The organism is Demequina maris (assembly GCF_000971155.1).
Taxonomy (GTDB): Bacteria; Actinomycetota; Actinomycetes; order Actinomycetales; family Demequinaceae; genus Demequina; species Demequina maris.
The window spans coordinates 112,275-168,052 of the sequence record NZ_BBLX01000007.1; the positions used below are offsets into that span (position 1 = coordinate 112,275).

At 72.8% G+C, this 55,778-nt stretch carries 53 protein-coding genes and 1 riboswitch (2 of these 54 cut by a window edge); of the genes, 28 read left to right on the top strand and 25 right to left on the bottom strand.

The features are described from left to right. Positions 1-536, top strand: the 3' portion of a protein-coding gene (locus AOM02_RS09835; protein WP_062298973.1) for a DJ-1/PfpI family protein. It extends 73 nt beyond the left edge of the window; the window shows 536 of its 609 coding nt (coding positions 74-609); its start codon lies off the left edge, out of view; its stop codon occupies positions 534-536. Between the two features lie 25 nt (positions 537-561). Here the strand turns inward: AOM02_RS09835 and AOM02_RS09840 are convergent, their stop codons facing one another. Then, positions 562-3,615, bottom strand: a complete 3,054-nt coding sequence (locus tag AOM02_RS09840; RefSeq protein ID WP_062298974.1) for a sigma-70 family RNA polymerase sigma factor — start codon at positions 3,613-3,615, stop codon at positions 562-564. 161 nt (positions 3,616-3,776) lie between these two features. On the opposite strand from AOM02_RS09840, the gene AOM02_RS09845 reads away from it, so the two are divergent. Both AOM02_RS09845 and AOM02_RS09850 read left to right on the top strand, forming a co-directional pair. Further along, on the top strand, positions 3,777-4,550 hold the full coding sequence (locus AOM02_RS09845; RefSeq protein WP_156156169.1) for a hypothetical protein: 774 nt from the start codon (positions 3,777-3,779) through the stop codon (positions 4,548-4,550). A 111-nt stretch (positions 4,551-4,661) separates the two neighbouring features. Continuing rightward, the gene (locus AOM02_RS09850) at positions 4,662-5,273 is read left to right on the top strand and encodes a TetR/AcrR family transcriptional regulator (protein ID WP_062298976.1); all 612 of its coding nucleotides are present in this window, start codon (positions 4,662-4,664) and stop codon (positions 5,271-5,273) included. Positions 5,274-5,298: 25 nt separating this feature from the next. Here AOM02_RS09850 and AOM02_RS09855 read toward each other — a convergent pair whose 3' ends face one another. From AOM02_RS09855 to dnaK, 4 genes are all read right to left on the bottom strand, one after another. Then, entirely contained in the window at positions 5,299-5,712 is a 414-nt protein-coding gene (locus tag AOM02_RS09855) for a heat shock protein transcriptional repressor HspR (protein ID WP_062298977.1), read from the bottom strand. Positions 5,713-5,767: 55 nt separating this feature from the next. Further along, positions 5,768-6,736, bottom strand: coding sequence for a DnaJ C-terminal domain-containing protein (locus tag AOM02_RS09860; RefSeq protein ID WP_062298978.1), 969 nt, complete (start codon positions 6,734-6,736; stop codon positions 5,768-5,770). A gap of 13 nt (positions 6,737-6,749) precedes the next feature. Further along, positions 6,750-7,331: a nucleotide exchange factor GrpE gene (grpE, locus tag AOM02_RS09865; protein ID WP_062298979.1), complete on the bottom strand. Its 582-nt coding sequence runs from the start codon at positions 7,329-7,331 to the stop codon at positions 6,750-6,752. An 85-nt stretch (positions 7,332-7,416) separates the two neighbouring features. Continuing rightward, positions 7,417-9,282 (bottom strand): molecular chaperone DnaK, encoded by a 1,866-nt coding sequence (dnaK, locus tag AOM02_RS09870; RefSeq protein ID WP_062298980.1) that lies wholly within the window; start codon positions 9,280-9,282, stop codon positions 7,417-7,419. 220 nt (positions 9,283-9,502) lie between these two features. Here dnaK and AOM02_RS09875 point away from each other — a divergent pair, with 220 nt between their 5' ends. Next, positions 9,503-9,973: a rhodanese-like domain-containing protein gene (locus AOM02_RS09875; protein ID WP_062298981.1), complete on the top strand. Its 471-nt coding sequence runs from the start codon at positions 9,503-9,505 to the stop codon at positions 9,971-9,973. Positions 9,974-9,995: 22 nt separating this feature from the next. On the opposite strand, the gene AOM02_RS09880 is transcribed toward AOM02_RS09875, so the two are convergent. From AOM02_RS09880 to AOM02_RS09925, 10 genes are all read right to left on the bottom strand, one after another. Further along, positions 9,996-10,676: a GNAT family N-acetyltransferase gene (locus AOM02_RS09880; protein ID WP_062298982.1), complete on the bottom strand. Its 681-nt coding sequence runs from the start codon at positions 10,674-10,676 to the stop codon at positions 9,996-9,998. 139 nt (positions 10,677-10,815) lie between these two features. Continuing rightward, positions 10,816-11,466 carry an ABC transporter ATP-binding protein gene (locus AOM02_RS09885; RefSeq protein WP_062298983.1) on the bottom strand — a complete coding sequence of 217 codons (651 nt, stop codon included), beginning with the start codon at positions 11,464-11,466 and terminating at the stop codon, positions 10,816-10,818. Beyond that, positions 11,463-13,103: an ABC transporter permease gene (locus tag AOM02_RS09890; protein WP_062298984.1), complete on the bottom strand. Its 1,641-nt coding sequence runs from the start codon at positions 13,101-13,103 to the stop codon at positions 11,463-11,465. Before AOM02_RS09890 ends, AOM02_RS09885 begins: the two co-directional genes overlap by 4 nt. A gap of 10 nt (positions 13,104-13,113) precedes the next feature. Then, positions 13,114-14,193 carry a thiamine ABC transporter substrate-binding protein gene (locus tag AOM02_RS09895; RefSeq protein ID WP_062298985.1) on the bottom strand — a complete coding sequence of 360 codons (1,080 nt, stop codon included), beginning with the start codon at positions 14,191-14,193 and terminating at the stop codon, positions 13,114-13,116. An 18-nt stretch (positions 14,194-14,211) separates the two neighbouring features. Further along, positions 14,212-14,332: riboswitch (TPP riboswitch) on the bottom strand. A gap of 35 nt (positions 14,333-14,367) precedes the next feature. Then, positions 14,368-16,494: a hypothetical protein gene (locus tag AOM02_RS09900; protein WP_156156170.1), complete on the bottom strand. Its 2,127-nt coding sequence runs from the start codon at positions 16,492-16,494 to the stop codon at positions 14,368-14,370. A gap of 274 nt (positions 16,495-16,768) precedes the next feature. Next, on the bottom strand, positions 16,769-17,620 hold the full coding sequence (locus tag AOM02_RS09905; protein ID WP_062298987.1) for a DUF2510 domain-containing protein: 852 nt from the start codon (positions 17,618-17,620) through the stop codon (positions 16,769-16,771). Between the two features lie 91 nt (positions 17,621-17,711). Next, on the bottom strand, positions 17,712-18,284 hold the full coding sequence (gene dcd / locus AOM02_RS09910) for a dCTP deaminase (protein ID WP_062298988.1): 573 nt from the start codon (positions 18,282-18,284) through the stop codon (positions 17,712-17,714). Between the two features lie 33 nt (positions 18,285-18,317). Continuing rightward, a complete protein-coding gene (locus AOM02_RS09915; RefSeq protein WP_062298989.1) occupies positions 18,318-18,602 on the bottom strand; it encodes a PLD nuclease N-terminal domain-containing protein in 285 nt (94 codons plus the stop codon). 115 nt (positions 18,603-18,717) lie between these two features. Beyond that, positions 18,718-20,355 (bottom strand): SPFH domain-containing protein, encoded by a 1,638-nt coding sequence (locus AOM02_RS09920; protein ID WP_062298990.1) that lies wholly within the window; start codon positions 20,353-20,355, stop codon positions 18,718-18,720. A gap of 30 nt (positions 20,356-20,385) precedes the next feature. Next, on the bottom strand, positions 20,386-20,916 hold the full coding sequence (locus tag AOM02_RS09925; RefSeq protein ID WP_062298991.1) for a hypothetical protein: 531 nt from the start codon (positions 20,914-20,916) through the stop codon (positions 20,386-20,388). Between the two features lie 265 nt (positions 20,917-21,181). Between AOM02_RS09925 and AOM02_RS09930 the strand changes: the two genes are divergently transcribed. The 6 genes from AOM02_RS09930 (at position 21,182) to AOM02_RS09955 (ending at position 27,912) form a co-directional block, all read left to right on the top strand. Further along, positions 21,182-23,605, top strand: a complete 2,424-nt coding sequence (locus AOM02_RS09930; RefSeq protein ID WP_062298992.1) for a glycoside hydrolase family 94 protein — start codon at positions 21,182-21,184, stop codon at positions 23,603-23,605. Between the two features lie 117 nt (positions 23,606-23,722). Further along, positions 23,723-24,904: an anti-sigma factor domain-containing protein gene (locus AOM02_RS09935; protein ID WP_062298993.1), complete on the top strand. Its 1,182-nt coding sequence runs from the start codon at positions 23,723-23,725 to the stop codon at positions 24,902-24,904. A 164-nt stretch (positions 24,905-25,068) separates the two neighbouring features. Further along, the gene (locus tag AOM02_RS09940; protein WP_062298994.1) at positions 25,069-25,884 is read left to right on the top strand and encodes a DUF4397 domain-containing protein; all 816 of its coding nucleotides are present in this window, start codon (positions 25,069-25,071) and stop codon (positions 25,882-25,884) included. Positions 25,885-25,956: 72 nt separating this feature from the next. Then, entirely contained in the window at positions 25,957-26,619 is a 663-nt protein-coding gene (locus AOM02_RS09945) for a class F sortase (RefSeq protein WP_062298995.1), read from the top strand. Further along, positions 26,616-27,206, top strand: coding sequence for an RNA polymerase sigma factor (locus AOM02_RS09950; protein ID WP_082105017.1), 591 nt, complete (start codon positions 26,616-26,618; stop codon positions 27,204-27,206). Before AOM02_RS09945 ends, AOM02_RS09950 begins: the two co-directional genes overlap by 4 nt. Next, entirely contained in the window at positions 27,193-27,912 is a 720-nt protein-coding gene (locus tag AOM02_RS09955) for an anti-sigma factor (RefSeq protein ID WP_062298997.1), read from the top strand. Before AOM02_RS09950 ends, AOM02_RS09955 begins: the two co-directional genes overlap by 14 nt. A gap of 48 nt (positions 27,913-27,960) precedes the next feature. Here AOM02_RS09955 and AOM02_RS09960 read toward each other — a convergent pair whose 3' ends face one another. Both AOM02_RS09960 and AOM02_RS09965 read right to left on the bottom strand, forming a co-directional pair. Then, a complete protein-coding gene (locus tag AOM02_RS09960) occupies positions 27,961-28,626 on the bottom strand; it encodes a potassium channel family protein (protein WP_062298998.1) in 666 nt (221 codons plus the stop codon). Then, the gene (locus AOM02_RS09965) at positions 28,619-29,992 is read right to left on the bottom strand and encodes a TrkH family potassium uptake protein (protein ID WP_062298999.1); all 1,374 of its coding nucleotides are present in this window, start codon (positions 29,990-29,992) and stop codon (positions 28,619-28,621) included. The genes AOM02_RS09960 and AOM02_RS09965 overlap by 8 nt, the downstream gene beginning before the upstream one ends. Before the next feature lie 174 nt (positions 29,993-30,166). Between AOM02_RS09965 and AOM02_RS09970 the strand changes: the two genes are divergently transcribed. Beyond that, entirely contained in the window at positions 30,167-30,400 is a 234-nt protein-coding gene (locus AOM02_RS09970; RefSeq protein ID WP_062299000.1) for a helix-turn-helix domain-containing protein, read from the top strand. Positions 30,401-30,487: 87 nt separating this feature from the next. Continuing rightward, positions 30,488-30,586, top strand: coding sequence for a 30S ribosomal protein bS22 (locus tag AOM02_RS14110; protein ID WP_074789180.1), 99 nt, complete (start codon positions 30,488-30,490; stop codon positions 30,584-30,586). Positions 30,587-30,910: 324 nt separating this feature from the next. Here the strand turns inward: AOM02_RS14110 and AOM02_RS09975 are convergent, their stop codons facing one another. Then, positions 30,911-31,753, bottom strand: a complete 843-nt coding sequence (locus AOM02_RS09975; protein ID WP_062299001.1) for an HAD family hydrolase — start codon at positions 31,751-31,753, stop codon at positions 30,911-30,913. A 108-nt stretch (positions 31,754-31,861) separates the two neighbouring features. Between AOM02_RS09975 and AOM02_RS09980 the strand changes: the two genes are divergently transcribed. The 7 genes from AOM02_RS09980 (at position 31,862) to AOM02_RS10010 (ending at position 37,827) form a co-directional block, all read left to right on the top strand. Next, complete coding sequence (locus tag AOM02_RS09980) at positions 31,862-32,098, top strand: glutaredoxin family protein (RefSeq protein ID WP_062299002.1); 237 nt, start codon at positions 31,862-31,864, stop codon at positions 32,096-32,098. Between the two features lie 87 nt (positions 32,099-32,185). Next, positions 32,186-32,803, top strand: a complete 618-nt coding sequence (locus AOM02_RS09985) for a histidine phosphatase family protein (protein WP_062299003.1) — start codon at positions 32,186-32,188, stop codon at positions 32,801-32,803. Beyond that, positions 32,800-33,360: a TlpA family protein disulfide reductase gene (locus AOM02_RS09990; RefSeq protein WP_062299004.1), complete on the top strand. Its 561-nt coding sequence runs from the start codon at positions 32,800-32,802 to the stop codon at positions 33,358-33,360. The genes AOM02_RS09985 and AOM02_RS09990 overlap by 4 nt, the downstream gene beginning before the upstream one ends. A 50-nt stretch (positions 33,361-33,410) precedes the next feature. Then, positions 33,411-34,121, top strand: coding sequence for a cytochrome c biogenesis CcdA family protein (locus AOM02_RS09995; RefSeq protein WP_082099556.1), 711 nt, complete (start codon positions 33,411-33,413; stop codon positions 34,119-34,121). Further along, a complete protein-coding gene (resB, locus tag AOM02_RS10000) occupies positions 34,121-35,731 on the top strand; it encodes a cytochrome c biogenesis protein ResB (RefSeq protein WP_062299005.1) in 1,611 nt (536 codons plus the stop codon). Before AOM02_RS09995 ends, resB begins: the two co-directional genes overlap by 1 nt. Continuing rightward, positions 35,728-36,693: a c-type cytochrome biogenesis protein CcsB gene (gene ccsB, locus AOM02_RS10005; protein ID WP_062299006.1), complete on the top strand. Its 966-nt coding sequence runs from the start codon at positions 35,728-35,730 to the stop codon at positions 36,691-36,693. The genes resB and ccsB overlap by 4 nt, the downstream gene beginning before the upstream one ends. Continuing rightward, the gene (locus AOM02_RS10010; protein ID WP_062299007.1) at positions 36,694-37,827 is read left to right on the top strand and encodes a glycosyltransferase family 4 protein; all 1,134 of its coding nucleotides are present in this window, start codon (positions 36,694-36,696) and stop codon (positions 37,825-37,827) included. A 145-nt stretch (positions 37,828-37,972) separates the two neighbouring features. Here the strand turns inward: AOM02_RS10010 and AOM02_RS10015 are convergent, their stop codons facing one another. Beyond that, entirely contained in the window at positions 37,973-38,965 is a 993-nt protein-coding gene (locus AOM02_RS10015; protein WP_062299008.1) for a LacI family DNA-binding transcriptional regulator, read from the bottom strand. A gap of 196 nt (positions 38,966-39,161) precedes the next feature. On the opposite strand from AOM02_RS10015, the gene AOM02_RS10020 reads away from it, so the two are divergent. From AOM02_RS10020 to AOM02_RS10035, 4 genes are read left to right on the top strand one after another with little or no spacing between them, the layout of a single operon-like run. Next, positions 39,162-40,463, top strand: coding sequence for an ABC transporter substrate-binding protein (locus tag AOM02_RS10020; RefSeq protein ID WP_228373812.1), 1,302 nt, complete (start codon positions 39,162-39,164; stop codon positions 40,461-40,463). Between the two features lie 35 nt (positions 40,464-40,498). Beyond that, a complete protein-coding gene (locus AOM02_RS10025) occupies positions 40,499-41,548 on the top strand; it encodes a carbohydrate ABC transporter permease (RefSeq protein WP_062299010.1) in 1,050 nt (349 codons plus the stop codon). A 5-nt stretch (positions 41,549-41,553) separates the two neighbouring features. After that, complete coding sequence (locus tag AOM02_RS10030) at positions 41,554-42,441, top strand: carbohydrate ABC transporter permease (RefSeq protein ID WP_172655904.1); 888 nt, start codon at positions 41,554-41,556, stop codon at positions 42,439-42,441. Further along, positions 42,438-44,729 carry a beta-xylosidase/alpha-l-arabinosidase gene (locus AOM02_RS10035; protein ID WP_062299012.1) on the top strand — a complete coding sequence of 764 codons (2,292 nt, stop codon included), beginning with the start codon at positions 42,438-42,440 and terminating at the stop codon, positions 44,727-44,729. Before AOM02_RS10030 ends, AOM02_RS10035 begins: the two co-directional genes overlap by 4 nt. A 142-nt stretch (positions 44,730-44,871) precedes the next feature. Here the strand turns inward: AOM02_RS10035 and AOM02_RS10040 are convergent, their stop codons facing one another. Continuing rightward, a complete protein-coding gene (locus AOM02_RS10040) occupies positions 44,872-45,165 on the bottom strand; it encodes a PLD nuclease N-terminal domain-containing protein (RefSeq protein ID WP_062299013.1) in 294 nt (97 codons plus the stop codon). A gap of 31 nt (positions 45,166-45,196) precedes the next feature. Between AOM02_RS10040 and AOM02_RS10045 the strand changes: the two genes are divergently transcribed. After that, positions 45,197-45,475, top strand: a complete 279-nt coding sequence (locus AOM02_RS10045) for a DUF4229 domain-containing protein (RefSeq protein WP_062299014.1) — start codon at positions 45,197-45,199, stop codon at positions 45,473-45,475. Between the two features lie 10 nt (positions 45,476-45,485). On the opposite strand, the gene AOM02_RS10050 is transcribed toward AOM02_RS10045, so the two are convergent. Continuing rightward, complete coding sequence (locus tag AOM02_RS10050) at positions 45,486-46,355, bottom strand: 1,4-dihydroxy-2-naphthoate polyprenyltransferase (protein ID WP_062299015.1); 870 nt, start codon at positions 46,353-46,355, stop codon at positions 45,486-45,488. Beyond that, positions 46,352-47,362, bottom strand: a complete 1,011-nt coding sequence (locus AOM02_RS14500; RefSeq protein ID WP_062299016.1) for an AMP-binding protein — start codon at positions 47,360-47,362, stop codon at positions 46,352-46,354. Before AOM02_RS14500 ends, AOM02_RS10050 begins: the two co-directional genes overlap by 4 nt. Before the next feature lie 36 nt (positions 47,363-47,398). Here AOM02_RS14500 and AOM02_RS10060 point away from each other — a divergent pair, with 36 nt between their 5' ends. Continuing rightward, complete coding sequence (locus AOM02_RS10060; protein ID WP_062299017.1) at positions 47,399-48,487, top strand: DUF3048 domain-containing protein; 1,089 nt, start codon at positions 47,399-47,401, stop codon at positions 48,485-48,487. Positions 48,488-48,587: 100 nt separating this feature from the next. Here the strand turns inward: AOM02_RS10060 and AOM02_RS10065 are convergent, their stop codons facing one another. Continuing rightward, positions 48,588-50,750 (bottom strand): Ig-like domain repeat protein, encoded by a 2,163-nt coding sequence (locus tag AOM02_RS10065; RefSeq protein ID WP_062299018.1) that lies wholly within the window; start codon positions 50,748-50,750, stop codon positions 48,588-48,590. 80 nt (positions 50,751-50,830) lie between these two features. On the opposite strand from AOM02_RS10065, the gene AOM02_RS10070 reads away from it, so the two are divergent. Further along, on the top strand, positions 50,831-51,544 hold the full coding sequence (locus tag AOM02_RS10070) for an SIR2 family NAD-dependent protein deacylase (RefSeq protein WP_228373813.1): 714 nt from the start codon (positions 50,831-50,833) through the stop codon (positions 51,542-51,544). A 10-nt stretch (positions 51,545-51,554) separates the two neighbouring features. Here the strand turns inward: AOM02_RS10070 and AOM02_RS10075 are convergent, their stop codons facing one another. Then, on the bottom strand, positions 51,555-52,484 hold the full coding sequence (locus tag AOM02_RS10075; protein ID WP_062299019.1) for a 1,4-dihydroxy-2-naphthoyl-CoA synthase: 930 nt from the start codon (positions 52,482-52,484) through the stop codon (positions 51,555-51,557). 45 nt (positions 52,485-52,529) lie between these two features. On the opposite strand from AOM02_RS10075, the gene AOM02_RS10080 reads away from it, so the two are divergent. Continuing rightward, positions 52,530-53,417 (top strand): o-succinylbenzoate synthase, encoded by an 888-nt coding sequence (locus AOM02_RS10080; protein ID WP_082105018.1) that lies wholly within the window; start codon positions 52,530-52,532, stop codon positions 53,415-53,417. Beyond that, complete coding sequence (gene menD, locus AOM02_RS10085; protein ID WP_062299020.1) at positions 53,414-55,066, top strand: 2-succinyl-5-enolpyruvyl-6-hydroxy-3-cyclohexene-1-carboxylic-acid synthase; 1,653 nt, start codon at positions 53,414-53,416, stop codon at positions 55,064-55,066. Before AOM02_RS10080 ends, menD begins: the two co-directional genes overlap by 4 nt. A gap of 152 nt (positions 55,067-55,218) precedes the next feature. On the opposite strand, the gene AOM02_RS14735 is transcribed toward menD, so the two are convergent. Next, positions 55,219-55,778: the 3' end of an isochorismate synthase gene (locus tag AOM02_RS14735; protein ID WP_082105019.1), read on the bottom strand. Its footprint extends 1,378 nt past the window's final position; 560 of the gene's 1,938 nt are visible here — the last part of the coding sequence; the start codon falls outside the window, past its right edge; it ends in the stop codon at positions 55,219-55,221.

Sequence of the window (55,778 nt, forward strand, 5' to 3'; positions counted from 1 at the left end):
TTCTCACGGCCTCGCGGCTGCTCCAGCGCGACGGCCTCGCCCCCGAGTTCGAGGTCGTGCTCGCGACCCCGGGTGGCGGCGACGTGACCGCGTTCGGCGGCATGACGCTTACCCGCCTCGAGGCCAGCGACCTCATCGGTGCGTGCGACGTGCTGATCGTGCCGGGCACGATCGACGTCGCCTGCGCCGTCGGGGACGGGATGCTCATCGAGACGATCGAGCGGCTCGCGCGCGGCGCGGGGATGACGGCCTCGGTGTGCACGGGCTCGTTCCTGCTGGCGCGCGCCGGGCTGCTGGACGGCGCTCCGGCCACCACGCACTGGGAGGACCTGTCGGACCTGGCCGCGTGCGCCGACGGCATCGAGGCCGTGGGCGGGGTGCGCTGGGTCGACGCCGGCGCGGTGCTCACCAGCGGCGGCCTCACCTCGGGCATGCACCTCGCGCTGCACCTGGTCGCGCGGATCACGTCGGTCGATCTCGCGCTGCGCACCGCGCGCCAGCTCGACATGGACTGGAGCCCGGACCCCGCACGCTGACCGCCGCGCGCCTGCGCGGCGCGGATCAGCCCTCGGGCGTGATGGTGACGACGAGCGAGCTCAGCAGGAACGCGTCGCTGTAGCCGCTGTACACCTTGAGGCGGTGGACGCCGGCCTTCACGTCGCGCGTCTTGAACGGCTTCGCGTCGACGCCGAGCGAGTTCGCGAACGGCGACCCGAACGCGGTCGAGTCCGCCGCGTTGCCCGGGTTCGCGCCGATCGCGCCCTTGCCCGACCAGCCCCACGGGTTGAGGGTGTCGTCGTCGATCGACAGGCGGGTGTCGTGCTTGCCGCGGTCGCCCTCGAAGGCCACCATGGCGACGTCGATCGCCGCCGGGTTGAGGGTGAGGAACGGGATCTCGACAGTCGAGCCGAACATCCACTGCGTGCCGTCGAGCACCACGACCGTCGCTTCGGGCAGGTCCTCGTCCTCGTAGACCACGGTGATCGCGAAGCCCGCGTAGTAGTTGGGGAAGACCGCGCGGAAGTCCTCGGGGAGCGCGATGTCGGCGAGCGCGTACGTGCCGTTGCCGCCTGCGGCGACCTGCTCGGTGATGTCCGCGGTCGCCTGGTAGTAGAGGTCGCCGCCGTCCCAGCTGGTCGCGACCTTGTCGGCCCCGACCTCGGCGTAGTCGCCGCCGGGGACGCTCAGGCGCGCGGTGTCGAGGTCGCCGGACCAGGTGTCGAAGATTCCGCGGTTGGCCGACCACGTGAGCGTCGCGGAGAGGACCGTCGCGCCCTCGGGCAGCTGGTCGGTGCCGATGACGGTCGTCGACGAGCTCGTCTCGCCCTTGGCGAGGTTGAGCGGCCGCATGGTCTGAGAGTCGTTGTTGTAGCGGCCGTTCGCGTCAGAGCCACGGAAGTCCATGACCTGCTGGCAGTCGCGGACCGCGAGGTCGCAGCCGAGCAGCGGCGCACCGACGACGGACGCCGCGACGTTGCCGTGGGCGGTGGCGCGGTCGTCGAGCGCCGCCTTGATGTCGGACAGGCCGGTGCGGACGCGGTAGGTCACCGCGTCGTCGCCGGACGATGCGGTGAACTCGGTCCATGCGTCGTCGCCGAGGTCGGCGGTCGCGGCGATGGCGCCGAGGTCGAGGTCGATCGAGGTGTCGCTTCCCGAGCCGAGCGTGTCCAGCGTGCAGTCTGCCTCCGAGCGGTCCTCGGACACCTCGCAGGTCCAATCGCCGACCGTGACGATCTGCTCCGCGGCGAAGGCGAGGTAGCTGCTGATCGCGTCCGGGCCGAGCAGCGCGGTCGCGCCGCCGCCGGCCACCGGGGGAGCGAAGGTCAGGCCGTCGGGGAGCACGATGCTCGCGGTCACGTCCGCGGCGTCGTCCACGCCCGCGTTGCTGAGGTCCATCGAGATCGACGGGGAGGTGCGGTTGATCGTGAGGAAGCTCAGGGGCGACATGCCGATCGACAGCGCGGTCTGGGGCGTGCCGGTGCCGCCATCGCCGCCATCACCGCCGTCACCGCCGTCACCGCCGTCGCCACCGTCACCGCCGGAACCACCACCGGTGCCGCCGCCGTCGCCGCCGGAACCACCACCGGTGCCGCCGCCGTCGCCGCCGGAACCACCACCGGTGCCGCCGCCGTCGCCGCCGGAACCACCACCGGTGCCGCCGCCGGAACCGTCACCGGGGTCCTCGTTGTCGTCGCCACCCTCACCCTCGTCGTCACCACCGCCACCCGGGGGGTTGACGGTGTCGTCGGGATCCTCGGGGTTGTTGCCGCCGGGGTTCTTCGTGGGGTCGTCGATCCCGCCACTCGGAGGGTTGCTGGTCGACGGGTCCTGGGTGTTGTCCACGGACGGGTCGTTCACCGGCAGCTGCTGTGCTTCGAAGGGGGTGTCGCCGGCGTCGTCGGCAACGTCGTCGGGCGTGACCGTCGCGTCGTCGGTGGGCGTCTTTGACACGTCGTCCGTGGAGTCGTCGGTCGACTCGTCCGAGGGGCTCGGCGACGCCGACGAGCCGCCGACCGCCGCATCGTCCCCGTCCACGGGGGTCTCGACGCCGGGCGCCTGCGCGTCGGCGTCGGCCGGGCCGGCCTCGCCGATGATGCCGAGGACGCTCGCGCCGGTCATCACCAGGGACACGACGCCGAGCGTCGCCGCCGCGGGCAGGGCGACGGCGGCCAGGCCGTTCGCGATCACGGCGATGCTGCCGGACACCCCGGTGCTGCCGCCGGCCGCCGCGCCACCGGCGGCGGTGCCGCCCGCGGCGGAGGAGGACGAGGCCACCGCGGCGCCCTCGCCGAACACGCCGCCCACGGGGAGGCCGCCCTCGAGCGCCTTGACGCCGAGCAGGCCCAGGAACAGCGGCGCGACCACGGCGCGGAGGCCGCGGTTGACGTCCTCGAGCTCGGCGACGAGCGCCGCGCACTTCTTGCAGGAGCGGACGTGCTCGTCGACGCGGGTGTGCTCGCGCTTGCTCAGCCCGCCGCGCACGTAGGCGCCGAGCTGCGCGTTCGCCTCGAGGCAGTTGACGGTGTCGGCGGCGCCGAGGTGCTGCTGCAGGTAGGCCTGGCGCAGCGCCTCGCGGGCCCGGTAGGCGAGCGCCGCGACGCCGTTGGCGGAGAGCCCGAGCAGCGGGGCGATCTCCTTGGGGCTCTTCTTCTCGATCTCGGTGTACCAGAGGACCGCGCGCCAGCGCTCGGGGAGCGAGCGGAAGGCGTCCGCGACCATCGACTGCTCGAACGTGTCGAGCGCGGGCTCGTCCGAGCCGGCCTGGTAGCCGATCGCGGACTCGTAGGTCGACATGTCGTCGCGCGGCCGCGCTCGGTTCGCCTTCTCGATGACGTCGAGGCCCGTGCGGCGCACGATCGTGAAGAGGTAGGCGCGGAACGCGAGGTCCGGGCCATCGCCCTGCTGGAGCGCGCGCAGGATGCGCGAGAACGCCTCGGAGACCACGTCCTCGGCGTCGGCCGCGCTGTTGGTGTACTGCGACGCCACCTTGCGGGCCGCGTCCGCGTGACGCTCGTAGAGCACGCCGAAGGCCGCCGGGTCGCCTGCGCGTACCCCGGCGATCAGCTCTGGGTCGCTGGACGTCTCCGTCCAGAGCGACAGGGCCTCCTGCGACATTCCGTGCTCACTCCTGTAGCCGGACCGGTATCCGCATTCTTGCTGGTGCAGTAGGGGTGGGCAAGGAGGTTGAGGGGTTTGTCACACTTCGCGTCGCGCCCTTTCCGAAAAAAACTTCGAAAGTCGCGTCATCACCGCGTCACAGCCCCCTCTCATGGGGCATGACCAGCGAGGTGAACGTCCCGGGTGCAGCTCCCGCCATGCCGCTGCTGCGCCGTTGGGAGGCCGCGAGCATCGGGACGGTGTGGCGCCGTCCCGGCGACTGGTTCACCCCTGCAGCCGAGGCTCTCGCCGAGGCGCTGGAAGCCCGTCTCGACACCGCACCAGCCGCGTACCGCTTGGGGGAGGCACGCGCGCTGGTCGGTGTCGGGATCACCGAGGCGATCGACGACATGGCCGTCCTGTTCCGTGCCGCCGGCTACGAGTCCGCGCCGATCCGCTCCATCCGCGCGCTGTGCGAGGGCTGGACCGCGGGCGACGCCGCGACGCGCGTCGAGCCCGCGATGAACGACCCGGAGTCGGGCCTCGGAAGCAACGACTACCTGGTAGCTCGCCTGGGCGAGCTCTACGGCGCGGCCGAGCGCGACGGTACGACGGTCAGCGAGAGCTACGCGCTCGTGCTCGTCGACGTCGCCGCCGCCGACACCGACCCGTGGCAGCGGATGGCGCGCAATGCGGCCATCGGCCAGTCGCTCCGTGACGCCTACGGCAAGGGACGCCCGATGGCGCGCCTCGCCGACGGCCTCTACGCGGTGCTCGTCGACCGCGGCCCCGACATGGGCCGCGACATCGCGCAGCTCCGCGACCACATCTCCCGACGCGCGGGCCAGATGCGCGTCGGCAACCTCATGCGGCAGCCACCGCGCGTGTGGATCGAGTCCCTTCCGGACCTCCACGACTACGCGGTCGAGCTGGTGGAGTCGCTCCACCGCTGAGGGGGGACGAGGGGCCGGTACCGAGCTGAGGGCGGTGCCGGCCCCTCGTAGCATCCCCGGACGGGTCCTTCGCGTACCCATCAATGTACGCACTTCACTTATCATTAACCCATGCTTGACGACCCCACCCCCGACCTGCGCAGCCGACTCCTTGAGAGCGCTCTCACCCTCATCTCCGAGCAGGGCGCGAGCGGGCTGACGGTGCGCGCGGTCGCGAAGGCCGCCGGCTGCTCGACGATGGGCGTCTACACGCACTTCAACGGCAAGTCCGGGCTCATCGACGCGGTCGTCGAGCAGGGCTTCGAGGAGCTGGACCGGGTGCTCGCCGACGCGTGGGAGGTCGCCGGTGTGGGACGCGGCGGCCTGATCGCCACCGCGGAGGCCTACCGCGCGTTCGCCGTCGAGGCACCCGCGCAGTTCCAGACGATGTTCTCGCCCGCCATCGCGGGCTACGAGCCCTCCGAGCGCACGCGCGAGCGCACGTGGGAGACGTTCTTCGCGCACCGCGCCCGGGTGGCCGCGGCGCTCGACAGCGCCGACGCGGACCCGGCGGACTCGCATGACGCCACCCTGCGCCTGTGGGCGTGGGTGCACGGCCACGTCGCCGTCGAGCTCATGAGCCACGCGTACGCCAACGACGCGCACCCGGCGATGGAGCCCGCCGACCTGTCGCTCGCGATCGACGCGGAGATCGAGCGCTCCGCGGTGTCCGTCGCGCCCTAGCGGCGACCCGCTCCCGCGGGACGCGTCAGTCGTGCGTCCCGGTCCACAGCACCACCGCGCGGCCCTCGTCGCGGCGCGCGCGGCGCCCGCGCTCGACGATGACCACGTTGCCGGTGGGCCCGGTGGTGAAGATCCGCGAGCCGACGTCCGCGCGCGGGCGCATCCGCTCGACCTCGCGCTCGAGGCGCTGGACCTCGCGGGAGAGGTGCAGGATGCGCTTGATGCCGGCGAGGTTGATGCCCTCCTCCTGGCTCATGCGCTGGATCTCGCGCAGCGTCGCGACGTCCCGCAGGGAGTAGCGACGACCGCCGCCGGGACGGCGGCGCGGCACCACGAGCCCGAGCCGGTCGTACTGGCGCAGGGTCTGGGCGTGCATGCCCGCCAGCTCCGCGGCGGCGGAGATGAGGAAGACAGGCTCGTCGACGTCGGGCTGCTCCATGGTCCACCTCCTTCGCGCCCACGCTAGCGGGCGAGCATCGTCCCTGGTGCGCGACCTACCGCGCGGCGTCCTTGTAGAGGTGCGCACGGGGGTCGTCGCCGCCGAGCGCCTCGGCGAGCGCCTCGACCGCCTTCTTCGCGTCGCGCGACAGCTTGTGCGGCACGGCGACCTCGACGGTCACCAGCAGGTCGCCGGTGCCCTTCTTCGAGGTGAGGCCGCGTCCCTTGACGCGCAGCGTCGTGCCCGACTGCGTGCCCGGCGGCACCTTGACCTTCACCGTGTCGCCCGCGAGGGTCGGCACCGCGACCTGGGCGCCCAGCGCCGCCTCGTCGAACCGGACGGGCAGGGTGGCGCGCAGGTTGAGGCCGTCGGTGGTGAAGACCGGGTGCTTCTGCACGTGGACCGTGAGCAGCAGGTCGCCCGCTGGCCCGCCGTTGGATCCGGGGCGGCCCTTGCCGGGCACCCGGATCCGCTGGCCGTCCTTGACCCCGACGGGCAGGCGCGTCGAGATGCGCCCGCCGTCGGTGCCGAGGGTCACGGTCGAGCCCTCGGCGGCCTGACGGAACGACACCTCGACGGCGGCGGCGAGGTCGCCGCCCTTCTGCGGGCCGCGCTGGTAGCCGCCGCCTCCGAAGAGGCCGCCGAGGATGTCCTCGAAACCGCCACCGCCGCCGGTCTGGAAGCGGACGTTGCCGCCGCCGCCCGGCATGCCGCCGCCGAACATCCCGCCGAACATGTCCTCGAAGTTGCCGCCGCCGCCGGGGCCGCCGGCCTGGAAGCGGGCGCCGCCGCCCATGGCGCGGATCTGGTCGTACTGCTGGCGGTCGTTCTCGTTCGAGAGGACCGCGTACGCCTCGCCCACATCCTTGAACCGCTGCTCCGCGGACTTGTCGCCCGGGTTGCGGTCCGGGTGCAGGTCGCGCGCGAGCTTGCGGTACGCCTTCTTCACCTCGTCGGCGCTCGCGTCCTTGGAGACGCCGAGCGTCGCGTAGAAGTCCTTGTTGAACCAGTCCTGGCTCGCCACGGCGCCTCCCTTCCTACTCGGGCTGCGCGACGATGACGCGCGCGGGACGCAGGACGCGCTCGCCGACCTTGTGGCCGGGCTGCGCGACGTGCTGGACGGTCGGCTCGGACACCTCGCCGCTGGGCTGCGACATCAGGGCCTCGTGGAGCTGCGGGTCGAACACGTCGCCCGCGGCGGCGTAGGAGGACCAGCCGAGGCCCGCCAGGGCGGCCTCGAGCTTCGCCGCGATCGCCGCGAACGGGCCGTCCGCGAGGTCGCCGTGCTCGCGCGCGGCGGCGATGTCGTCGAGGGCCGGGATGAGTGCCTCGATCGCCTTCGCGGTGGCGTTGGTGCCGATGAGCTCGCGGTCGCGGTCGACGCGCTTGCGGTAGTTGACGTACTCGGCCTGGAGGCGCTGCAGGTCGGCGAGGTGCTCCGCCGCCTTCGAGTAGGCGGCGTTGAGCGCGTCGTCCGCGCCCTCCTCGTCGGCGGTGAGGTCGTCGACGCCGTCGTGGTCCTCGTCGAGGAAGCTCGCTGCGGCCTCGTTCACGATGCGCGCGGCCTGGGCCTCCGCATCGTCCTGCGGCTCGGGGGTGCCGTTCTGGTTCTCGGTCATGGGGCTGCCTTCCGGGAAGCGGCGACGGCGGGCGGCGACGCGGTGTCGGATGACCCCTGCGCCGCGCGCCCGCCCTCGTGCCTCGTTACTTGTTGTCCTCGTCGTCGACGATCTCGGCGTCGACCACGTCGTCGTCCTGCGGGGCGCCGCCGGCGGTCTGCGCCGCGGAGTCCTCGTCGACGTTGACGCCCTCGGCCTGCTGGGCCGCGTAGACGGCCTCGCCGATCTTCTGGGCCTTCTCGACGAGCGTCTCGTGCTTCGCCTTGATGGCCTCGACGTCGTCGCCCTCGAGCGCGGTCTTGACGTCCGCGATCGCCGACTTGACGTCCTCGGCGACCTCGGCCGGGACCTTGTCCTCGTTCTCGGAGAGGATCTTCTCGGTCGAGTACGCGAAGGTCTCCGCGTTGTTGCGGGTCTCCGCCTCCTCGCGACGCTTCTTGTCCTCCTCCGCGTGCTCCTCGGCGTCCTTGACCATGCGGTCGATGTCCTCCTTGGAGAGGGCCGAGCCGCCGGACACGGTGATCGACTGCTCCTTGCCGGTGCCGCGGTCCTTGGCGTGGACGTGGACGATGCCGTTCGCGTCGATGTCGAAGGTGACCTCGATCTGCGGCACGCCGCGCGGGGCCGGCGCGATGCCGCCCAGCTCGAAGGTGCCGAGCATCTTGTTGTCGCGGGCGAACTGGCGCTCGCCCTGGTAGACCTGGATCAGCACGGAGGGCTGGTTGTCCTCGGCGGTCGAGAAGACCTCCGACGACTTGGTCGGGATCGCGGTGTTGCGCTCGATCAGGGTGGTCATGACGCCGCCCTTGGTCTCGATGCCCAGGCTCAGCGGCGTGACGTCGATGAGGAGGACGTCCTTGCGCTCGCCCTTGATCACGCCGGCCTGCAGCGCGGCGCCCACGGCGACGACCTCGTCCGGGTTGACGCCCTTGTTGGGCTCCTTGCCGCCGGTGAGCTCGCGCACCACGTCGGCCACGGCCGGCATGCGGGTCGAGCCGCCGACGAGCAGCACGTGGTCGATGTCGGACAGCTTGATGCCGGCGTCCTTGATCACCTGGTGGAACGGAGCCTTGGTGCGGTCGAGCAGGTCCGAGGTCATCTGCTGGAACTGCGCGCGGGTGAGCTTGGTGTCGAGGTGCACGGGGCCGTTCTCGCCGATGCTCAGGTACTGCAGCGAGATGGTGGTCTGCTGCGCGGAGCTCAGCTCCTTCTTCGCCTGCTCGGCGGCCTCGCGGAGGCGCTGGAGGGCGGAGCGGTCCTTGGACAGGTCCACGCCCTCGGTGTTCTTGACCTCCTTGACGAGGTGGTCGACGATGCGCTGGTCCCAGTCGTCGCCGCCGAGGCGGTTGTCGCCGGCGGTCGCCTTCACCTGGATGGTCGAGAAGTCGTCCTCGTCCTTGCCCACCTCGAGGAGGGACACGTCGAAGGTGCCGCCACCGAGGTCGAAGACGAGGATGTGCTCGTCCTCCTTGCCCTTGTCGAGGCCGTACGCGAGGGCCGCGGCGGTGGGCTCGTTGACGATGCGCAGCACGTTGAGGCCCGCGATCTCGCCGGCCTCCTTGGTGGCCTGGCGCTCGTGGTCGTTGAAGTACGCGGGGACGGTGACGACGGCGTCGGTCACCTTCTCGCCGAGGTACTCCTCGGCGTCGCGCTTGAGCTTGCCCAGGATGCGGGCCGAGATCTCCTGCGGCGTGTACTTCTTGTCGTCGATCTCCTTCGACCACTCGGTGCCCATGTGGCGCTTGACCGAGGCGATGGTGCGATCGACGTTGGTGACCGCCTGGCGCTTGGCGATCTCGCCGACGAGGACCTCGCCGGTCTTCGAGAACGCGACCACCGACGGGGTGGTGCGGGCGCCCTCGGCGTTCGCGATGACGGTGGGCTCGCCACCCTCGAGGACGGACACCACCGAGTTGGTGGTGCCGAGGTCGATGCCAACTGCACGTGCCATGTGTGTTCTTCCTCCTGTCGCGGCCGATGCCGCGTGATCCAACTCGCTCAGGACTTGAGCGACCATCACTCAACTTATGTCCGGGGTTCGACAGTGTCAAGCCGGCCGGGCAAAAGTTGAGCGGACTCTGCTCAACTTCTCAGGAACGGTCCTGGTGGGGCGGCGCAAAGGTGCCGCCGGCGTCTCGACTGGCCCCGCGCATCGTGCCTACGCTCGCCGCATGGACCACGCCGACCGCCTCGCCGCCGCCCGTGCCCACTTCGCCGCGCGCCTCGCCTTCGAGACCGACGTCTCCGACGTGCACGCCGCGCTCGAGTCGGGGGAGCCGGGCTTCGTGCTCATCGACACGCGCAACCGCGAGGCGTGGGACCAGGGCCATGCGCGCGGCGCGATCCACCTGCCCAAGCCGGACATGCCCGCCCGCATCCCGGCGGAGTTCGCCGCGGGCACGCGCTTCGTCGTCTACTGCTGGGGCCCCGGCTGTAACGGCGCCACGCGCGCGGGTCTCATCATCTCCGAGCTCGGCTACGAGGTGCAGGAGATGATCGGCGGCTTCGAGTACTGGGCGCGCGAGGGCATGCCCGTCGACGCGGTCGGCGCGGACGGGGCCGAGGTCGACGCCACGTACCCGGTGGACCCGCTCACCGCGCCCCGGCCCGTCGCCGGCGCGCGCATCGCCTGCGACTGCTGAGGCGCGCCGGACCCCGTAGCCGCTAGCGGGCCACCTGCACGATCTGGACCGCGTTCGCGGTGTCGCGCCGCTCGAAGCCGAGGTGCGCGTAGAGCCGCTGCGCCGTCGTGTTGCTCATCCCGGTGTGGAGGAACGGTCGGCGTCCCGCCTCGCGGATGCCGTGCGCGACGACCTCCATCAGCCTCGTCGCGAGCCCGCGCCCCCGGTGCGAGTCGAGGGTGCACACCGCGCTGATCTCGGTCCACGTGCCGGTGGTGAGCCGCTCGCCTGCCATCGCCACGAGCCGTCCGTCCTCCTTGACGCCGTAGTACGCGCCCAGCAGCGGCGTCTCGGCGAGGAACGGTCCCGGCTGCGTCTCGGCCACCAGCGCCAGCATGGCCGGCGCGTCATCGAGGCTGAGCCGCTCGATCCCCGGATGCGGGCGCCCGAAGCCGTCCGGCGCCGTCATCTGCACCGCCTCGAAGCGCTCGACCTCGTCCCAGCCGGCCGGGACGTCGTGCGGGAGCCCGAACAGCACCACCTCGTCCTCGCCGGCGATCGCGGCGAGGTCCGCCCAGTCCTCGGCCCGATCGGCGGGAGGGACCGCCGCGAACTTGGCGACGGTCGGGCGGTAGCGCGCGGCCTCGCCGCGACGGATCGCGAGGGGACGATGCGCGCCGGACAGCGCGTGGAGGACCGGGTGGTCGAGCTCGTGGGGGGACATGGGTCGATTCTCCCAAGCCCGCGAGACCTCTCTCCACACACGCGCCCCGGTGGGAGCGCTCACGCGATGCGACTCGCGCGGCGAAGCCCGACCACCGCGCCGCGAGTTGCAGATCTTGTGTGGAGCGCGGTCGAGGGTGTCAGGCGAGCCGTCCGTCCGCCATCCGCATCACGCGGTCGGCCATGACCTCGGCCTCGGCGGGGTCGTGCGTGACCAGCAGCCCGGTCATCCCCTCGGCGCGCAGGATGTCGCGCACCTCGACCGCCAGCCGCGAGCGGAGGTCCGCGTCGAGCGAGGACAGCGGCTCGTCGAGGGCGAGGAGCCGGGGCCGCGGGGCGAGGGACCGGGCGAGCGCGACGCGCTGGCGCTGCCCGCCGCTGAGCTCGGTGACGCCGCGGTCGCGGAGGCCCTCCAGCCCGACCAGGGCGAGCAGCTCGTCGACGCGCGCCGCCCGCGCGGCGCGCCCCACGCCGGACATCTCCAGCCCGAACGCGATGTTCGCGCCCACCGTGAGGTGCGGGAACAGCTGGCCGTCCTGGAACACGAGCCCGAAGCCTCGCTGGTGGACCGGCACGCGCGCGAAGTCCTCGCCGTCCCAGGCGACGCTGCCGCCGGACGCGTCCACGATGCCGACCACCGCCGACAGCAGCGAGGACTTGCCGCACCCCGACGGGCCGAGCAGCGCGAGCGTCTCGCCCTGCGCGATGTCGAGCGAGACGCCGCGCACCGCCTCGACGGGCGGGGTGCCGGGGTAGGTGACGTGCAGGTCGCGCACCGCAAGGCCGGTCATATCTCGGCCCCCACGGTGGTCCGCAGCCGTTCCGAGGCGAGCATGATGGCCGCGGTGAGCGCGGCGAGCAGGACCGATGCGGCGAAGGCCATGCCCACATTGTCGATGCCCGGGCGCGACAGCAGGCGCGCGATCGCGGTCGGCAGGGTGGGGCGGTCGGGCCGTGCGACGAACGCGGTCGCGCCGAACTCGCCCATGGAGATCGCGAAGGCGAAGGCGATCGAGGCCGCCGTCGCGGAGCGCAGCAGCGGCGCGTCGACCCGCCACAGCACGCGCCACGGCGAGGCGCCCAGCGTCGCGGCGGCGGCGCGCAGGCGCGGGTCGATCGCGCGCGCCGCCGGCACCAGCGCGCGCACCATGAGCGGCAGCGCCACCACCGCCTGCGCGATCGGCACGAGCCACCACGATCCGCGCAGATCGACCCCGAGCACGGACCGGTTCAGGGTGAGCAGCACGCCGAGGCCCACCACCACCGCGGAGACGCCCAGCGGAAGCATGACGAGCGACTCGAGGACGGACGCGCGACGCGAGCGGCGCGCGACCAGCTGCGCCGTCACCACGCCCACCGCGGCGGCCATCGCGGTCGCGACGGTCGCGGTGAGCAGCGAGGTCACGGCGGCGTGCCAGAGCGGGGCGGACAGCGTCGAGCGCGCGGGCGGCTCGCCAAGCAGCGCCGCGTAGTGGTCGAGCCCGTAGCCGTCGACGGTGCGCAGCGAGCGCTCGACGAGCGCGAGGCCCGGCAGAGTCAGGAGCAGCACCGTCGGCGTCAGCGCCGCCGCGATGCCCCAGCGCTCCCGCCGACGCGGCGCCCGCGCCGTCTCGACCGCGGCCGGCGGACGCGGCGCCCGGGCACGCGCGCTGACCCACAGCGCGATCGCGACGAACACGACCTGCACGAGCGCGAGCACCGCGGCGGCGCGGAGGTCGAGGAACTGGTTGACCTGCAGGTAGATCTCGGTCTCGACGGTGCTCACGCGCGATCCGCCCAGGATCAGCACGAGCGCGAACGACGTGGAGCAGAACAGCAGGACCACCGCGGCAGCCGACGCGATCGCCGGCCGCAGCGCCGGCAGGGTCACCCGCACGAAGGCCCGCGCGGGCGATGCGCCGAGGGTGCGGGCCGCATCGGCCATGCGTGGCGACAGCGACTCCCACGCGCCGCCCACGATGCGCACCACCACCGAGATGTTGAAGAACACGAGCGCGAGCACGATCGCCGTCACGCTCTGGTCCAGGCCCCACGAGCCGAGCAGCCCCGAGCGGGAGAACAGCGCGGAGAAGGCGGCGGCGACCACGATCGTCGGCAGCACGAACGGCACGGTCACGAGGGCGCGCATCGTCCGGGCGCCGCGCCACGAGAACCGTGACAGCGCCCACGCCGCGGGCAGGCCCAGCAGCAGCGAGCCGGCGGTGCCGGCCACCGCCAGCCCGACCGTCGTGGAGATCGCGTCGAGCGTGCGGGAGCGGGTGAGCACCTCGAGCGCGCCCGCGAGGTCGCCACCGCCCAGCCCGTCCTCGCCGAGCAGCCCCCGCACGATGACCGTGCCGGCGGGCCACAGGAAGAACAACCCTAGGAAGGCGACGGGCACGCCCGCGAGCACCCACCAGAGGCGGGCGCTCGCGGGCCAGGGCTTCATGAGGGTCGGCTCAGTCGAGGACCGTGGCGGTCCACTCGTCGATCCACTCGTCGCGGTGCGCGTCGATGTCCGCCGGGTCGACGGACAGCGGCGCGGCGGCGAGGGGCGCGAACTGCTCCCAGTCGGCCGGCACCACGGCCGCGGTCGAGACGGGGTAGACGTACATGTTCTCGGGGAGCGTCGACTGGAACTCGTCGGACAGCAGCCAGTCGACGACCGCCTGGGCGCCGGCCGGGTTCTCGGCGCCCTCGAGCACGCCCGCGTACTCGACCTGGCGGAAGCAGGTGTCGAGCATCGCCGCGGTCGTGGGGGCGCCGTCGATCACCTCGTACGGCGGGGACGAGGCGTAGCTGAGGACGATGGGGTAGTCGCCGCCGTAGTTGGGCGCGGAGAAGTCCGTGAAGTAGGTGTCCGACCACGACGCGGTGACGCGCACGTCGTTGTCGCGCATCGCCGCCCACCACTCGGTCCACGCGTCGCCCTTCGCGGCGATGGTCGCGAGCAGGAACGCGAGGCCGGGGGAGGACGTCGCGGGGTTCGTGACGGAGACCATGCCGGCGTACGCGGGGTCGGTGAGGTCGTCGAGCGTGGGCGCGCCGTCGGGGAAGGCCGCGAGGTCGTAGTTGAGGCACACGTCGGAGAAGTCCACGGCCGTGAGCAGGTCCTCGGCGCCGGGCACCGCGTACGCCGCCGCATCGTCCGTCGCCGGCACGTCGGGGGCGTAGGCGGCGAGCACGCCGTTGTCGACCGCGCGCGACGCGAAGGTGTTGTCGATGCCGTAGACGGCGTCGCCGAGCGGCGCGTCCTTGGTGAGGACCAGCTGGTTGACCAGCGTGCCGGCGTCGCCGGGCTGCACGAGCTCGACGTCGATGCCGGACTCGGCCTCGAAGGCCGCCAGCACGTCCTCCGGCACCGCGAAGCTGTCGTGGGTCACGAGGCGGACGGTGCCGCTCGCCGCGGGGGACGATGCGGCGGTCGCCTCGGCGTCGGCGGTGGACGATGCGGCGGGCTCGCTCGCGGACGAGCAGGCGGCGAGCAGCAGCGTGGACATGGCGGCGGCCGTGACGGCCGCTGTGCGCGTGAGGCGCATGTTTCCTCCCGGAATAGGAGGGGACGAGACTCGACTCCCTACGCCGGTGCGAGCCGGATCAGGTTCGAGGGTCTGCGGCGTTCCGCACTCTCAGCGCCCTGGCCCCGGTGTCCCGGGAAGCGCTCCCCTGTCGTGTCCGGCCAGGATAGCGCGGGAGTCGAGCCATCCGTTCCGTCAGCGACGGACTGCGGTCGTGCCGATCACCGCCGGACGGGGCGCGTACCCGGCACGGTGGCCCGTGACCTTCACCGTGAGCCGGTGCCCCGCATCGGCCTTCTTCGCGGTGTAGGAGCGGCCGGTCGCGCCGGCGATCGCCTTGCCGTCGCGGCGCCACTGGTAGCTGTACCGGGACGCGGCGACGTCGAAGGTGGGCTTCTTCACGGTGACGGTCGACCCGACGCGGGCGGTGGAGGGGAGCGGCGTGTACGCGTAGTCGCCCATCCAGCCCAGCACCGTGGCTGCGGGTGCCGTGCGCCTGGCGGTCGCGAAGCCAGGCTTGCTCGCCGTGACCGTGACGGTGACCTTGTGGCCCACATCCTTATGGCGGAGCGTGAAGGTCTTCCGCGTGGCGCCGGTGATCCTCTTCCCGTCCCGCTTCCACTGGTACGTGAACGTGGTGCCCTCGGGGAAGCCCGTGGTTGCCGCTGTACGGGTGAAGCCCTCGACCGACGAGCCGGTGGCTTTCGCCGTGGCGGTCGCGGGGAAACGCCCGCCGGTGACGAGGACCGTGGTGGAAGTCGCGGTGGACGGGGTGAAGTACTTGACCGCACCGGTGACCTTGACGGCGATGCGGTGGCCCGCATCGGCCGCGGTGGGGGTGTAGGTCGCGTCCTCGGCGCCGTCGATGTACAGGCCGTCGCGGATCCAGCGGTACGTGAAGGACGCGGGGGTGGGCACCCAGCCGGAGAGGTCGACGGACCATGTCGAGCCCACCGTGGTGGATCCGACCACGGTCGGGCGAGGCGAGGCGAGGAACGGGCAGAGGACCTCGCTGTCCGTTCTGGCCGTGTGCTCGATGACATGCCCCGTGAACGTCGCATCCGCGTTGGCGAACGAGACGAAGTAGTCGACGTTCGGCTGCGTCCACATGTACTTGCCGTCGAGTATCGCGACCAGGGGCTCGTTGTTCCCGCGGGTCAGCGTCGTGGACGACCCGTCCCGGTCGAGCGGCGCCGTGATCTCATGAAGCGTGCACACCGCGACGTCCGGCAGGTGGACGGTCTGCCCCGTCGCGGTCACGGACGCGACGTCCGCGAGCGGGCGCAGGTCCGCGATCGCATTCTTCGAGAGGTCGACGGAGGTGAGCCCCGCGAGCCCGGCGAGGGGTGACACGTCCGTGATCGCGGCATCGCTCGCGCGCAGGACCTCGAGGCCCGAGAAGCTGGCGAGCGGGGCGAGCGACGCGACCTCGGTGTCGTCGATCCACAGCGCTCGCACGGGCGAGCCGGACAGGGGTGCGAGGTCCGTGACCGCGGTGCCGGTCAGCGTGAGGGTGTCGAGCGCGTCCGCACCCGCGAGCCAGGCCACGTCTGCGGCCTGCGAGTAGGACAGGTCCACGCTGCGCAGGGCGGTGAGAGCGGCCAGGGCGTCCCAATCCGTCAGCGCCGTGGCGCTGCGCAGCGACAGCGTCTCGAGGCCGGTCGCCGTCGCGAGCGGGCCGAGGGAGGCGCCGCCGCCCACCGGGTACAGCGTCAGTGCGGTGAGGTCGGGCATCGCGGCGACGAAGCCGAGGTCCGCGATGCGGGCGATGCTCGCGTTCACTTGGAGGCTGGTGAGACGGGTCGCCTTCGCCAGGGCGGCGGTGTCGGCGCGCAGGAAGGACAGGCGCAGCGACCTGAGCGACGGGAGCGTCACCAGCGGGTCGAGGTCGAAGTCGCCGCGGCTGATGTTGTCGAGGCCCCGCTGCGTCCCGAAGTCGACCGTCGTGAGGTGGTCGAGCGAGGCAAGCGGGGTCAGGAGGCCCGCGAGCTGGTCGGCGACGGGTGCCGCACTCGCGGCCGTGTCGACGTCGAAGGTTCCGCCACGCAGGGTGAGCGAGGTGAGACCGGTCGCGGTCTCGAGGCCCGCGAGGGAGGTGAGGTCGAGCCCGGAGCACGCCAGGGTCTCGAGGGACGCCATGCCGGCCGTCGTGAGCGCGTCGCCGGCCGCGAGGCCGAGCGTCGACCGCACGCACGCGGCGAGGTCCGCGTCGCCGAAGGCGACCTCGTCCTCCGCCCCCGCGGGGGCGAGCCCGGCCGTCACCGCGACGAGCGCGGCGGCAGATGCGGCGGAAAAACGTGCGACGATGCGCGGCAGTGCCACGGAGACCCCCAGGTGGTGCGAGCGGCGCGGCGCCTGGCTCGAGGCATCGTGCGATCGCGTGGCCGCATCGTCCCGCCGCTGTCACTCCGTGTCAAGAGGCGTCAGCCGCGAACGGTCGCCGCGGCCAAGGTACGTCGGGCGGGCGACAGGTCCCAGCGCTTCGCGGTGAGCCGGACGGTGAGCCGGTGGCCCGCATCGGCCCGTGTGGCACGGTAGGTCTTGACAGTCGCTCCCGCGATCGTTGCGGCGGAGACCCTGGCCCGGCCTCGCATCGTCACTCGAGCTCGAGGGAGTTGAGCACCGCCTCCACGTCCTCGATCCCGGAGCCGAGGTCGTCCGAGCCGGACGAGTACACGAGCACCTGGCGCTCGCCGTCGACCACCACGCCGACCGCGTCGCTTGCGATGAGGTCGTAGATGGGGAACTCGTACTCGGCGACGTAGCCCGTGAGGCCCGACACCGTGCGCACGTCGCCCTGCGCGGTGGTCGTGACGTCCTCGAAGCCCGCCGTCGCGGAGGAGATGAACCCGGTCGTCTCGACGCGCGCGGTGCTCGGACCACCCGCGTCGGCGATGCTCACGACCATCAGCACCACGCCGCCGTCCTCGACGGTCCCGGCGGTGAGCCAGGCGCCGTCGACGCGGAGGTCGAGGTCGAGCGGGCCGGCCATCTGGTCCTCCATCGCGGAGACGCCGATGATGTCGGTGACGTCGTCCCACTCGGGGTCCACGCTGATGGTGCCGTCTCCGGCGAGGATCGGATGCGAGGTCCAGCCGTCGCCCGGCGTCGCGGTGAGCTCGCGTGCGTTCGACTTTGCCGCCTCGGTGATGAGGGGCGTGGCCATCCCGATCACGCCGCCGATCAGCCCGAGCAGCACGATCGTGCCCGCGACCGACGCGGCAATGATCGGGCCTACCCGGGGCTGCCAGCGCCTCGGCTGCTGCTGCTCCTGCACCGCGGGGTCGATCGCCCGGTGGGTGCCCCACTCGCGACCGTCCCAGTAGCGCTTGTGCCCGACCTGCTCCGGGTCGGGGTACCAGCCCGCCGGCGGCAGCTCGGGCGTCGGTGCGGCGGCCGAGGGCGCCGCGAACCCGTCGGTGCCCTGTGCGTGCTGCTGCTCGGTCATCGTTCCCCCTGGTGCTCCGGCGTTTCCGGGGGAGTCTAGGGGAGATGCGAGGCCCGATGGCACGGTGTGACACGAGCCACAGGCGCGCGTGTCAGACGTCGATGCGGTGGAAGTTCTGGAAGCTCTTCGAGGCGGTCGGGCCGCGCTGGCCGCGGTAGCGCGAGCCGTACTTGTCCGACCCGTACGGGTGCTCCGCGGGGGAGGACAGCCGGAAGAAGCACAGCTGGCCGATCTTCATCCCCGGCCACAGGTTGATCGGCAGCGTCGCGGTGTTCGACAGCTCGAGCGTGACGTTGCCCTCGAAGCCCGGGTCGATGAAGCCGGCGGTCGAGTGCGTGAGCAGGCCCAGGCGGCCCAGCGAGGACTTGCCTTCGAGGCGTGCGGCGATGTCGTCGGGCAGGGTGACCGACTCGTAGGTCGAGCCGAGCACGAACTCCCCGGGGTGCAGCACGAAGGGCCCGTCGCTGATGTCGACGAGGCGCGTGAGCTCGGGCTGCTCCGCGGCGGGGTCGATCGCCGCGTACTTGTGGTTGTCGAATACGCGGAAGTAGCGGTCGAGGCGCACGTCCACGGAGGAGGGCTGGATCATCTCGGGGTCCCACGGGTCGAGGGCGACCCTGCCCGACGTGATCTCAGCGCGGATGTCCCGGTCCGAGAGAAGCATGAGGCCCAACCTAGTGGGCGGTGCGTGCCGCGGCTACTCCCCGCCGAGCCTGCGGCGTCGTTCCTGCTCGTTGAGCCACACCCGGTAGGCCGGGTCGTCGTCGGGCGCGAGCGGAGCGGGCGGCATTGGGCGCTCCGTCGATCCGCCGAGCAGGCGCAGCAGGATCCACGCGCCGGCACCCACCCACGGCACCAGCAGGATGATGAGGATCCACGCCGCCTTGGGGAGGTGCTGCGGATGGTCGGACGGGTGCTGCACCACGTCCGCGAGCGCGTAGACGGTCATCGCGATGTAGATCAGCAGCGGCAGCAGGCGCATGACCGGAATGTAGCGGTCCGGTGCGTCTTCCGCCAGGTAGATCGATGGTCTGGACGCGGATACGCCCCGATGCGCGACCCGTGAGGGCGGCGGATCGGGGCGTACCGGAGGGGGGTCAGGCGTGCGTGACGCCCGGCAGGTCGGGATCGACAGAGTCGAGGCGCGCCTCGTGCCCCGCGCCGGCCTCGACCACCGCGCGGCCGGCGGCGGCACCGCCGACCGCACCCTTGATGAGGTCGCTGATGCCGAAGCCCGTGACGGAGGTCATGACCTCCTCGGTCTCGGTGAACAAGTTGGCGGCCTGTCGGGTCACCGCGGAGGCGCCCTCGGTGGACACGACGGTCAGGCTGTCGATCGATGCCATCGCCTTGCCCATCTCGCCGACGATGGCGGGCATGCCGTCGAGCGCGATCTCGAGGATGCCCACCTGCGGCATGTTCTCGTACGCGGTCTTCTTGGCCTCGATGCCCTCCGCCTCGGCCTTGCCCTTCGCGGCGATCGCGGTCGCCTCCGCCTCACCCTTGGCCTTGACAGCCTCGGCCTCGGCGAGACCGGTGGCCTGGACGACGCGGGCCGCGGCGGAACCGCGGGCCTCGTCGGCAGCCGCCTCGGCACGGCCGCGCGCCTCGTCCGCGGAGGCCTCAGCCTTGCCTCGCGCCTCGAACACCGCGGCGTCCGAGAGTCCGCGGGCCTGGTTGGCCGCGGCCTCGGACTCGCCGGCCTGGCGCGTCGCCTCGGCGATGCCCTTGGCCTTCGAGATCGCGGCCTCGCGCTCCGCCTCGGCCTCGACCTTGGTCGCGTATGCGGTGGCGTCGGCGGGCTTGCGCACCTCCGACTCGAGGCGCATCTCCGTCACCTCGGCGCGCTTGGCCTCGGCCAGGCGCTCCTGCTCGTAGATCTCGACGTTGCGCTGCGCCTCGGCGATCGGCCCGGCGGCCTTCGCGTTGGCCTCGGCGGTGTCGGTGTCCTGCTGGATCTCCGCCATGCGGAGCGCGAGGGTGCGGTTCGCCTCGGCGATCTGCTGCTCGGCCGCCGCGCGCTTCTGCTCGGACTCGCGGCGGGCCTCGGCCTCGGCGATCTCGGCGTCGCGGCGAGCGATCGCCGCCTGGCGGCGTCCCAGGTCCTGGATGTAGCCCGAGGGGGTGGTGACCGACTGGATGTTCAGCCCCTCGAGCACCAGGCCCCACTCGGAGCATGCTTCGCCCGTGACCTTCATGACGCGGTCCTTGAGCGTCTCGCGGTCGGAGTTGATGTCCTCGACGGACATGGTGCCCACGATGGCGCGCATGTCGCCCTCGATGTTCTGCTGGACGAAGGCCTCGATGTTGAGCGGGTTGACGTTGAAGCGCTCGATCGCGGCGCGCACCGAGGCCTCGTCGCCGCCGATCTTCACGTTCGCGACGCCCTCGAGGTTGACGAGGATGTTCTGGTTCGACGGCGAGTCCTGCACCCGCCAGGCGATCTGGCGCGTCTCGAGCGACACCTTGTTGTAGCGCTGCGTGAACGGCACGACGAACACGCCGCCGCCGCCCAGCACCACCTTCGACGGCACGGGGCGCGTCTCGTAGGCGACGGTGCCGTCGGCCTTGCGGACGGGCACCTGCGTCTTGGACTTCGATCCCGAGACCACGAAGGCCTCGTCCGGGTCCGAGACCTTGTAGCGCGACGCGATGGCCCACACCACCACGATCGCCGCGAGCACGCTGGCCGCGATGGCGATCAGGGTGATCGCGCTGCCGGCGAGTCCGAACATGTACTGCCCCCTCTGTTGTGCGTGACGTCCCTAGGCGGAGTGCCGGGAGACCTTGATCTGGTTGCTCGCGAGCACGGCGTCGACCACGACGTCGTCGCCCGCCTTCAGCGGCTCGTCGGAGCGGAAGCTCATGCGGCGGTTCTGCCCCAGGAACGGCACCAGCGCCGTGCCGAGCGCGCCGGGCGTCGCGGGCGCCTCGGCCACGGTGACGATGCGCCCGACCATCGCGTTCAGATCGGTCGCGCCGTCCTCCTGCTGCTGGCTCATGAACACGCGGTGCGCGCCGAAGGCGAGGAGCCAGCCGGCGACCGCGCCCCCGAGCCCGATCAGGATGACGGTCCCGAGGCTCGGGTCGTCCATGCCGAAGCTCGCCGCGGCGCCGGCGAAGCCGAAGCCGGCGAGCGTCGCGGCCGTGGTGGTCGAGCTCAGCGCGCCGTCCGGCAGCACGTCGAGCGCGACGTCGAAGATGTCGCCGACCACCGCCGAGACGATGGCGAACACGAGCGCGAGGGCGCCGAGGCCCAGCAGGAGATATCCGACGGTCATCGTCTCGAGTCCCATGTGGCTCGCCTTTCGAGTGGGAGGCCCGCGCGGTCCAACGCCCCCGACGCCCCGCCGAGCCTGCCCGAACCCTAGCGGCGGCGCGCGGCCGGCGCCAGCATCGTCCCTGGTCGCGTCGTTCGCCCCGGGCCCTGCGCGTCGTCCACTCGCGCCGCTCGTGAGAGCGCTCTCTCGCGTTTCCCGAATCGTTTCGATAAGGTGGACCCCGACACTCCGCCGGAGGCGCCGCACGGATGCGTGCGCCCCGACACGAAAGGCAGCGCCCATGCAGTTCGGCCACTTCGACGACGAGGCCCGCGAATACGTCATCACGACGCCGCACACCCCCTACCCGTGGATCAACTACCTCGGCGCCCAGGACTTCTTCGGGCTCGTGTCCCACACGGGCGGCGGCTACAGCTTCTACCGCGACGCGAAGCTGCGCCGCCTCACGCGCTACCGCTACAACAACGTGCCGGTCGACGACGGCGGCCGCTACTTCTCGATCAACGACGGCGGCGACGTGTGGAGCCCCGGCTACCGCCCGTACAAGACCGAGCTGGACTCCTTCGAGACCCGTCACGGCATGGGCTACACGCGGATCACGGGTGCCCGCAACGGCCTCGAGGCGAGCGTCCTGCTCTTCGTGCCGGTCGACGTGAACGCCGAGGTCCACCGCGTCGAGGTCACCAACACCTCCGACGCTCCGAAGTCCTTCTCGCTGTTCAGCTTCCTCGAGTTCAACCTGTGGAACGCGGAGGACGACCAGACCAACTACCAGCGCAACCTCTCGATCGGCGAGGTCGAGGTCGTCGACGGCGCGATCTACCACAAGACCGAGTACCGCGAGCGGCGCGACCACTACGCGGTCTACGGCGTCAACGCCCCGATCGCGGGCTTCGACACCGACCGCGACACCTACCTGGGCTTCGGCAACGGCTTCGACGAGGCCGCCGTCCCGCACGCGGGCAAGGCCGGCAACTCGATCGCCTCCGGCTGGTACCCGATCGCGTCGCACCAGCTCGAGGTCGAGCTCGCGCCGGGAGAGTCGAAGGCCTTCACGTTTGTGCTCGGCTACCTCGAGAACCCGCGCGACGACAAGTGGGAGGCGCCCGGCGTCATCCGCAAGGACGGCGCGCGCGAGCTGCTCGCCCGCTTCGCGACCGACGAGCAGACGCTCGAGGAGTTCGCCCGGCTCAACGCGTACTGGGACGGGCTGCTGGGCTCGTACACGGTCGAGTCGGGCCACGAGAAGCTCGACCGCATGGTCAACATCTGGAACCAGTACCAGTGCATGGTGACCTACAACATGTCGCGCTCGGCCTCCTTCTTCGAGACCGGCATGGGGCGCGGCATGGGCTTCCGCGACTCGTCGCAGGACCTCCTGGGCTTCGTCCACCTGGTCCCCGAGCGCGCCCGCGAGCGCATCATCGACATCGCGTCGACGCAGTTCGAGGACGGCAGCGCGTACCACCAGTACCAGCCGCTCACGAAGCGCGGGAACCACACCCTGGGCTCGGGCTTCAACGACGACCCGCTGTGGCTCATCCTCGGCGTCGCCGCCTACGTCAAGGAGACCGGCGACTTCGCGATCCTCGACGAGCAGGTGCCGTTCGACAACGACGAGTCCAAGGCCGAGTCGCTCATGGAGCACCTCAAGCGCTCGTTCGACCACCCGCTCAACAACACGGGCCCGCACGGGCTGCCGCTCATCGGCCGCGCGGACTGGAACGACTGCCTCAACCTCAACTGCTTCTCCACCGAGCCGGGCGAGTCCTTCCAGACCACCGGCAACCGGACGGGCGGCGTCGCGGAGTCCGTGTTCATCGCGGGCATGTTCGCCGCGATCGGCCCCGAGTACGTGGCCCTCGCGCGTCGTCGCGGGGACGATGCGGAGGCCGACCGGGCGCAGGCCGCCATCGACGAGATGAAGGCCGCCGTCACCGAGCACGGCTGGGACGGCGAGTGGTTCCTGCGCGCGTACGACTACTTCGGCAACAAGGTCGGCACGCACGAGACGCAGGACGGCCAGATCTGGATCGAGCCCCAGGGCTACTGCATCATGGGCGGCATCGGCGTCGAGGACGGCAAGGCCGTCAAGGCCCTCGACTCGGTGCGCGAGCGGCTCAACACGCCTCACGGCATCGTCCTGCTGAACCCGGCCTACACCGAGTACCACGTCGAGCTGGGCGAGGTCACGTCCTACCCGCCGGGCTACAAGGAGAACGCGGGCATCTTCTGCCACAACAACCCGTGGGTGATCATCGCGGAGACCGTGGTCGGCCGCGCCGAGCACGCGTGGGAGTACTGGAAGCAGATCGCCCCCGCGTACCGCGAGGAGCAGTCCGAGGTGCACCGCCTCGAGCCGTACGTCTACGCGCAGATGATCGCCGGCAAGGACGCGGTCCGCCACGGCGAGGCGAAGAACTCGTGGCTCACCGGCACCGCGTCGTGGAACTTCGTCACCGTGTCCCAGTACCTGCTGGGCGTCCGCCCCGACTACGACGGCCTCGTCGTGGACCCGTGCATCGGCGCCGAGGTGTCGGAGTTCACCGTCCGCCGCGTCGTGCGCGGCGCGACCTACGTGATCACCGTGACCAACTCGGGCGGCAAGGGCGCCTCGCTGGTCGTCGACGGCACCCCCGTCGAGGGCTCGCTCGTGCCCTATGCCGAGCCGGGCGCGGTGGTCGAGGTGGTCGCCACCGTCTGACCTTCCTTCCCGAGCCGTGAGGGCGCCGCAGCGGGTGCGGCGCCCTCACGCATACCCCCCGGGGGTCCTGAGTCCCGGCTCGTCCGTGGCACACTGCCGGTGAACTAGGGGGTGAGCATGATCACGACCGGCATCGAGGACGCGTACCGCGAGTCCGGCGCGCTCGTGCACACCCTCGCCCTGCGCGCGCTCGGCTCCGTCGACGAGGCCGAGGACATCGTGCGCCGCGTCTTCGCGTCGGCCGCGGCCGGCGGCTCGCTCGACCCGGCCGACCTGCTGCACGATGCGGCGGAGCGGATCACGGGCGACCTCGAGCGGCGCGTGCGCGCCAAGCTCGCGGCGCTCGACGACCCCACGCTCGGCGCCGAGGCCGTCACGGATGACCGCGCCGTGGTCGCGGAGGCCGACCGCATCCTCGTGCGCGCGTCGCTCGACCGGCTCGCCGCCGACGACCGCGACCTGCTCGACCGCGCCCTCGTCCACGGGGTGCCGCGGTACGAGCTCGCGATGGCGCTGGGCATCTCCGAGGACGAGCTTGAGGCGCGACTCAGGGACGCGCTGCTCGGGCTGTGGCACGGTCAGGTCCCCGACGGCGAGCACGCCTCGCCGCAGGGGCTCGCGTCGCGTGCCCTCGGGATCCGCGTCGCGGACGGTGGCCAGGAGCACATCCGCGAGTGCCGCGAGTGCCGCGACGCCTGGCGCTCCCTCAATAACCTCGTGGGGTCGATCGCGCGGCTGCCGTCCTCGGGGCCCATGGTCGAGCCGCGTCCCGGCCTGTGGGACGAGGTCCGCGTCGCCGTCGACGCGGGCCCGCCCGAGCCCGAGCCGGACTGGCGGGAGGAGGCGCGGCGCGACGCCGAGCGCGCGCATCGTCGCCGCACGCTCGTGATGAGCGTCGCCCTGGTGGCCGCGAGCGTGTTCGCGGGCCTCGCGGTCGTGCTGTCGCAGCTGATGTTCGAGCCCGACCGAGCGTCGATCGCGGAGGCGCCGCTCCAGGACCCCCGCAACGGCGGCGCCGAGACCGGCGCGGTCCAGGTCGTGGCCGGCGAGGACGGCTCCGAGGTGATCGTCGTCGACGGCCCGTACGCCGAGTACCCCGACGCGTACCTCGAGCTGTGGCTCATCGCGGATGGCGCCGAGCCCGTCTCGCTGGGGCAGCTGACGTCCGGGCACTACGAGGTCGCGCTGCCGCACTCCGTGGCGACGGCGGTGGGGGCGACCCTGGAGATCAGCCGCGAGCCGTGGGACGGCGACGCGGCCCCGAGCGGCGACGTGGTCGCCCGCGCCACCCTGGGCTGACGCGCGGGGCGCGACGGGCGAGCCCGCCCCCGCGCAGCGAACAAGGGCCGTGTTCGCTGTGAGCGAAATCTCGAACCGTGTGCATCCGAACCCGGGGTCCAGCCGGAAGTAGGGGGTGACGGCACGCCGCACCCCGGCGGCGGCCTCGACGGAAGGAGAAGGACATGCGTACCTCGATCCTCGCCGGCATCGCCGCCGGCACCCTGCTCGCGGCGGGCACCGCCGCCCCCGCGCTCGCGGTCGACGACGGCAAGGCCGAGCTCTCGGTGCTCCACGGCATCCCTGACCTCACGGTCGACGTCTACGTCGACGGCGCCCTGACGCTCGACGACTTCGCCCCCGGCGACCTCGCCGGACCGCTGTCGCTCGACCCCGGCACGTACTCGGTGGCGATCACCGCGTCCGACGCCGCCGACGACTCGGACCCGGTCCTCGGGCCCCTCGACCTGCCGCTGGAGGAGGGGATGAGCTACACCGCCGTGGCGCACCTCGACGAGGGCGGCGACGCGACCGCGAACCTCTTCACGAACGACATCTCGGCGACGGCCTCCGGCGAGGGCCGGCTCACCGTCCGCCACGTCGCGGCCGCGCCCGCGGTCGACGTGTGGGCCGACGGCGACGTCGTGTTCGAGAACCTCGCGAACCCCGACGAGGTGATGGCGGACCTGCCGGTGGGCACGTACTCGGCCGCGGTCTCGCTCACCGGCGAGGAGGACCCGGTGCTCGGGCCCACCGACGTGGCCGTCGAGGAGGCGACCAACACGATCGTCTACGCCTGGGGCTCCGCCGAGGACGGCAGCCTCGCGGTCGCGGCCCAGACCGTCGCGACGCACTCCGACATGCCCGGCGCCGTGAGCGCCGGCACGCAGGGCCTCGCGGCCGATGACGGAGGCGTGCCCGCCGGCGTCATCGTCGCCGGCGCCCTCGCCCTGGCCGCAGCAGCGGGCCTCGGCACCCGTGCGGCGCTCGCCCGTCGCTGACGTCACCGCCCGGGGCGGGGCGCGGTTCTCCCCCTGCGCGCCCCGCCCCGACCCACGACCCAGGAGCCACCGATGCGAACCGCCGCACTCGCGCTCGCAGCGCTGCTGCCGCTCGTCCTCTCCTCCTGCGCGCCCGCCGGCGCGCAGGAGGAGAGGACGCGTCCCCCGGTGAGCGTGTCGCCCCCGCCCGCGGAGATCGGGGCGATCGCCGCGGCGCCGGTGACGGGGCCGATCCCGGTGCGACGCGCCGACGCGGCCGCGCTCACGGAGGCGCCGCAACCGGCCCGGCTCGTGGTCGACCGCCTCGGGGTCGACATGCCCGTCCGAGGCGTCGGTCTCGAGCCTGACGGCTCGATGGAGCTCCCGGGCAGCGCCGGCGTGGCCGGCTGGTTCCGGGCGGCGGGCAACCCCGGCGGCGGGCTCCGCGCCGGCCAGAACGCGGTGATGGCCGCCCACGTGGACGATGCGGTGATGGGCCTCGGGCCCTTCGCCCGCCTGCGCGAGGCGCGCGAGGGCGACCGGGTGACGGTGACCCTCTCCGACGGCGGTTCGGCGGTCTACCGGATCGCCCGCGTCGAGCAGACCTCCAAGCGCGAGGTCGACCTCGACGCGGTCTTCGGGTCCGAGGACGGGGCGCTCGTGCTGGTGACGTGTGGTGGAGGTTGGGATGCCGATGTGCGACATTACGAGGACAACGTCCTCGTCTGGGCCTACCCGGAGGGCGACCTTCGATGATGACGGGGACGGCGATGGCGGCGGAGACGGCGGAGCGTGACGACGCCCCCGACCGCCGCTCCCTCGACCGCGACTTCGCGGCCGGCGTGGACGGGTCGCTCGAGCGCCTCTACCGGGAGTCGTCGGCGCTCGTCTACACGCTCGCGCTGCGGGCGCTCGGCGATCGCGCGGAGGCCGAGGACGTCACCCAGCAGACCTACGTGGCCGCGTGGCGCGGCCGGGACCGCTTCGATCCCGACCGCGGCTCCGCCCGCGGCTGGGTGGTCGGCATCGCCAGGCGCACGATCGCGGACGCGCTCGAGGCGCGGTCGCGGGAGCGGAGGCGGCTCGAGGCGGTCCGGGAGCTCCCGGTGCCGGGCGAGCCGGATCCGCTCGCGGCCGAGGCGGAGCGCATCCTGGTGCGCGGGGAGGTCGAGGGGCTGGGGCCGCCCCGCTCGACGATCGTGGCGCTGGCGTTCTTCGAGGGCCGCACCCACGAGCAGATCGCGACGGAGCTGAGGATGCCGCTCGGCACCGTCAAGAGCCACCTGAGGCGTTCGTTGATAGCGCTGCGACGAGGATTGGAGGCCGCCGATGCGTCACTGTGACGACGAGGCGCTGGCCGCGCTCGCTCTCGGCGAGCCGGTGGACGCCTCTGACGCCGCGCACGTCGCGTCGTGCGAGCGCTGCGCGCACGAGGTGGCGGAGCTCCGCGACCTCCAGGCGACCCTGGTCGATGCGGGCGCTGCGGGCCCGCTCGTGGCGCCGCCGGACGGCGTGTGGGCGGCGATCGACGCGCAGGTCGCGTCGGAGGCCGAAGCGGCGCCGGGCTCGGTCGTGCCGCTGACCGCCGGTCGTCGGCCGCGGCGCGTGCGGGACGGCACCTTCGCCGGGTGGGTCGTCGGCGCGGCCGCCGCCGTCGGCGTGGTGATCGGCGGGGTCGGGGTCGCGCTCGCGCTGCGCGACGGCGGCCCCCAGCAGCAGCTGGTCGCCGAGGCGGCGCTCGCCGACCTCGCGACCGAGGCCGACGCGGGCACCGCGCGCGTCGAGCGCCGCGACGACGGCACCGAGGTGCTGGTCGTCGACACGGCCTATGCGCCCGCCGACGACGGGTCGCTCGAGGTGTGGCTCATCGATCCGGAGGTCGTCGGCATGGTGTCGCTCGGCTTCCTCACCGGCGACCACGCGGAGTTCGAGATCCCGGCGGGCTACGACGTCGCGAGCTTCCCCATCGTCGACATCTCGGTGGAGCCCGCGGACGGCGACCCGACGCACAGCGGCGACTCGATCACGCGGGGCATCCTCGAGGGGTGACGCGGGCGGGGCCCTTAGAGCGAGCCCGCGCATCGTCCCTCCGTGCGGCTAGGGGCGCTGCGAGAACCGCTCGAGCAGCTCGCCCTCGCCCGCGACGACGAGCAGGTCCTCGGGGCCCACGACGGTGTCCGGCGTCGCGTACTCGAACTCACGGCCGGCGCTCTTCACGCCGATGACGCGCACGCCGTACGAGCCCTGCAGGTCGAGCTTGTCGAGCGTGAAGTGGTGGGTCTCCTTGGGGGCGCGCATCTTCACGACGGTGAAGCCGTCCTCCACCTCGATGTAGTCGAGCATGTTGCCGCCGACCGAGTGCGCGATGCGGGCGCCGGCCTCGGCCTCGGGCAGGACCACGTGGTGCGCGCCGATGCGCTCGAGGATGCGCTTGTGCTCGTTGGAGGTGGCCTTGGCCCAGATCTCCGGCACGCCGACGTCGGCCAGGTTGCCGGTGATGAGGACGGACGCCTCGAGCGAGGTGCCCACGCCGACCACCGCGGCGGCGAAGTCGGCGGCGCCGATCTGCTCGAGCGCGCGCGGGTCCGCGCCGTCGGCCTCGACGCACGGGATGCGCTTGGACCAGCGCTCGACCACGGCGGGGTCGCGCTCGACGCCGAGGACCTCGACGTCCATGTTGTCGAGCGTGTCCGCGATCGCGGAGCCGAACCGGCCGAGCCCGAACACCAGGACGCCGCCGCGGGACGTGTCGTTGCTAGCCAATGAGGGGCCTTTCTGACGGGTACCGGATCACCCGGCGCTGGCGGTTGAGCATGAGGGCCGAGGCCAGCGTGAGCGAGCCCACGCGGCCCAGGTACATCGTGATGATCAAGGTCATCTTCGCATCGGAGTCGATCTCGCCTGTGATGCCCGTCGACAGCCCGCAGGTCGCGTAGGCGGACACGACCTCGTACAGGGAGCGGTCCAGCGGGATGTCCGTCTGCCACATGAAGACGCCCGTGGTCACGATGACGACGAAGAGGCCCATGAGCGTGATGGACACCGCGATGCGCAGGACCTCGGTGCCGATGCGCTTGCCGAAGGCCTCGATGTCGCGGCGGCCGCGCGCCTCCGCCCACGCGGCGAGCACCAACACGGCGAGCGTCGTGACGCGGATGCCGCCCGCGGTCGATCCGGAGCCGCCGCCGATGAACATCAGCACGTCCTCGAGCAGCCAGGTCTGCTCGCGCGCGAGTCCGATGTCGAAGGACGCGAAGCCGCCGGAGCGCTGGTTGATCGACTGGAAGAACACGTTGCCGATGGTCTTGCCGGCGCTGTGGTCGCCGAGCGTGAGCGGGTTGGTCCACTCGAACAGGGCGAGGAAGGACGCGGAGATGAACGCGAGCACGGTGACCGTGACCAGCGTGAGCTTGGTGTGGAGCGACCACTTCCGCGGGGACCGCCACTGCCGGATCATGTTGAGGTACACCGGGTAGCCGAGCCCGCCGATGAAGACGCCGAGGCCGATCGGCACGAGCATCCACAGGTCGCCCGCGTACGGGTAGAGGCCCGCGGGGTCGGGGGTGAAGCCCGCGTTGTTGAAGGCCGAGACGCCGTAGAACAGCGAGTAGCCGAACGACTTCGCCCAGCCGTAGTCCAGCGTGAGGAAGCGCGGGATGAGGATCGCGGCGATGGTCAGCTCGACCGTGGTGGACACGATGACGACGGTGCGCAGCAGGGAGCCGAGGTCGCCCAGGCCGGCGGCGCGCGACTCGCCCGCGGCGAGGATGCGCTGGGTGAGGCCGATGCGGCGCGACACCGCGAGGCCCGCGAGCGAGGCGAGGGTCATGATCCCGAGGCCGCCGACCTTGATCGCGAGGCCGATGATCGCGAGGCCCCACGGCGACCAGTAGGTGCCGGTGTCGACCGTGACCAGGCCGGTGACGCAGACCGCGGAGGTCGACGTGAAGAGCGCGTCGATGAACGGCGCGCGCTCTCCGGACGAGGTCGCCGCGGGCAGCGACAGCAGGCCCGTGAACAGCAGGATGGTGATGGCGAAGGCGCCGAGGGTGAGACGGGCCGGCGACTCGAGTGCGACGCGGTCGAACCACTCTCCGAACGCGTCGCGAGCCGTGCGCAGGCTGGCCATCGATCTCCTCACCGCGGGACCTGTTCGCCCTGCTTGATGCCCCGCGCGCGAGCCTATCCCTCACCCCCATCATCGGCATGTTCCCCACACTTCACAACCGTCACTTCAGCCCCTACAGTTGAAGAAGCATCCGGCCGATATACGCGCCAGATGCTACGAGAGGGACGAGACAACATGGCCGAATCGCCGCGCACCACCTTCCTTACCGTTGCCGAGGTGGCAGAGATGGTGAGGGTGTCGCGCATGACGGTGTACCGCTGGGTGCACTCGGGCGAGCTGCCCGCCGTGCGGTTCGGACGGTCGTTCCGCGTCCCGCAGCAGGCGGTCGAGCAGTTCATGGAGCAGGCCGCCCTCGCCGGGGGCTATGTCGTCGAAGATGACGACAAGGGCACCGGCACGGTAGGCTAGGTCCTTGTCTGTCGCGTCCAGCGCGGCCTGGACGCCGGCGTGCTACGGCACGCCTCGCACTTAGTGTCAAAGAACGAGGTAGGTTCCGTGGGTTCCATCATCAAGAAGCGCCGCAAGCGTATGTCGAAGAAGAAGCACCGCAAGCTGCTTCGCAAGACGCGCCACCAGCGCCGCAACAAGAAGTAAGCGCACCGCGCTTCTCACGCCCGCCACGCCATCCGGCGCGGCGGGCGTTTTGCTGTCCCCGCGCATCGTCCCGCCGCGCGCGCCGTGCACAAGTCACACCTCTGACGCCCGGTGTGCGCGGATCCCCGTTCAGCACCGGCGCACCCGGCGCGAGAGGTGTGACTTGTGGTGGCGGGGCTGCGGGCTGACGCAACCGGCGTACATGCGCGGTCTCGGTCCGCGCCACCAGGGACGATGCGGGTCGCGCCGGCTCCCGTACGCCGGTTGGTGCAGGGGTGGCCGGCGGCGCCGTGCGCAGTGCGCGGGCGCGGGACGATGCGCCGGCTAGAGCTCGCGCGCCGCCTCGGCGTGGTCGCGCTTGGGCTTGCCGAGGACCGTCCGCAGCGCGGCCTTGATGCCGCGCGTCACCTGGATGGTCACCCACGCGGCGCCGGTGACCGACGACTTCACGATGCCGCGGCGGCCGCTCTTGCGGCGCTTGCGGAACTCGCGGACCTGCCAGCCCCGCTCCTTGGCGACGCGGCGCATGCGCGGGTCCGGGTTGATGGTGCACGGGTGGCCGACCACCTCGAGCATCGCCGCATCGTTGACCGAGTCGCCGTACGCGTGGGACGCGGCGAGGTCGATGCCGCGCTCGGCCGCGAGCTCCCGCACGGCGCTTGCCTTGGCCGGACCGTGCAGGAAGTCGCTCTCGAGACGCCCGGTGTAGTGGCCGTCGCGGTGCTCCGCCACGGTGCCGAGCGCCCCGGTCGCGCCGATGCGCCGCGCGATGAGGCGCCCGATCTCGACCGGCGACGCGGTGACGAACCACACCTCGTCGCCGCGCTCGAGGTGCTCGTCGATGATCGCCTTGGTGCCCGGGTAGACGCGGCTGGCGAGCAGCTCGTCGTAGACCTCCTCGGCGACGGCGGTCATCTCCGCGACCGACCACCCCCGGATGATCCCGAGCCCGTGCTCACGGATCCGGTCCATCTGGTCCTTCGTCTCGCCGAAGAGCACGTAGGTGGCCTGCTCGTAGCCGAGCATGACGATGTCGCGGAGGTTGAAGTAGTCGCGCTGCCACAGGCCCCGTGCGATGTGGAACGAGCTCGCGCCGCGGATCACCGTGTTATCGACGTCGAAGAACGCGGCGACCCGTGGGGTGGCGTGCTCGGCGTCCGTGGTCACCGCTCAACTGTACCGATGTGCGCAACCGCCGCCCGAGAGCCGCCCTGTACCCCCACCCGGATCCTGCCCAGCCTCGGAGGCCTCCGCGCCCGCGCCTATCCTGGGGTCATGCCAGCCCGCGTCATGCTCTACACCCGTGTCGGCTGCCACCTGTGCGAGGACGCCCGCGACGTGGTCTCCGCCACCTGCGCCGCCCTCGAGCAGGACTGGGAGGAGGTCGACATCGACACCGACCCGGAGCTGCGCGCACGCTACGGCGACGAGATCCCGGTCGCGACCGTGGACGGCGAGACGGTGGGCTTCTGGCACATCGACCCCGAGAGGCTGCGCCGGGCCCTCGCGTAGCCGTGCGGCGGCCGAGCGACGGCCGCACCAGGGCCGCGCGACGGCCGCGTGACCGAGCCCTCGCGTAACCGGGTGACAATAGGACCCATGTCCCGCGTGCACGTCCTTCGCCACGGCCATGTCCACAACCCCGACGGGGTGCTGTACGGCCGCCTCCCCGAGTTCCGCCTGTCGGACACCGGCGAGCGCATGGCGCAGGCGGTCGCGGATCACCTCGTGAGCTCCGGCGCGAAGGTCGGCCGGGTGGTCGCCTCGCCGCTGCTGCGCGCTCAGCAGACCGCCGCGCCCGTCGCCGCGGCGTTCGGCGTCGACATCGTCACGGACGAGCGCATCATCGAGGCCGACAACGCCTTCGCCGGCGGTCCCACGCCCACGCCGCTCGCGCTCGCGCACCCCCGCAACTGGTGGCTGCTGCGCAACCCGTTCCGCCCGTCGTGGGGCGAGCCCTACAAGGAGCAGGCCGCGCGCATGCACGCCGCGATCGTCGACGCGGCCGCCGCCAACCCCGGCTCCGAGACCGTCATGGTGAGCCACCAGCTCCCGATCTGGGTCGCCCGCTGCGCCGCGCAGGGCCGCTCGTTCGTCCACGACCCGCGTTCGCGGGAGTGCGCGCTCGCGTCGCTCACGAGCTTCGACGTCGACGGCGACGCGGTGGTGTTCGCGGGCTACAGCGCGCCCGCCGCGCACATCGAGGCCCCCAAGTGAGGCCCGCCGCCCGCATCGCGATCCTCGTCGCGATCGTCGTCGCCATCGTCCTGACGGTCGTCGGCTGCGCGCCCGGCGACGCCACCCAGTCGCCCGGCTACGTCTCGGGCGACGGCACGGTCACCGTGTTCGACGACGGCGCCGAGGTCGCGCTCGCGGGCACCTCGTTCGCGGGCGACGCGGTCGACATCGCGGACTACCGCGGCGAGGTCGTGCTCATCAACGTCTGGTACGCCTCGTGCCCGCCGTGCCGCGCCGAGGCGCCCGACATCGCGGAGCTCGACGCGCGCGACGACGTCCAGGTGATCGGCGTCAACGGACGGGACGATGCGCCCACGGTCGAGGCCTTCGACCGCACCTTCGGCATCGAGTACCCGTCGATCGACGATGCGGACGGCGCCGCCACCGCGACCCTGCAGGGCATCGTCGCGATGAACGCCGTGCCCACGACCCTCGTGGTCGACCCCGACGGCGTGCTCTACGCGCGCATCATCGGCACCGCGGACCCGTCGACGCTCCGCTCGCTGGTGGACGAGGCCGCCGGGGCGGCCGCGTGACGGCCCTCGCCGCGGACGTGTCCTTCGCCGGCGTCGCGCTCTCGGGCTCGATGCTGCTGGCGGTGCCCGTCGCGGTCCTCGCCGGCCTGGTGAGCTTCGCGTCGCCGTGCGTCGTGCCCCTGGTGCCCGGCTACCTCGGCTACGTCTCGGGGATGGCCGGCGCGGGCGGCACCGGCAAGGCCTCCAAGCCCAGGCTGGTGATCGGGGCGCTGCTGTTCGTGCTCGGCTTCTCCGCGGTGTTCATCACGTTCGGCTTCCTCGCCTCGTCGCTGGGCGCCGTGCTCGCGCCGTACCTCACGCTCATCACCCGCCTCCTCGGCGTGGTGATCATCCTGCTCGGCTTCGCCTTCATGGGCGCGCTGCCGTTCCTGCAGACGGAGAAGCGCCTCCACGTCAGCCCCACCGCCGGCCTCGCCGGCGCCCCCGTGCTCGGCGTCGCGTTCGGCCTCGGCTGGACCCCGTGCATCGGCCCCACCCTCGCGGCCGTCTACACGCTCGGGCTGTCCGAGGCGACCCAGGGCCGCGGCGTCGCGCTCGCGGTCGCGTACTGCGTGGGCCTGGGCCTGCCGTTCGTGCTGCTCGCGGTCCTGTTCGAGCGCTCCGGCAAGGTGCTCGGCTGGCTGCGCCGCCACCGGCTCGCGCTCATGCGGGTGGGCGGCGCGCTGCTCATCGTCCTGGGCGTGCTGCTCGTCACGGGGCTGTGGGACAGCCTCACCGCGCAGCTCCAGGGGTGGATCGACTCGTTCTGGGTGGCCGTCTGATGGCACGCGTGAAGCTCGACAACTACGTCGTCCCCGCCGCGCCGCGCCTCGGGTTCCGGGGCTGGCTGCGGTGGATCTGGCGGCAGGTCACGAGCATGCGCGTCGCGCTCATCCTGCTGCTGCTGCTCGCGCTCGCCTCGATCCCCGGCTCGGTGCTGCCGCAGTGGCCCCAGGACGCCGCCGCGACCCGCGCCTTCGTCGCGGACAACCCGTTCTGGGGGCCGTTCCTCGACGCCACCGGCTTCCTCGACGTCTTCGGCTCCGCCTGGTTCACCGCGATCTACCTGCTGCTGTTCGCGTCGCTCATCGGCTGCATCGCGCCACGCGCGGCCCACCACTACCGCGAGCTGCGCCGCCCCATCGCGGCCACGCCCCGCTCGCTGTCGCGCTACGACGGCGCGGGCCCCGAGCGGGCCGACGTCGCTCCGGACGATGCGCTGGCCCGGGCCTCCGCCGTGCTCCGCCCCCGCGCGGGCTGGGTGGGGGCGCTGCGCGGCTACCGCGTCCGGATCGACCGCCGCGACGACGGCTCGGTCGCGCTCGCGGCCGAGACGGGCCACATGCGCGAGCTGGGCAACCTCGTCTTCCACGCCTCGCTCGTGGCGGTGCTGCTCGCGGTCGCGTACGGCACGCTCTTCACCTACCGCGGTCAGGCGATCGTGGTCGAGGGCCGCTCGTTCACCAACGCGGTGTCCGCGTACGACACGTTCTCGTCCGGGTCGCTGTTCGACCCGTCCGACCTCGACCCGTTCACCATCCGCCTCGACTCGCTCGACGCATCGTTCTCCGACACGGGTCGCCCGCTGCACTTCCAGGCGAACGTCACCTACACCGAGCCCGGCGAGGAGCCGGTCGCGGAGGAGATCTCCGTCAACCACCCGCTCGAGTCGGGCGACGCCAAGGTGTACCTGCAGGGCAACGGCTACGCGCCCGTCCTCACGGTCCGCGACGCCGCGGGCGAGGTCGCGTTCTCCGGGCCGGTCGTGTTCCTCGCGCAGGACGCGGCGTACACGTCGACCGGCGTGGTCAAGGTGCCCGACGTCACCACCGGCGAGCAGCTGGGCTTCAAGGCGACGCTCTACCCGACGTTCCTCGAGGGCCCGTTCGCGGTCGGCTCGATCCACCCGGACCCCGCCAACCCGGTCATCGAGATGCTCGCCTACACCGGCGACCTGGGCCTCGACGCGGGCATCCCTCAGAACGTCTACACGCTGGACGAGTCCCAGCTGAGCCCCGTGCAGGACGAGGACGGCCAGCCGGTCACGTTGCGCCTCGCGCTCGGCGAGACGGTCGACCTGCCCGACGGCCTGGGCTCGGTCACCTTCGAGGAGCTGCCGCGCTACGGCGCCTTCGACCTGCGCGCCGACCCGTCGCTGCCCTGGCTGCTCACCGCCGCCGTGCTCACGCTCGTGGGCCTCGCGACCTCGCTGTTCGCCTCCCGCCGCAAGGTCTGGCTGGTCGCGCGCGACGACGACGGAACTACAGTGGTCACCGGAGCCGCCTACGCGCCGGCGCACGATGCGGGGGTCGGCGGCGTCCTCGAGCGCGCGATCGCCGCGGCCGCGGGCCGCGAGCCCGCCCCGGGCGCGGAGGAGAAGGAAGAGGAATGAACGTCACCGAGCTCAGCGTCATGACGCTGTGGGGCGCCACCACGCTCTACGCGATCGCGATGTTCGCGTACGCGATCCGTCTCGCCCGCGTCGCCGACGAGAAGGTGGCGGCCAAGGCCGCCGTCGCCGTCCCCGTGGGGGCCGGCGCCCCCGCCGATGCGCCGCTCGTCGCGGAGGCGCCCGCCGCATCGTCCCCCGTCAAGCGCTCCGCCAAGGCCGCCGGCATCGCCCGCGCGACCACGCTCGTGGGCGCGATGCTCCACGCGGTCGGCCTGGCCGCGCGCGGGATCGACGCGGGCCACGTGCCGTGGTCGAACATGTACGAGTACACGATCTCGGGCTCGTTCTTCGCGGTGGCGGCCTTCCTCATCATCCAGCGCAGGCGCGACATCGCGTTCCTGGGCGCGGGCGTCACCGGCATGGCGACGATCGCGCTCGGCCTCGCGCTGACCGTGCTCTACAAGGACGTCGACACGCTGCCGCCGGCCCTCCAGAGCTACTGGCTGGTCATCCACGTGTCGATCGCGACGATCGTCACCGGAATCCTCACGGTGTCCTTCGTGACCTCCGCGCTGCAGCTCATGCGGGACTCGCGTGCCACCGGCCGCCGCTGGGCCGGCGCGCGCTTCCGCTGGCTCGAGGCGGTGCCGTCCGCCGCCAAGCTCGAGGCGCTGTCCTTCCGCATGAACGCCGTGGGCTTCGTGCTGTGGACCTTCACCGTGATGGCCGGCGCGATCTGGGCGGAGCACGCGTGGGGCCGCTACTGGGGCTGGGACCCCAAGGAGGTCTGGTCCTTCGTCATCTGGGTGCTGTACGCCGCGTACCTGCACGCGCGCACCACGCAGGGCTGGGCGGGCCGTCGCAGCGCATGGCTGGCGATCGCCGGCTACGTCGCGCTCATCATGAACTTCACCGTGGTCAACCTGTTCTTCCAGGGCCTGCACACGTACGCGGGGTCCTGAGTGAAGGTCGCGCTGGTCCTCGACGACAGCATCGACCGGACCGACGGGGTCCAGCAGTACGTCCTCACCCTGGGCGCGTTCCTGTCCCGCGCCGGGCACGAGGTCCACTACCTCAGCTCGTCCGCCGAGCGCACCGACGTCACGGTCCACTCGCTCGCGCGGAACGTCGGCGTGACGTTCAACGGCAACGGGCTGCGGATCCCGCTGCCCGCGTCGCGCGCCGGGATCCGCGCGGTGCTCGAGCGCGAGCGCTACGACGTCATCCACGTCCAGACCCCGCACTCGCCGCTGTTCGCGGCGCGCGTCGTCGACGAGGCGCGCCGCCTCTTCGGCGACGACGTGCGCATCGTCGGGACGTTCCACATCCTCCCCGACTCGAAGGTCTCCTCGTGGGGCACGCACGCGCTCGGCCGGGTGCTGCGGCGCAACCTGCGCCGCTTCGACGCGTTCATGGCGGTGTCCGAGCCCGCGGCGGCCTTCGCCCGGTCGGCCTTCGGCATCGACGCGCGGGTGGTCCCGTGCCCCGTGGACGTGACCGGCTTCGCGGCCGCCGCCGCGGGGACCGCGCGCGTGCCGGGGGAGGACGGGCGGCTCGTGGTCGCGTTCCTCGGGCGCCTGGTCGAGCGCAAGGGCGTGATCGAGCTCGTGCGCGCGCTCGGGCAGCTGCCGGACGACGTCCAGGACCGCATCGAGGTGCGGCTCGGCGGCAAGGGGCCGCTCCAGGGCGAGCTCGAGGCGGCCATCGAGGCGAACGGGCTCGAGCGGGTGACGCTCGCCGGCTTCGTCGCGGAGGAGGACAAGGCCGCGTTCTACGCCGACGCCGACGTCGCCGTGTTCCCCGCCACCGGCGGCGAGAGCTTCGGGATCGTGCTCGTCGAGGCGATGGCGTCGCTGGCGGGCCGCGGCGCGGGCGTGGTGCTCGCGGGCGCCAACCCCGGCTACCTGTCCGTGATCGGCGACGACCCGTACGTGTCCGTCGACGCGCGCGACGTGGAGGCCTTCGCGGATGCGCTCGAGGCGCTGCTGTGCGACGAGGAGCTACGCGCGGCCCTCCACACCGAGCAGGCCGCGCGCGTGCGGCGCTTCGACGTCGAGACCGTGGGCGCCCAGGTGCTGGAGCTCTACGCCGCCTGAGCCCCGCCGGGAGGTGGACCCGGTACGCGGGCGATCTCGCGCATCGTCCGCATTCCAGGCCATCCGTGCCCGAGACGCGGGTCGATCCGCACATCGCCCGCTTTCCAGGCCGGCGCAGGGGCGGGAGGCAGGCTCGGGGGCGGGCTCAGCGCGGCGGGGCCGTCGACCCGCGCACGATGAGCGTCGTGTCCATCCGCACGTGCTGCTCGCACCGCTCGCCGCGGACCAGCAGGAGGAGCATCTCCATCGCCTCGGCGCCCATCGCCTGCAGCGGCTGGCGGACGGTCGTGAGCGGGACCGCCGCGCCGGCGGCCTCGGGGATGTCGTCGAAGCCGACGATCGACAGCTCGTGCGGCACCGCGATCCCCATGTCCGCCGCGACGTCCATGACCGCGAGCGCGGTGGTGTCGTTCGCCGCGAAGATGGCGGTGGGCGGCTGCGGCAGGCTGAACATCGACTCCGCGGCGGCCGCCGCGAGCTCGGGCTCGTAGCTGGTCTCGACCGCGAGGTCCTCGTCCACGTCGACGCCCGCCGCCGCCATCGCGTCGCGGAAGCCGTCCTCGCGGCGGCGGCCCGAGTCGAGGTCGCGGCGCCCGCCGAGGAAGCCGATGCGGCGGTGGCCGAGGCCGAGGAGATGGTCGGTCGCGGCCCGCGCGCCCCCGTAGTTGTCGGAGTCGACGGTGGGCAGCGACGACGGGCCGTAGTGCGGGTCGATCGCGACCACCGGCACGCCGGTCTCGGTGTTGAGGACCGTGGGCGTCACCAGGATCGCGCCGTCGACCAGGGTGCCCGCGAGCCGCGCGAGCGAGCGCCGCTCCCAGCCGTGGCCGTGGCCGCCCGAGTGGGCGAGCAGCTCGTAGCCGCTGCCCTCGGCGCCGGTCCAGGCGCCCTTCATCAGCTCCGCGGAGAACGGCTCGAAGCCGGCCACGAGGATGCCGAGCACGTTGGTGCGCTGGCCGCGCAGCGCGGCGGCGGACAGGTTGCCCGCGTAGCCGAGCTCGTCGATGACGCGCTGGACCTTCGCGATCGTGTCCTTCGAGACGCCGTAGCGGCCGTTGACCACCTTGGACACGGTGGCGACCGAGACGCCCGCCATGCGGGCCACGTCTGCGAGCTTCACGCGGGCGACCGGTTCCATGCCCGCATGCTATCGGGCCCCGGGGTGCGTCACCGGGTGCCCGAAGCCCCGTTGCGAAAACGTTATCGATAACGTTTGACGAACGCCGTGATGCGGTGCCAGACTCCCCACTGTTCGGCCTGAGTCAATGGAGACGAAAGGGGACATCATGGCGAACATGCGAAGGGCCGCTGCGGGAGCGGCGATCGCAGCATCCATGGCGCTGCTGGCAGCGTGCAGCTCGAGCGATCCGGGGGACGGCGGCAGCACCGCCGACTCCACCGACGGAGGCTCGGGCGACGCTCCGGTCACCCTCACGTGGTGGCACAACGGAGTGGCGGGCGACACCGGCGAGAACTCGCTCGGTGACTACTGGGACACGGTCGCGGCCGACTACATGGCGGACCACCCCAACGTGACGATCGAGATCGAGCAGATCCAGAACGAGGACCTCCAGCGCACGCGCATCCCCACCGCGCTGCAGTCGGGCGACGCGCCCGACCTGTTCCAGCAGTGGGGCGGCGGCGAGATGGCGGCGCAGGCCGAGGCCGGCTACCTCATGGACCTGTCCGACGTGCTCGCGGACGACATCGACCGCCTCGGCGGCGGCGTCGCGCCGTGGCAGGTGGACGGCGTCACTTACGGCCTGCCGTTCCAGTTCGCGGTCGAGGGCATCTGGTACCGCCCCTCCCTCTTCGAGGAGGCCGGCATCACCGAGGAGCCCACCACCATGGCGGAGCTCGACGACGCCGTCCAGAAGCTCAAGGACGCCGGCATCGTGCCGATCGCCGTCGGCGCCTCCGACGGCTGGCCTGCCGCGCACTGGTGGTACAACTTCGCGCTCCGCTCCTGCTCGCAGGACGTGGTCGCGAGCGCGGGCACCAGCCTCGACTTCTCGGACCCGTGCTGGCTCGACGCCGGCACGCAGCTCGAGGACTTCCTCGCCACCGAGCCGTTCCAGCCCCAGTTCACGTCGACCGTCGCCCAGACCGGCGCGACCTCGTCGGCGGGCATGGTCGCGAACGGCAAGGCCGCGATGGAGCTCATGGGCCAGTGGAACTACTTCGTCTACGAGGGCTTCACCGACGGCTCGGACGAGGCGAAGCAGGCGCTGCACGACGACCTCGACTGGTTCCCGATGCCCGCCACCGACGGCGGCTCCGGCGACCCGTCCGCGGCGATGGGCGGCGGCGACGGCTTCTCCTGCTACGTGGACGCCCCTGCTGAGTGCGCGGACTTCCTCGCGTACATCGTGAGCGACGACGTCCAGCGTGGCTACGCGGAGGCCGTGGGCGGCCTGCCCGTGGCCCCGGCGGCCGCGGACGCGGTCACCGACCCGGTCCTGCAGGAGATCGCGCAGACCACCTCGAGCGCGGCGTACGTCCAGCTCTGGATGGACACCCTGCTCGGCCCCAACGTCGGCGGCGCCATGAACGACGGCATCGTCAACATCTTCAACGGCACGGGCGACGCCCAGGGTGTCGTCGACATGATGACGGCCGCCGCGGCGACCTCCTGACACCGATCCCTGCGACTAGAAAGCGAGGCTCCCTGGTGACCGCACTGGAGGCCTCGGGTCGCAGCGCGGCCCCCGCCGTCGACGCCCAGGCGTCGGCGGCGGGGACCCGCCCGGTGACCCCTGCATCCGAGCACACCCGTCGCGCGACGGTCCGCAAGTGGGCGGAGATCGCCCTCTTCGTCGGCCCCGCGATGGTGCTGTTCCTCACGTTCGTCGTCTACCCGGTCGTGTCGGCGGCCCGGTTCAGCCTCTACAAGTGGAACGGCGTCTCGCAGTTCTCGGACGCCGAGTTCATCGGCTTCGAGAACTACGCGCGGGCGCTGTTCGGCGGCACCGACCCCGCCACCCAGCAGGCCTTCACCACGGCCTACTCCCAGCCCTTCTGGGAGGCGCTCAGCCACAACTTCGCGATCATCTTCCTGTCGATGGCGGTGCAGCTGCCCATCGCGCTGGCGGTCGCGCTCACCCTCAACCGCCGCTTCCGCGGCCGCGCCTTCACGCGGGTGGTGATCTTCGCCCCCTACGTGCTGAGCGAGGTCATCGCCGGAACCATGTGGCTCATCATCTTCGACCCCAACGGCATCGCGACCGAGCTCATGCGCGGCATCGGTCTCGACATGCCGGCGGGCGGCTGGTTCGAGGACCCCACGTGGGGCTTCTGGACCGTGTTCTTCATCATCACGTGGAAGTACGTCGGCCTCGCCATCATCCTGTTCCTCGCCGGCCTGTCGGGCGTGAGCGAGGACCTCCAGGAGGCCGCCGCGATCGACGGCGCCAGCTGGTGGCAGATCCAGTGGCGCATCAACATCCCGCTCATCGGGCCCACCATCCGCATCTGGGCGTTCCTGTCGATCATCGGCTCGATCCAGCTGTTCGACATGGTGTGGGTGCTCAACCGCGGCGGCACCGCCGGCCAGTACTCGACGATCGCCAGCTACATGATGGAGATCGGCTTCTTCCGGGCGGACTGGGGCTACGGCTCCGCGATCGCCGTGATCATGTTCTTCCTGTCGTTCGTCATCGCGCTCGCCTACATGGCGACCATCCTGCGCCGCGACAACGCCCACCCCCGAAAGGCCAGGTGACGACGATGTCCGTCGACACCCCTGCCCGCTCGACCGCCGCATCGTCCCCCGAGGGACGCCGCCGGCGGGGACTCATGCCCGAGGGCTCGGCCTACGTGGCCGTCGGCATCGCGCTCGTGGGCGTCGGGCTGACGCTCGGCCCGATCCTGTACCTGATCCTGGGCGGCTTCCGCACCCAGGGCGACCTCGCCGCGAACCCCACCGGCTTCCCCGACCCGTTCATGTGGCAGAACTACTGGGACATCCTGTCCAAGCCGCTGTTCTGGCGCCAGCTGCTCAACTCGACGCTCGTCGCGGTGGCGACCACCGCCGGCGTGGTCCTGTTCGGGACGATGGCGGCGTACCCGCTCGCGCGGTACTCGTTCAAGGGCCGCGAGCTGGTGTTCGTCATCTTCACCACTGGCCTGATGTTCCCGCTGACCGTCGCGGTGCTGCCGCTGTACCTGCTGCTGCGCGACATGGGGCTCACGGGCCTGTGGGGCCTCGTGATCCCGCAGATCGCGTTCGGCCTGCCGGTCACCATCATCATCCTGCGGCCGTTCCTCGCCGCCCTGCCCAAGGAGCTCGAGGAGGCGTCCTTCATGGACGGCATCTCGCGCATCGGCTTCTTCTGGAGGATGCTGCTGCCGCTCGCGCGGCCCGCGATGGTCACGGTGGGCGTGCTCGCCTTCATCGGCTCGTGGAACGCGTACCTGCTGCCGCTGCTGCTGCTCACGGGCGACCCGACCGGCATGACCCTGCCGCTCGGCGTCACCACGTTCCAGGGGCAGCACGCCGCGGCGACGACCATGATCATGGCCTACACGTCGCTCGCGATGCTGCCGGCGCTGGCCTTCTTCCTGCTGATGGAGCGCCGCATCGTCGACGGCCTCACCGGGGCGGTGAAGGGATGACCGCGGTCGACGTCGTCGTGAGCTCGCGTGTCGCGTCGCTGCTGGCGGACATGACGCTCGAGGAGAAGCTCGCGCAGATCACCGGCTTCTGGGAGGACGAGAAGGGCGACGTGGTCGCCCCGCTCCAGGGCGAGGTGTCCGTCACCGGCGGCCTCGACGAGGCCACCCGCCACGGCATCGGTCACTTCACGCGCATCTACGGCACCACCCCCGTGGACGCCGATGCGCGGGCCCGGGTCCTGTGGGAGCGGCAGCGGGCGCTGGTGACGGGGACCCGCCAGGGCATCCCGGCCATCGTCCACGAGGAGATCCTCACCGGCCTGTCCGCGTGGAAGGCGGCGACCTACCCCGGCCCGCTCACGTGGGGAGCGGCCTTCGACCCCGCGCTGGTGGCGCGCATGGGCGCGCTCATCGGCCGCGACTGCCGCGCGCTCGGCATCCACCAGGGCCTCGCGCCGGTGCTCGACGTGGTGCGCGACCCCCGCTGGGGCCGCGTCGAGGAGTGCATCGGCGAGGACCCGTACCTGGTCGGCGAGATCGGCACCAGCTACGTCGAGGGCGTCCAGTCCGAGGGCGTGCACGCGACCCTCAAGCACTTCGTCGGCTACTCGGCGTCGCGCTCGGGACGCAACTTCGGGCCCGTCTCGATGGGCCCGCGCGAGCTGCGCGACGTCATGATGGTGCCGTTCGAGATGGCCGTGGTCGACGGCGGGGTGCGCTCCGTCATGCACGCCTACACCGAGATCGACGGCATGCCCACGGCGGCCGACGGCTCGCTCCTCACGGGCGTGCTCCGCGACGAGTGGGGCTTCGACGGCGTGGTGGTGGCCGACTACTTCGGCGTCGCGTTCCTCCACCTGCTGCACGGCATCGCGCGGGACCTCTCCGAGGCCGCCGCGCTCGCGCTCGAGGCCGGCGTGGACGTCGAGCTGCCCACGGGCGACGCCTACCTCGCGCCGCTCGCGGCCGCGGTGCGCGACGGCCGGGTGCCCGAGGAGCTCGTCGACCGCGCGGTCGCGCGGGTGCTCGCGCAGAAGGAGTCGCTCGGCCTCCTCGACGCCTCGTTCGACGGCCCGGCGCCCAGCGGCGTCGAGCTCGACGGGCCCGAGCACCGTGAGGTCGCCCGGCTGCTCGCGGAGCGCGGCATCGTCCTGCTCGCCAACGACGGCACGCTGCCCCTCGCCGCGGCGGGGGACGATGCGGCGGCAGGCTCCGGCGCATCGTCCCGGATCGCGGTCATCGGCCCCAACGCCGACCGCTACCAGGCGATGTTCGGCTGCTACTCGTTCGCCAACCACGTGCTCGACAAGCGTCCCGGCACCGAGCTCGGGCTCGACGTGCCCACGGTGCTCGACGCGGTCCGCGACGAGCTGGGCCCGGTCCTGTCCGCGCGCGGCTGCGACGTCCAGGACGGCTCGCGCGACGGCTTCGCCGAGGCGGTCTCCGCGGCGCAGGCCGCGGACGTCGCGATCGTCGTGGTCGGCGACCAGGCGGGGCTGTTCGGCCGCGGCACCTCGGGCGAGGGCTGCGACACCGACTCGCTCGAGCTGCCCGGCGTCCAGCGCGACCTCGTCGAGGAGGTGCTCGCGACCGGCACCCCCGTGGTGCTCGTGCTGGTGACGGGCCGCCCGTACGCGATCGGCTGGGCGCTCGAGCGGTGCGCGGCCGTGGTGCAGGCGTTCTTCCCGGGCGAGGAGGGCGCGCGTGCGATCGCGGGCGTGCTGTCCGGCCGGGTCAACCCCTCCGGCCGCCTGCCCGTGAGCATCCCTCGCGACACCGGCGCGCAGCCGTACAGCTACCTGCACCCGCGGCTCGGCGGCGACACCGACGTCACCAACCTGTCCTCGGCGCCGCCGCTGGGCTTCGGCGAGGGCCTGTCGTACACGACGTTCGCGTACGAGGACCTCGCGGCCGTGGACGCGGCCACGGACGGCACGATGCGCGTCGCCGTGACCGTGCGCAACACCGGCGACCGCGACGGCGACGAGGTGGTGCAGGTCTACGCGCACCAGCGGCGCGCGTCGCTCACGCGGCCGGTCGCGCAGCTCGTGGGCTTCGCCCGCGTCCCGCTCGCGGCGGGGGAGTCGCGGCGCGTGACGCTCGACATCCCGGCGGCGCGGCTCGCGTTCTCGGGCCGCCAACTGGTGCGGGCGGTCGAGCCGGGCGAGGTGGAGCTGTGGGTCGGCACCCCGGTGCGGCGCGAGCTCGAGGCGGTCGTGGCGCTCACGGGGTCACGATGCGCGGTCGGACGCGAGAGCGCCCGCCGCGTCCGCGTCGAGGTGGGCTGAGAGCTCTCGCCCCCCGCTCGGACTAGGCCCGGATGTCGGATCGATCGGCGATCGGTCCGACCTGGAGGCTGGGATGAGCCCGTCTGTCGGATCGATCCGCGATCGGTCCGACACACGGGCTCGCGCCCGAGGGGCCGAAGGGTCAGCGCCCCTCGCCGCTCTGGCGCTTGCGGCGGGACTGCTCGCGCAGCCACGCGAGGTACTCGGGGTCGTCGTCCGGCGCCACGGGCTCCGAGCGTCGCTGCGGTCCGCTGTCGGGACGCGTGCGGCTCAGCAGGATCCAGCCGATCGCGCCCACGTAGGGCAGCAGCACGATGATCGCCGCCCACAGCCACTTCGACACCCCGTACGGATCCTTCTCGGGACGCTGCATCGCGTCCGAGAGGGCGTAGATGACGAGCCCCAGGTAGACGAGGAGAGGAAGGACGCGAGCCATCCATCAAGCGTACGCCGGGTACCGTTGAGCCATGAGCGTTCTTGCGTACTGGGGTGCCCGGACGGGCATCTTCCTCGCCGTCCTCGGCGTGCTGTGGGCCGTGGGCTGGCGGGACGTGATCGCGTTCCTCGCCGCCTTCGTGGTGGCCTGGCTGGTGTCCTACCTGGCGCTCCCGGGCCTGCGCGTCCGCGCCTCCGAGCAGATGGACCGCTGGATCTCCCGCTCCGAGAAGGGGCTGCGCGAGGCCGACGCGGAGGAGGACGCCGAGATCGGCGCCGACACCGAGAACGGCTCCCCGGCCGGCCGCTAGCGCCGGAGCGCTACAGCGCCAGCCCGACCGCCATCAGCAGGCCGTAGGCGAGGCCCACGCCGCTGATGCCCTGGAACATCACCGCGAAGTTCCGGCCCGACGCGCCCATGCGCATGCCGAACGCGATGATCACCGACGGCAGCGCGACCATCGTCGAGATCAGCACCCACGGGTGCGCGAACGCGACGATCACCGCGAGCCCCACGGGCAGCGTCACCGAGGCCGCGAACAGCTGGCGGGCACGGAGCTCGCCGACCTTCACCGCCAGCGTGCGCTTGCCGGCGAGCGCGTCCGTCTCGAGGTCGCGGATGTTGTTGACCAGCAGCAGCGCGACCGCGTACAGCCCCACGCCCGCGGAGGCCACGACGGCCCACCACGTGACGTGGCCGGCCTGCGTGAGCATGGTGCCCAGCACCGCCACCGGGCCGAAGAACACGAACACGCTGACCTCGCCCCAGCCGGCGTAGCCGTAGGGCCGCGACGAGCCCGTGTAGGTCCAGGCCGCGACGATAGCGACCGCGCCCACCGCGAGCAGCCACCACATCTCGACGTAGACCACCAGCGCGAGGCCCAGCAGTGCGCCCGCGAGGAACGACAGGTAGGCCGCGCGCTTGACCGACGACGGCAGCGCCTTCCCGGAGGCGACGAGACGCTCCGGCCCGATGCGGTCGATGTCGGTGCCGCGGATGCCGTCCGAGTAGTCGTTGGCGTAGTTGGAGCCCACCTGCAGCGCCAGCGCGACGCCGAGCGCGAGCAGCGCCGGGATCAGCCGGAAGCCGCCCTCCGCGATCGCCGCGGCGGAGCCCACGATCACCGGCACCGCGCCGGTCCACAGCGTGCGGGGGCGTGCGCCCGCGATCCAGTCGGCGGTGGTGGTCATCGATCCTCCTCGCTCGCCAGGCCTCGTGCGGCCGGCCGGTCAATCTTCCCACCCGCCGTGCGTGGCACGGACGCGCGGACGATGCGCTTCGGGCGCTCGTACGAGGGCAGACCCTCGAGCGCCGCGGCGAGCGCCGCATCGTCCACCGGTCCCTCGACCACGGCGACGACGCGCTCGCCCCACTCGGGGTCGGGCACCCCGACCACCGCGGCGGCCGTCGCGCCCGCGCGCTCGAGCGCGAGCTCGACGCGCTGCGGGTGCACCTTGACGCCGCCGGTGTTGATGACGTGGTCGGCGCGGCCGAGCACGCGCAGCCGCCCGTCCTCGCGCAGCTCGCCCACGTCGGACGTGCGGAACCAGCGGGCGCCGTCGCGGGTCTCGAACGCCGCATCGTCCCCGTCGGCGTAGCCGGCCGCCAGCGTGGGCCCGGCGAGCAGGATGCGCCCGTCGGCCTCGAGCCGGACCCCCACGCCGTCGAGCGGGCGGCCGTCGTACACGCAGCCGCCCGAGGTCTCGCTCATGCCGTACGTGCGCACCAGGTTCGCGGGCGCGTCCCGCTCCGGCAGCGCGGCGCCGCCCACGAGCACGGCGTCGTACGCGGCGAGCGCGTCCCGGCCCTCCAGGTCCGCGAGCAGCCGTCGCACCTGCGTGGGGACGAGCGAGACGTGGCGGCGGCCTTCGGGCAGCCGCGCGGTCGCGTCCGCGAAGGACGATGCGGTGAACGGGCCGGCGGGCATCGTCACCAGGGGCGCGCCGGCCAGCGCCGCCCGGGCGACCACCATCGCGCCGCCGATGCGGGTCGCGGGGAGGGCGAGCAGCCACGCGGCCTCGCCGCCCAGGCGCTCCGCGGTGAGCGTGGCGGAGGCGCGGATCGCGGACGCCGGGACCAGCACCTCGCGCGGCGCGCCGGTGGAGCCGGACGTCGCGGCGGCGACGCCCTCGGCCCGCCCGGCGAGCGCATCGTCCACGGCGGCGAAGGGATCCTCGGCGAGGCGGGCGTAGGTCACGCGGTCCAGCCTAGGGCGGCCCCTACACTCGTCGGCATGACGACGACCCGCATCGCGGGCGCGCTCGCGGCCGCCGCCGCGGTGGCGATCCTCGCCGCGTGCTCGCCCGCCTCCGAGAGCGGCCCCACGACCACCCTGTCGATCGACGCCTCGCCGGAGGTCTCGGCGGTGGCGCTCCCGCCCGCGCCCGAGGACCCGACGCCGGAGATCGCGTGGCCGCTGACCGGCCTCGACGCGTCCGACGCGACCAAGGCCGAGCGCAACCGGCCGGCGCTGTCGATCAAGATCGAGAACACCGTCGACGCGCGCCCGCAGGAGAACCTCGACAAGGCGGACATCGTCTACGAGGAGTACGTCGAGTACGGCATCTCGCGCTTCATCGCGGTCTTCCAGTCGGACTACCCGGACTCGGTGGGCCCCATCCGCTCGATGCGGCCGATGGACCGCAACATCATGGGCTCGCTGGGCGGCCCGCTCGTGTTCTCGGGCGCGCAGAACCGCTTCATCGCGGACACGGTGGGCTCGGGCCAGGTGGTGGTGACCCAGGACCTGGGCGACTACGGCTTCTACCGCACGACCGACAAGGCCGCCCCGCACAACCTGCACGGCTACCCGGCGGACTTCGCGAAGCAGTCCGAGGGCGCGACGGCGCCCGAGCAGCAGTGGGACATCGCGTACCCGGCGTCGGAGGCGACCGCGCAGCTCAAGGGCGACAAGGCGTCGGTCATCGACATCACCATGTCCTCGCTCGCGCAGCCCGAGTGGCGCTGGAACAAGTCCAAGAAGCTCTGGATGCGCTACGAGGGGAGCACGCCCCACGTCACCACCGACGGCACTCAGCTGTCCGCCACCAACGTGGTGATGCTGTGGGTGACGGTGCAGTACACGTCGGGATCGTCGACCTCCTCGGTGCCGGAGACGCTGGTCGCCGGCCGCTCGGGCACGGGCTACGTCGCGTCCGGCGACCAGGTCATCCCGATCAAGTGGAGCAAGAAGGGCCAGTACGAGCCGTTCGTGCTCACCACGAAGAAGGGCGACGAGGTCGCGCTCGCGCCCGGGCAGACCTGGTTCGAGCTGATCCCGAACGCCGGCATCTACAACGCCACGTCGATCGACATCTCGTAGCCCGCTGCCCCCGGCCCCACCGCCCGGACCCGCTGCGGGGAGCTGAGCGACGGTTCCGGGAGGTCGACGATTCCTGCGGGGAGCCGGGCGACGCCCGCGGCTACCGCACCGTGTCGCCGGTCGCGGCGGTGACCCGCTGCAGGTACCTGTTGCCGGAGTAGCGCACGGTGATCTCGCCCTTTGGCAGCCGCCCCGTGGTGACCTTGGCCTGGTAGACGTCTCCGCTGCGCACGAGCGTGACCGCCTTCGAGACGGCCTTGCCGCCCGCGTAGACCCGGACGGTGCCCGTCTCGGGCGCGACCGCGCTCCTCACCTTGATGGTGAAGGTCGCCTTCCTGCCGCGCTTCACGGCGGTGGTGGCCGACGCCGTCACCTTCGGCATCGCCCGCGTGACGGTCGCCTGGACCGTGGTCCGGGCGGGTGCGAGGGAGGTCGACCCGAGGTAGCGCGCCGTGAGGAAGCGGGTGCCGGGCGCCCACGTCGAGGGCAGCGTGAACGTCGCCTTGCCGCCGTGCAGCGCCGCGGACGAGGTGCGCCCGCCGAATGTGAGCGTCACGGTCCCCGTCGGGGTGGTGGCGGCGCGGACGCGCACGGTCACGGTGCCCGCCTTGCCGTATGCGACCTGGGTCGCGCTCGCCCACATCGACGACGCGAGCCGCGGCTCCACCGTCAGCGTGGTCGAGCTTTCCGAGCCGGCGACACGGGCGGAGCCCGAGTACACCGCGCGCACCTCGTGGGCGCCCAGGTCGAGGCCCGACGGCAGCTTTCCGGTCGCGCGGCCGCCCGACAGCGTGACCGTCCGCACCTTCACGTCGTCGACGAGGAGGTCGACCGTGCCGGTCGCGCTGGTCGCGGAGGACACGGTCACCGTGGCGGTGGCGGCGGTGCCCTCGTAGGTGGTCGGGACCGTCACCGCGGTCGACGACTCGGCCCGCACCGGGTCGACCGCGGCGCCGGTGGCGATGCTGATGGTCGCGGCGGAACCGGAGGCGGACAGCACGTCGACCGTGAAACGCGAGTCCGGGTCGATGTACGTCTGGCCCGCGCGCCGCGACGCCTCCCAGACCCCGCCGATCGCATCGTAGGTGGCCAGGAAGTCGAGGAAGTCGCCGTCGAGCACCGACACGACCACGCCGGGCGCGTAGTCGATCACGCCCTCGCCGCTGTCGAGGCGCGGCAGCCCCGCCGACGCGTAGTACGTCGCCAGGTCGTCGTCGGCGCCGTGGCGGTACTCGACGAAGTAGGCCTCGCCCCGGTCCTCGTCGACGATCATCGCCGCCGTCGTGCCGGTCGACGAGCCGGTGGGGGCGAGCGTGAGCGTGGTCGAGGCGTCCGTCGCGGTGTCGACCGTGGCCGTCTGCCCGGCGAAGCCGGGCAGGTCCAGGAGATAGCGGAAGCCCGCGTCGAGCACGCCGGGCGGGTACGAGCCGACGGTGCCCGCCTGGGGGCCGAAGACCCCGTAGTACTCCCACCAGAAGCCGCTGCCGTCGCCGTGGTCCGCGAGCACGTCGGCGTGGCCGAGGCCCAGATTGTGGCCGAGCTCGTGGACGACGGTCGCGAGGTTCGGCTCCACGATCTGCACGTAGCCGCCGCCGGACAGGCGGCCCACGGACGCGATGCCGGTGTAGGGGTACGCGCAGCTCCGCGGCGAGTACACGATCAGGTGGTTGGCGGCCCCCGCGAAGTCGACGGCGGGGAACAGCGCGGCGGCGCGGCCCCACAGGGTCTCGTAGGACGAGGCGCACGAGCCGCGCAGCGTGAGCGTCGCCGTGCCCGCGACGTCGAGCGCGGAGATCGCCCCGCGCGCCTCGCGCACCCAGTAGGCCGCCGCGGACCGCGTTACCGAGGTCGCCGAGCCCAGCGCCACGTCGCCGGACACGGCGGGGTCGTCGATCGCCACGACGTACGCCCGGTGCGCGGACACCGCCGCGGCCGCGGCCGGCTCGTCGACGACGGTCGCGGCGAGCACCTCGGCGCCGTCGGCGGATGCGGTGCCGGCGACGGTCGCCGTCACCTCGGACCCGGACTCCGCGTCCGCGAGCGCGTCCGGCGCGTCGATCACGGTCACCTCGCCCGCGTCGGACACGAGGACGTGCTCGTACGAGGGCGCATCGGGCGTGTCGACCACCACGTCGAGCACGCGGCCGTCGACGGTCGTCGTGGACGTCTCCGCGCTCGCGGCGACCAGGCCGGCGAGCGTGAGCGACAGCGCGGCGGCGGCGCTCGCAACGGTGCGCGCGAGCGGCGCGTGGGGCATCGGCATGGGGCGAGGCTAGCCGCCAGGCATCAGGCCCTTCGCCCACCCACGCCGCGAGTCGCGCGCCGCCGGGCGATGATGGTCCGGTGATCACCGTCCTCACGGGTGCCGGGCTGTCCACCGGCGCGGGCATCCCCGACTTCCGCGGGCCGGACGGCGTGTGGACGCGGCACCCCGAGCGCGCCCGCCTGCTCGAGATCGACGTGTTCCTCGGCGACCGCGGCGCCCGCATCGAGGGCTGGCGGGACTGGGCCGCGCACGCGGCATGGTCGGCGCGTCCCTCGCCCGCGCATCGTGCCCTCGCGCGGCTGGTCGAGGCCGGCCTCAGCCACGACATCCTCACCCAGAACATCGACGGCCTCCAGCAGGCGGCCGGCACGCCGGACGATGCGGTGGTGGAGATGCACGGGCGCCTCGCGACCACGTCGTGCCTGGGCTGCGAGTGGCGCTGCGAGACCCGCGAGGTGATCGCGATGCTCGACGTCGACCCGGACCCGCGCTGCCCGTACTGCGGCGCGGTCCTCAAGCCCGACGTCGTCTACTTCGGGGAGGCGCTCAGCGACAAGGACCTCGACCGCGCGTCACGTGCCTCCCGCGCGTGCGACACGTTCGTGGCGATCGGCACGACGCTGCAGGTCTACCCGGTCGCGATGTACGCGGGATCGGCGCTGCAGGCCGGCGCGGAGCTCGTCATCGTCAACGCGTCGCCGACCGCGTACGACCGAGACGCGCACCGCGTGATCCGCGAGCCCATCGAGGAGGCGGTGCCGGCGCTGGTCGAGGAGTGGCTCGGGGCGTGAGCCCGCCCGCTCAGTACGCGTACGGGAAGCGGGTCCAGTCCGGCTCGCGGCGCTCGAGGAACGCGTCGCGCCCCTCCTGCGCCTCCTCCGTCATGTACGCCATGCGGGTCGCCTCGCCCGCGAACACCTGCTGGCCCGCGAGGCCGTCGTCCGCGAGGTTGAAGGCGAACTTCAGCATGCGGATGGCCTGCGGCGACTTGGTCGCGATCAGCGCCGCGTACTCGAGCGCCCGCGACTCCAGCTCCGCGTGGGGCACCGACTCGTTGACGGCCCCCCAGCGCTCCGCATCGTCCGCCGAGTACTCCCGGGCGAGGAAGAAGATCTCCCGCGCCCGCTTGTCGCCCACCTGCCGGGCGAGCAGCGCGCTGCCGTAGCCGGCGTCGAACGACCCGACGTTGGCGTCGGTCTGCTTGAAGCGCGCGTGCTCGCGGCTCGCGATCGACAGGTCGGAGACCACGTGCAGCGAGTGCCCGCCGCCCGCCGCCCAGCCGTTGACGGCCGCGATGGTGACCTTCGGTGAGGTGCGCATGAGGCGCTGCACCTCGAGGATGTGGAGGCGGCCGCCGTACGCGGGCGCGTCCTGCGCCGAGCCCTCGTAGAGGTAGCCGTCCTTGCCGCGGATGCGCTGGTCGCCGCCCGAGCAGAACGCGTGCACACCGTCCGCGGCGGGGCCGTTGCCCGTGAGGATGATCGCCGCGACGTCGACCGTCTGGCGGGCGTGGTCGACCGCCCGGTAGAGCTCGTCGACGGTCTGGGGCCGGAACGCGTTGCGCACCTCGGGCCGGTTGAAGCCGATGCGCACGGCGGGCAGGTCGCGCTCGCCGTCCGGACCCCGGCGCACCCACCGGTGGTAGGTGATGTCCGCGTCCGGGAAGCCGTCGACGGCTCGCCACTGGGTCGGGTCCATGAGGTCGGAGACCTGCGCCGGGATGTCGCTCATGAACTCCGAGCGTAGTGCGGGGTGCGGCCGCCCTAGGCTGAGCCCATGGAGTTCCGGCCCTTCCGCGTCGCGCTGTCGACGCGCTTCCGCGGCGTCACGGAGCGCCACGGCGTCCTCATCCGCGGCACCGGCCCCGACGGGCGGGACGCGTGGGGCGAGTACTCCCCGTTCGACGACTACACGCCCGAGCGCGCCTCCCGCTGGTGGGACGCCGCGATGGAGGCCGCCCGCGGCGACTGGCCGGCCCCGGTGCGCGACCTCGTCCCGGTCAACAGCATCGTCCCCGAGCTGCCCGCGGGCCGCGCCGCCCAGCTCGCCAAGGCGGGCGGCTGCACCACCGCCAAGGTGAAGGTCGCCGGCACCGTCTCCCTGAGGGACGATGCGCGCCGCGTCGAGGCCGTGGCGGTCGCCCTCGGACCCGAGGGCCGGGTGCGCGTCGACGCCAACGGCGCCTGGGACGTCGACACCGCGGTCAAGGCGCTCGCGGAGCTCGACGCGGCCGCCCGCGCCGGCGGGGGACCGGGGCTCGAGTACGTCGAGCAGCCGTGCCGCACCGTCGCCGAGCTCAAGGAGGTGCGCCGCCGCACCGACGTCCTCATCGCGGCCGACGAGTCCGTCCGGCTGCCCGGCGACGCCGACGAGGTGATGCGCGCCGGCGCCGCCGACATCCTGGTCCTCAAGGTCGCGCCCATGGGCGGCGTGGCCGCGTGCCTGCGGGTGGTGGAGCGGTACGACGTGCCCATCGTCGTGTCGAGCGCGATGGAGTCCTCGGTGGGGCTCGCGGCGGGCGTGGCGCTCGCGCGGGCCGTGCCGGAGCTGCCGTACGCGTGCGGGCTCGGCACGGGCGAGCTGCTCGCGACCGACACCGTGCGCGAGACCATCGTGCCGCGCGACGGCGCCATCGGCCCGGTGACCCTGGACGTGACCGCGTGAGCGAGCACCCGTCCGGGGCCTTCGCCCGCGCGCTCGTCGCGGCCCTCGCCGAGCGCGGCGTCGAGGACTACGTGCTCAGCCCGGGCTCGCGCTCGGGCCCGCTCGCGCACGCGCTCGCGGAGGCCGGCTCGGGCAACCCGCCGCTCGGCGCGCCGCGCGTCCGCCTGCACGTGCGCATCGACGAGCGGTCCGCCGCGTTCCTCGCGCTCGGCCTCGCGCGCGGACGCGCCGCCGCCGGCGACCCGCGGCCCGTCGCGATCGTCACGACCTCCGGCACCGCCGTCGGCAACCTCATGCCGGCGGTCATGGAGGCGCACCACTCCGGCGTGCCGCTGCTGCTGCTCACCGCGGACCGGCCCACCGAGATGCGCGGTGTGGGCGCGAACCAGACCACGGACCAGGTGGGCCTGTTCGGCGCGTTCGTGCGCTGGGGCGCCGACGTGCCCGCCGCGGCGCTCGGCGACCGGCCCGACCGGGCGACCGCGCTCGCGGACCGCGCCGTGCGGGCCGCGCTCGGCGACCGTGCCCGCGAGGACATGGCCGCCGCTGCCGGACCGGTGCACGTCAACGTCGCGTTCCGCGATCCTCTCGGGGCCGACGGCGGGCTGTGGAGCGACCCGCCCCGCCTGCCCACGCCGACCGGCGGGATCCCGATCGTGACGCCCGACGAGGAGCCCGCGCCGCTGCCCCCGGTGGCCCGCGGAGTCGTGATCGCGGGCGACGGCGCCGGCGACGTCGCGCGCCAGGTGGCCGAGGCCCACGGCTGGCCCCTGCTCGCCGAGCCGACCTCGCTCGCGCGCTCCGGCGCGCACTGCGTCCCCGACTACGTCCGGCTCCTCGAGTCCGCGCACGGCAGGGACCTCGCCGACCGCGTCCACCAGGTCGTGGTGATCGGCCGGCCCACGCTGACCCGGCCCGTGCAGGCGCTCATCGCGCGCGCCCCGGCGCTGCTGGTCGCGCGCTTCGGCGCCCGCTGGCGCGAGGCCCCGCCCCACGCGCAGGCCGTCCTGCGCGACGTCCCCGCCTCGTGGCTGTGGTCCGCCGCGCCGGACGATGCGGACCCCGCCTGGCTCGCCGAGTGGCGGTCCGCCGGCGGCAGGGTCCAGGCGCCCGAGGGCTGGGGCCCGCGCGTGGTGGCCGCCGAGTTCGCGCAGTCGCTGCGCGACGGGGTGTGGGGCGTGGTCGGGTCCTCGGGGCCCGTGCGCGCGCTGGACCGGCTCATGCCCGCCGCGCCCGCGGGCGCGGCGCCGATGCTGCTCGCCAACCGCGGCCTCGCGGGCATCGACGGCACCATCTCGACCGCCGCGGGCATCGCGCTCGCCTCCGGCCGGCCGGTGCACGCGCTCATGGGCGACGTCACCTTCCTGCACGAGGCCGGCGGGCTGCTCGTCGGGCCGCGCGAGGAGCGGCCGCGGCTGCGCATCGTCGTGGTGAACGACGGCGGCGGCACGATCTTCGGCGGCCTCGAGCACGGAGGCGCGCCCGCGGAGAACCTCGAGCGGGTGTTCACCACCCCCCACGGCGCGGACCTCGGGTCGCTGTGCGCGGGCTACCGGGTCCCGCATCGTGCGGTGCGCACGCGCGAGCAGCTCGCGGCGGCGCTCGCCGCGCCCGTCACGGGCCTCGAGGTGGTCGAGGCGCTCGTCTAGCCGCCTGCGCCCCTCCGTTCTCGCGGCCTGGATCGCGGGTGGATCCGCGATCGACCCGCATCCCGGGTCATCCGAGCCCCGATCGCGGGCGATGCGGACGATCGCCCGCGTCCCGGGTCGGTCCCGCTGCGAGGGTGCGAAGGACCGGCGGGCTAGCCGTCGCGGCGGGCGCGCAGCACCGCGTCGCGACGCACCATGACCTCGCCGTCGTGCCCCACGCCGTCGCGCTCGCGCATCTCCGCGACCTCGACGGTCCAGCCGTCGCCGAGCCCCGCGGCGGCGTCCTCCGCCGGGAACGCGAGCCGGCTGAGCTTGGGGTGCTCGAGCACGTGCGGGTCGCGCGGATCGTGACCGACCACCAGCAGCGTGCCGCCCGGCGCGATCAGCGTCGCGAGCCGCTCGACCAGCACCGCGATGCCCGCCTCGGGGTGCGCGTAGTGCGTGGTGACCAGGTCGAAAGATGCGGCCGGCAGGTCCGCGTGCAGCGCGTCGTCGACGCGCCAGTCGAGCCGCGCGGCGACGTCCTCGCCCGCGCGCGACGCCCGCTCCACGCCGCGCGAGACCGCCGTCGCGGAGACGTCGATCGCGGTGACGGTCCAGCCGAGGGTCGCGAGGTGCACGGCGTCCGCGCCCTCGCCGCAGCCCACCTCGAGCGCGCGGCCCGGGGTCAGGCGTGCCGCCTCCTCGACGAGCTGCTGGTTGGGGTTGGCGC

Coding starts and splice junctions, on each gene's coding strand:
- AOM02_RS09840 (WP_062298974.1), bottom strand. CDS start 3,615: ATGTCGCAGGAGGCCCTGTCGCTCTGGACGGAGACGTCCAGCGACCCA.
- AOM02_RS09845 (WP_156156169.1), top strand. CDS start 3,777: ATGACCAGCGAGGTGAACGTCCCGGGTGCAGCTCCCGCCATGCCGCTG.
- AOM02_RS09850 (WP_062298976.1), top strand. CDS start 4,662: ATGCTTGACGACCCCACCCCCGACCTGCGCAGCCGACTCCTTGAGAGC.
- AOM02_RS09855 (WP_062298977.1), bottom strand. CDS start 5,712: ATGGAGCAGCCCGACGTCGACGAGCCTGTCTTCCTCATCTCCGCCGCC.
- grpE (WP_062298979.1), bottom strand. CDS start 7,331: ATGACCGAGAACCAGAACGGCACCCCCGAGCCGCAGGACGATGCGGAG.
- dnaK (WP_062298980.1), bottom strand. CDS start 9,282: ATGGCACGTGCAGTTGGCATCGACCTCGGCACCACCAACTCGGTGGTG.
- AOM02_RS09875 (WP_062298981.1), top strand. CDS start 9,503: ATGGACCACGCCGACCGCCTCGCCGCCGCCCGTGCCCACTTCGCCGCG.
- AOM02_RS09880 (WP_062298982.1), bottom strand. CDS start 10,676: ATGTCCCCCCACGAGCTCGACCACCCGGTCCTCCACGCGCTGTCCGGC.
- AOM02_RS09885 (WP_062298983.1), bottom strand. CDS start 11,466: ATGACCGGCCTTGCGGTGCGCGACCTGCACGTCACCTACCCCGGCACC.
- AOM02_RS09890 (WP_062298984.1), bottom strand. CDS start 13,103: ATGAAGCCCTGGCCCGCGAGCGCCCGCCTCTGGTGGGTGCTCGCGGGC.
- AOM02_RS09895 (WP_062298985.1), bottom strand. CDS start 14,193: ATGCGCCTCACGCGCACAGCGGCCGTCACGGCCGCCGCCATGTCCACG.
- AOM02_RS09905 (WP_062298987.1), bottom strand. CDS start 17,620: ATGACCGAGCAGCAGCACGCACAGGGCACCGACGGGTTCGCGGCGCCC.
- dcd (WP_062298988.1), bottom strand. CDS start 18,284: ATGCTTCTCTCGGACCGGGACATCCGCGCTGAGATCACGTCGGGCAGG.
- AOM02_RS09915 (WP_062298989.1), bottom strand. CDS start 18,602: ATGCGCCTGCTGCCGCTGCTGATCTACATCGCGATGACCGTCTACGCG.
- AOM02_RS09920 (WP_062298990.1), bottom strand. CDS start 20,355: ATGTTCGGACTCGCCGGCAGCGCGATCACCCTGATCGCCATCGCGGCC.
- AOM02_RS09925 (WP_062298991.1), bottom strand. CDS start 20,916: ATGGGACTCGAGACGATGACCGTCGGATATCTCCTGCTGGGCCTCGGC.
- AOM02_RS09930 (WP_062298992.1), top strand. CDS start 21,182: ATGCAGTTCGGCCACTTCGACGACGAGGCCCGCGAATACGTCATCACG.
- AOM02_RS09935 (WP_062298993.1), top strand. CDS start 23,723: ATGATCACGACCGGCATCGAGGACGCGTACCGCGAGTCCGGCGCGCTC.
- AOM02_RS09940 (WP_062298994.1), top strand. CDS start 25,069: ATGCGTACCTCGATCCTCGCCGGCATCGCCGCCGGCACCCTGCTCGCG.
- AOM02_RS09945 (WP_062298995.1), top strand. CDS start 25,957: ATGCGAACCGCCGCACTCGCGCTCGCAGCGCTGCTGCCGCTCGTCCTC.
- AOM02_RS09950 (WP_082105017.1), top strand. CDS start 26,616: ATGATGACGGGGACGGCGATGGCGGCGGAGACGGCGGAGCGTGACGAC.
- AOM02_RS09955 (WP_062298997.1), top strand. CDS start 27,193: ATGCGTCACTGTGACGACGAGGCGCTGGCCGCGCTCGCTCTCGGCGAG.
- AOM02_RS09965 (WP_062298999.1), bottom strand. CDS start 29,992: ATGGCCAGCCTGCGCACGGCTCGCGACGCGTTCGGAGAGTGGTTCGAC.
- AOM02_RS09970 (WP_062299000.1), top strand. CDS start 30,167: ATGGCCGAATCGCCGCGCACCACCTTCCTTACCGTTGCCGAGGTGGCA.
- AOM02_RS09980 (WP_062299002.1), top strand. CDS start 31,862: ATGCCAGCCCGCGTCATGCTCTACACCCGTGTCGGCTGCCACCTGTGC.
- AOM02_RS09985 (WP_062299003.1), top strand. CDS start 32,186: ATGTCCCGCGTGCACGTCCTTCGCCACGGCCATGTCCACAACCCCGAC.
- AOM02_RS09995 (WP_082099556.1), top strand. CDS start 33,411: ATGCTGCTGGCGGTGCCCGTCGCGGTCCTCGCCGGCCTGGTGAGCTTC.
- resB (WP_062299005.1), top strand. CDS start 34,121: ATGGCACGCGTGAAGCTCGACAACTACGTCGTCCCCGCCGCGCCGCGC.
- ccsB (WP_062299006.1), top strand. CDS start 35,728: ATGAACGTCACCGAGCTCAGCGTCATGACGCTGTGGGGCGCCACCACG.
- AOM02_RS10015 (WP_062299008.1), bottom strand. CDS start 38,965: ATGGAACCGGTCGCCCGCGTGAAGCTCGCAGACGTGGCCCGCATGGCG.
- AOM02_RS10020 (WP_228373812.1), top strand. CDS start 39,162: ATGGCGCTGCTGGCAGCGTGCAGCTCGAGCGATCCGGGGGACGGCGGC.
- AOM02_RS10030 (WP_172655904.1), top strand. CDS start 41,554: ATGTCCGTCGACACCCCTGCCCGCTCGACCGCCGCATCGTCCCCCGAG.
- AOM02_RS10035 (WP_062299012.1), top strand. CDS start 42,438: ATGACCGCGGTCGACGTCGTCGTGAGCTCGCGTGTCGCGTCGCTGCTG.
- AOM02_RS10040 (WP_062299013.1), bottom strand. CDS start 45,165: ATGGCTCGCGTCCTTCCTCTCCTCGTCTACCTGGGGCTCGTCATCTAC.
- AOM02_RS10045 (WP_062299014.1), top strand. CDS start 45,197: ATGAGCGTTCTTGCGTACTGGGGTGCCCGGACGGGCATCTTCCTCGCC.
- AOM02_RS10050 (WP_062299015.1), bottom strand. CDS start 46,355: ATGACCACCACCGCCGACTGGATCGCGGGCGCACGCCCCCGCACGCTG.
- AOM02_RS10060 (WP_062299017.1), top strand. CDS start 47,399: ATGACGACGACCCGCATCGCGGGCGCGCTCGCGGCCGCCGCCGCGGTG.
- AOM02_RS10065 (WP_062299018.1), bottom strand. CDS start 50,750: ATGCCGATGCCCCACGCGCCGCTCGCGCGCACCGTTGCGAGCGCCGCC.
- AOM02_RS10075 (WP_062299019.1), bottom strand. CDS start 52,484: ATGAGCGACATCCCGGCGCAGGTCTCCGACCTCATGGACCCGACCCAG.
- AOM02_RS10080 (WP_082105018.1), top strand. CDS start 52,530: ATGGAGTTCCGGCCCTTCCGCGTCGCGCTGTCGACGCGCTTCCGCGGC.